Origin of the sequence: Streptomyces litchfieldiae (genome assembly GCF_031845365.1) — a bacterium.
GTDB lineage: Bacteria > Actinomycetota > Actinomycetes > Streptomycetales > Streptomycetaceae > Streptomyces > Streptomyces litchfieldiae.
Genome location: NZ_JAVREL010000001.1, coordinates 286,065 through 343,735 on the forward strand (window position 1 = coordinate 286,065; position 57,671 = coordinate 343,735).

The window sequence follows — 57,671 nt, forward strand, 5'->3', positions numbered from 1 at the left end:
GAGCAGGCCCGCCGGGGGAACCTGTGACCAGACTTCCGTCGCTGACGGGGCTGCGATTCCCCTGCGCGATGGCGGTCTTCCTGGCGCACGCCTGGTGGGTGCCCGAGCTGTTCGCCTCCGAGACGGCGCGGTCCGCGGTGCTGCCGGTGCTGCCGTTCGCCATGACGGGCGTGTCCTGCTTCTTCGTCATCAGCGGATTCGTCCTCACCTGGTCAGCCCGGGAGGACGACACGCCGCGCGCGTTCTGGCGGCGCCGCGCGGCGAAGATCTACCCCAGCCATGTCCTGGTGTGGGTGGCGCTGCTGATCTTCCTGCTGGCCCTGGGGGCCGATCCCATCGGCGAGGACCGCGAGGGGTCGCTTCCCTGGCTGGCCGTGCTCACCAATCTCTTCCTGGTCCACTCCTGGTCGCCCGACTGGCGCTTCACCGCCGGGGTGAACATCGTCACCTGGTCCCTCACGGTCGAGGTGTTCGCCTACGCGCTGCTGCCGCTGCTGCTGCGGGTGCTGCGCCGCGTCCGCCCGGAGCGGCTGTGGGCGGTCGCGGGGGTGACCGTCGCGGTGATCTGGGCGGTCCCGCTCGCCGTTCTGCCGCTCGGCGGCGAGAATGTACCGGAGGTGGATGTGCCGCGCTGGCACTTCTGGCTGCCGTACATGTTCCCGCTCGCCCGGCTGCCTGAGTTCGTCCTCGGCGCGGTGCTCGCCCTGCTGCTGCGCAGCGGCCGGCGGGCCCCGGTGGGCATGACCGGCGCGGCCGGGCTGATCTTCGTCTCGCTGAGCGCGGGCGCCGCGCTGCTGCCCTTCCCGTTCCTGCCGGTGGCGGTGACGGCGGTGCCCGTCGGGCTGCTGGTCATGGCGGCCGCGGCGGCGGACGTGAGCGGGGGCCGCTCCTGGCTGAGGCGGCCCGTCCCGGAGTTCCTCGGCCGGATCTCGTTCACGTTCTACCTCGTCCACTGGCCCGTCATCCTCGTGCTGGACCGCCTGTGGGGCCGCCGGGAGTGGCCCGTTCCCCAGGCGCTCGGCATGACGGTCCTGTTCGCCGCCGGCTCGCTGGTGGCGGCCTGGCTCCTGCACCGCACCGTCGAAGTCCCGCTGACCCGCCGTCTGGCCGCCCGGCCTCGGCCCCTTCCAGGAGCGCCTCATGACGACGACCGACACCGCGCCTCCCCCGCCCCCGACCCCGCTCGCGGCGTTCATCCGCCTCGGACGGCCCAAGTTCCTCTTCCAGAGCCTGATGGTGGTCGGGCTCGGCGTGACGGCGGCCCAGCACGCCGGACATGAGCTGTCCCTGGGGTGGTACCTCGGGGCGCTGCTGTTCGCCTGGCTGTCCCATCTGATGACGCACTACTGCAACGAGTACTTCGACCTGGAGGCGGACCGGGCGAACGAGGCGCCCACCTCGTGGACCGGTGGCAGCCGCGTCCTGGTGAGCGGCCTGCTGCCGCCGGTGGTGAGCCTGGGCGCGGCGTTCCTGCTGCTGTTCGCGGCCGTCTTCCTGCTGGCGGCGATGCCGGACACCGCCTCGCGTGTGATGGCCGCCGCGATCCTGGCCGCGTCGTGGTTCTACACGGCGCCGCCGCTGAAGTTCAACTACCGCGCGCTGGGCGAGGTCGTGTGCGCCGCCGTGCTGTACGGCCTCGGCCCGCTGCTCGTCTTCCGGCTCCAGGCCGGCGGCCTGTCCGCGTCGATGTGCGCGTATGTGGGGGTGGTCTTCGCCTTCCAGTTCCTGCGCATGTCCGTGATGAACCTGTCGGACCAGGCGGGCGACCGGCGCGTCGGCAAGCGGACGCTGGCCGTCGCCCTCGGTCCCCGGGGTCTGGTCCGGCTGTATGTGATCGGCCAGTGCGTCGTGTACGCGTCGATCGTGCCGCTGATCGTCGCGACGGTCCCGCTGCTGCCCGGGCTGGCCATGCTGGCCACCTTCCCCGTTCCGCTGTGGGTGGCGCGGCAGTTGCTGCGCGGGGCGCTGACCACCGGGGAACGCGCCGACGCCGTGACGTTCTGGGCGTCCATGCACATGCCCATAACGGCGGTGGCGATCACGCTGGGCCTGCTGGCCGACCTGGCGCGGCGGGACGCCGGGATCGACGGGGTGTGGCTGGCCATCTGCGGCACCACGCTGGCCGTCTTCGCCGGCTGGTTCACGCGCGCGGTCCGCTCGTCGGCCACCGCCCGGGCCGAAGCGGTGACGCCGTGAGCGCCACGCCCGCCCCCTCGGACACGGGGCCGCGGGGCGAGGGGGCGGCCCGGCTCGCCGCGACCGAGCGCGCCCGCACGCTCGTCGAGCCCGAACTGCGTTCCGCCGTCGCGTCGTTGGAGCCCGGACTCGGCCGCGCCGTCGGCTACCACCTCGGCTGGTACGAGGCGGACGGCTCGCCCGCCGAGGCCGGGTCCGGCAAGAGCGTCCGGCCAGCGCTCACGCTGATGGCGGCGGCGGCCATGGGCGCGGAGCCGCGGGCGGCGCTGCCCGGCGCGGCGGCCGTGGAGCTGGTGCACAACTTCAGCCTGGTCCACGACGACGTGATGGACGGCGACGCCTACCGGCGGCACCGGCCGACGCTGTGGAAGACGTTCGGCGTGCCGACGGCGATCCTCGCGGGCGATGCCCTCCAGTCGCTGGCCTTCATCACGCTGGCCCGGCACGAGGGTCCGCACACCGCGCGGGCGACGCGCTGCCTGTCGCACACGCTGATCGAGCTGGCGACGGGTCAGACGCTGGACATGGCGTTCGCCCGGCGGCCCTGGCGGGGTCCGAAGGCCGTGACCGTGCCCGAGTACCGGCGGATGGCCGAGGCCAAGAGCGGCTCGCTGCTGGGCTGCGCCGCCGAGATCGGGGCGATCCTGGGCGGGGCGCCCGCCACGATCTCGCGCGCCTTCGGCCGGGCCGGGCGGCATCTGGGGCTGGCGTTCCAGTGCGTGGACGACATCATCGGCCTGTGGGGCGACCCGCGGCGGACGGGCAAACCGGTGCTGTCGGACCTGCGGGAGCGCAAGAAGACGCTGCCGTTCCTGGCCGCCCTCGCCGCGCGGTCGCCCGCGTCGCGGGAGCTGGCCGGGCACCTGTCCGCGTCGGCGCTCGACGACGCGGCGCTGGCCCGGGCGGCGGTGCTGGTGGAGGAGGCCGGCGGGCGGCGCTTCACCGAGCGGGAGGCCGAGCACCATCTGACGCGCGGCCTGGCCTGCCTGGACGGCGTCGGCCTGCCGGAGGCGGCGCGCGCCGAGTTCCGCGCGCTGATCGACTTCCTCGCCGAACGCACGAGTTGAGAGGAAGGGAACGCACGATGCCCGAGCAGGAGTCCCGGGAACGACGGATCGCGCGGGCCGCCGAGCGCTGCGCCACGGCCCTCTTCGACGGGCAGCGGCCGGACGGCACCTGGCCCAACCCCCGGCCACCGGCCGCCGTGGGCACCGCCGCGGCCGTGCTCGCCCTGTGTCTGGCCGACCGCGGGCGATCGGCCGGGCTGATCGGGGACGGCGCCCGCTGGCTGATCCGCCACCGCAACGCGGACGGCGGCTGGGGTCTGCTCACCGGCTCGCCCAGCGACCCGATGGCCACCTCGCTGGCGGTGGCCGCGCTGCACCTGGCCGAACCGGGCCGGGCGGCGGCCGAGGTCGCCGACGGGCTGGCGCTGCTGGAGTCCTGGGGCGGGGTCCGGGGGCTGAGCGACGCGAAGGCATGGCGGCAGACCGGGCTCGTCCTGTCGCTGGCCGGGCTGTACGACCCCGCCGAGGTGCCCCGGCTGCCCGCCGAGGCCCTGCTGCTGCCGGCCGGAGTGCGGCGGCGGGCCCTGTCCTACTACGCCTCGGGGTTCTCGGCGCTGAGTTTGCTCCAGTTGCGACGGCGGCCCTGGTCGGCGGTGCTGCGCCCGGTGTCCGCCCGGGTGGCCGCGATCGCCCGGGACATCGTGGAGCGCAGCGAGGAGGACGAGGGCGGGGTCGGCTCGCACGGCAGCGACCCGATGCTCACCGGGCTGATCTGCGCCGCGCTCCAGGTGGCCGGGGAGTGTCCCCGGCTGGTGCGCGCCGCCGTCGGCTATCTGCGGTCGGTGGTCCAGCCCGACGGGTCCTGGCAGTTGATCCACGGGCCCGAGGTCCGCAGGGACGACGTCATCGGGGCGGCGGTCGCCGGTGAGAGCCTGGCGCGCGCGGGGCACGCGGCCGACGCCCGGCTCCTGCGGACCGCCGAGTGGGTGCTGAGCCGCCGCCAGGACCGGCCGTTCCCCGTCTTCGGCTGCCCGCCGGGCGGGTGGACCTGGACGGGCGGCGCGGGCTGGCCGAGCGTGTACGACTCCGTTCCGGTGCTGAAGTTCCTGGCGGCCACCGGCGCGCACGACACCGCGGTGCGGGCGGGCGCGGCCTGGCTGCGGCGGCGTCAGGACAGCCGCGGCTCCTGGAGCACCTTCGTGCGCGACACCCGGGAGGCGAACGACGGCCCCTGTCCGTTCACCACGGCGCAGGCGGTCGACGTGCTGGTGCTGGCCGGCGCGTCGGCCGCCGACCGCGCGGTGCGGCGGGCGCTGCGCTGGCTGACCCGCGTCCAGCGGCCCGACGGGTCGCATCCGTCGACCTGGAACAGGGGCGGGGTACCGGCCACTGCGGCGGTGCTGTCCACGCTGACGCGGCTGGGACTGGGCGGGAGGCCGGTGGCCGCCCGAGCCCGCGGCTGGCTGCTCGCGGCCCAACTGCCCGACGGATCCTGGGGGGCGGGCCCCGGTGCGGAGCCCGGCACGGCCGAGGAGACGGCCCGCGCCACGCGGGCGCTCGCCGAGTGCGGCGGGGCGGTGGAGCGGGCCGCGGCCGAACGGGGCCTGGACTGGCTGCTCGCCGCGCAGCGGCCGGACGGCCGGTGGGATGCGGCCCGGGTGTGCGTCTTCACCCCCGACCACGGTCCCTATCCGGACGGTCTCATCACCCAGGGGCTGGCGCTCGGCGCCCTGACCGCCAGCCAACGCGCCTTCCGGGACGCCGCGTTGAGCACGGGGCGCGCGTGAGCGCCGACGGCGCGGGGGACCCGCGGGTGGTGGTGTGCGGGGCGGGCGCGGGCGGGCTGGCCGCCGCCCGGGCGCTCGGCGCGGCCGGGCTGCGGGTCCTGGTGCTGGACAAGCGGAGCCGGCCGGCGCCGGTGGCCAAGGGCGAGGTGCTGCAACCGGGGGCCCTGCGCGTCCTGGGCGAGTGGGGCGTGCTGAGCCCGCTCGTCGAGCGGGGCACGGCGCCGCTGTCGAGGATCGTGACCCGCACCGCCGAGGGCGAACCGTCCATGGTCTTCGACTATCTGACGCTCCCCCCGGGATTCCGCTCGCTGATGTCGAGCGATCATCTGACGATCCTGGACGCGCTGGGCGAGGGCCTGCCGGGCCATGTCGAGATCCGGCGCGGCGCCGTGGCCGAGGACCTGGTCACCGACGCCTCGGGCCGGGTGGCGGGGGTCCGCGTCCGGCAGGGCGGGCGCCGCTACGAGGAGCGGTGCCTGCTGGTGGTCGCCGCGGACGGCATGTCCTCGCGGCTGCGGCAGGCCGCGGGCATCACGGCCGAGCCCCGGGCGTACGGGCACCGGCTGGTCGCGTTCGAACTGCCGGGCGCCCCGGCGCGACCGCCGGAGGTCACCGCCTATGACACGCCCCGGGGCCTGCGCCTGGTGTACGCGCTGCCGCACGCCCGGACGCGGCTGTACGTCCAGGTGCGGCCGGACGAGTTGCGCGGCATGACATGGGCGGACCTGGTCCGCTGGGGCGCGGGGCTCGACCGGGACGCGCCGGCGCTGCGCCCGCTGGGCGAGCGGGTGGTCGAGGCCCTGGACACGCGGCAGATCTTCACGCTGCGGCGGTTCATCGCGTCGTCGCTGACCGTGCCCGGCCTCGTGCTGGTCGGCGAGGCCGCGCACGCCGTGCACTCCCTGGCGGCCCAGGGGATGAACACGGCCATCGCGGAGGCGTACGCGCTCGTCGGTCAGCTCGGCAGGTCGGGGTTCGACGGGCCCGCCGCGGTGGACCGCGCGTTGCTCGCCTACGAGGCCGAACGCATGCGCTGGACCCGGCACATCGACCGGATGAGCCATGACGCGGTCCGCATGGTCACCGAGACGGCCTGGCCCGCCCGCACGCTGGGCCGGCGCATGCTGCGCCGGACGCGGCGCAGCCGGCGGCTGAGCTATATCGCCACGCACAACCTGGCCGGGCTCGGCATCCACCCGTTCGGCGCCTGGGACCGGCTGCACCAAGTGGGGCTGCCGGATCCCCGGGCGGGACGCCTGCCGCGCTGGTCCGGTGAACGCGGCGCGCCCGCCCCGGCGGTGACAGAACGGGGCGGCGGCCGGACCTGACGAAGGTCAGGGGTGGTTCCTGCCCATCGGCAACTGCCGCGGGGCTCGCTCGCGCGATAGCGTCGTCACTGTCCGTAATAGGACGGGGACGGAAGGGCGGGACACCGCGATGATCTGGATCCGCTGGAAGTGGCCGACCGGGCGCATCGGCTCCGGAGGCTCAGTCGGCGCCGGACGCCCAGTCCGTGCCGGACGCTCAGTCGGCGCCGGACACGGGCCGGACGGCGGGCTCCTGGTCGGGGAGGCCGATCAGGTCCTCGGCCTCCCCGGGCGGGAACGGGTGGGGGCCGTTCCATTCCATCAGCAGCACGGTGGCGTCGTCGCTGAGCCGCCCCTGGTGGTACTGGAGGTGGTGGTGAATCAGCCGGCGCAGCGTCTCCGGCACCGGCAGGTCGTCGGCCTGGTGGAGGATGAGAAATTCGGTGAGCCGGTCCACGCCGAATTCGTCCGAGCCGGGCCTGCGGGCCTCGGTGATGCCGTCGGTGTAGAGCACCAGTCGGTCACCGGGCTTGAGTTGGTGGCGGCAGACGGTCAGCGGCAGGTGCAGCCCGGTGCCGATCGGCACGCCCGGCGGGCATTCCAGCATCGAGATCGTGCGGCCGCCGCGGATGAGGATCGGCACCTGGTGGCCGCAGGAGACCCAGCTCAGTTCGCCGTGCGCGAGGTCGAGCGAGGCCAGGATCGCCGTCACGTAGCGGCTCCCGTCCGTCTGCTCCAGCAGCAGCCGCTCGGCCACCCGGGCCGTTTCCACCAGGCCGAGCCCCTGCCGCCAGGAGTTGCGGCAGGAGGCCACGACCAGGTTGGCGGTCAGGCCGGCGGCGGTGTCGTGCCCCATCCCGTCGAAGACACTCAGGTAGGCGAGGTCGCCCGCCAGCCCGTAGTCGAAGGCGTCGCCGCTGACCTCGTAGGCCGGTTCCATCGCGGCGCTGACCACCATCCGCTCCGTGGCGAACGTCTGGGACTGCATCAGGCGCCACTGCAGCTCGGCCGCCACGTTCATCTGACGGCGCCGCACGAGGCGGGCGTGGAAGTCGCTCATCCCGCGCTTGCTGACCACCAGAAGGGCCACCAATCCGGCCAGCACCCGCATCCGGTGCGTGTCCGGCTCGGCGGTGGCGGGGGTGGTGACGCGCAGGACGCCCAGCCGCTCGGCCCCGTCCAGCAGCGGCACCCACCAGCGGGTCCGCTCGCCGACGGCCGGCGTGGCCGGCAGCACCTCCCCGCGCTGAAAGGCCCGCCCGGGCACGGTGCCCTCCAGGCTCAGCTCCGCCGGCTCGCCCTCGTCCTCGCCCTCACCCTCGCCCTCGCCCACGGCTCCCGGCTGCGGGCCGTGCTCGGACAGCAGGAAGCAGGAGCGCTGCTGCACGTCGCTGAGGTAGATGAGCACCTCGCTCATGCCCGCCCGGGCGGCGTGCTCGGCCACCACGGACGGCAGTTGCTCCATGGTGGCGAGATGGCTGGCGAGGACCAGGTCGCCGAGGGGATCCGTGCAGCCGGAGCGCCGGTCCGTTCCCGTGCCTCCTCGCGTGTCGACCATGGGGGTATCTTCCCGAACAATCCGGCGCGAGTCGGACAGGGACACGGGCTCGGTCGCGGGCCCGCGCGGTCAGCGGGGGCCGCTCACCGGCCTCGCCGGCTCGGCCGCCACCTCCGCGCGCCGCGGGCCTCGGTGACCGCCTCGCCGGTGATGGCCGTGAAGCGGCCCGCGGGGAACTCGGCGTCCACGCCGTCCAGCGCGCGGACCTCGGTGTCGCCGGCGCCGTACACCTTGACGGCACCGACGACGCGGGCCGCGGCGGGGGCGGGGACGGGGGCGGTCATGCCGCACCGCCGGCGCGGTGGGTCTCCGGGTGCGGGGAGAGGATGTTCATCGAGCGGTCAGCTCCTCGGTAGCGGCGAATCTGCCATCGCTGCCGAGACTCCCGTTTCCGCGCCGCCGGGTCGTCGTACGGGCAGCGGCACCCGGGCTGCTTCTCGCCGACCCGCCGACGCGGGCCGCACGCGTCCGGGTACTCCCCGGGGCGTAGGGCCCGCGCCTTCCGCGGGAGGACCGCCGGAGGTCAGGGGATCAGGCCGCGCGCCAGGGCCGGTAGTGGGGGTTGTCGACGCACTCGGACATGATCTCGGTGTGCGTCGCGCGGTCGATGGGGCAGGCGCCGACGATGAACGCGCGGTCCACGCCGCCGGGGAAGGCCACCTCGACCTGGTCGGCCCAGCGGTGCTGGTCGCCGATGGTGGCGTTCACGTCGATGCCGCCGGGGGCGTCGATGTAGTAGTTGTAGGTGGCCCGCCCCCAGTCCTTGTACAGGTCGTGGTCGTAGGTGGTGCTGACGAACGGCGAGGGCTGGTTGACCAGGACGTAGCGCACCAGGTCGTACTGGCCGTTGACGGGGTCCTTGGGGTGGAAGCCCTCCTCGAAGATGACCTGGGGCGCGCGGGTCTCGGCGCGGTAGAGCTGGCGGCAGTCGGTGCGGTAGGACGGCTCCGGGGTGATGCGCTCGACGTCCACCGCGGTGGTGGCCGCGGCGTGGAGCGGGTCGGTGACAGTGGGGCAGGCGACCGCGGCCGTGGCGGTGCCCGCGGTGCCGACCGTGCCGGCGGCGGAGGAGAACAGCAGCGCCAGCGGCAGGGCAACTGCCGCCGCCCGGCGCAGAATTCGAGTGGTGATCATGTTTCGTACCCTGGCCACCATTGGCCGGGACCAAGCCGAAAGTCACCCGATCGGGGGCGCGGGGGACGTCGGCGTGCTGACGGCGAGCGGCAACGCGCGCAGCAGCAGGACGGTGCGCGGCGGGACGCTGATCGTGTCGCCGCCGTGGTGGATCGTGCCGGGCGCGGTGTCCTGATCCTCGCGGGCGGTGTCGACCAGCAGCGCGTAGGCGTCCGCCCAGGGCCGGCCGGGCAGCGGGAACTCCTGGTGCGCGGCGCCCGCGTGCAGGATCGCCAGGAAGCTGTCGTCGGCGACGGGGCGGCCCCGGGGGTCGCGCTGCGGGATGTCCCGCCCCGAGAGGAACATGCCGAGCGTCGCGCTGGGGGCGTACCAGTCGCGTTCGGTCATCTCCTTGCCCGTCGCGGTGAACCAGCCCAAATCCCTTATCCCCTCGGGCCCCTGACGGCGGCCGGAGAAGAAGGCGCGGCGCCGCAGCACCGGGTGGTCGCGGCGCATGCGGATCAGCCGGCGGGTGAGGTCGAGCAGCGGCCGCCAGGCGGGGTCGGCCGCCAGGTCCCAGTCGATCCAGCCGATTTCGTTGTCCTGGCAGTAGCCGTTGTTGTTGCCGCGCTGGGTGCGGCCCATCTCGTCACCGGCGAGCAGCATGGGCACGCCGGTGGACACCAGCAGCGTGGTCAGCATGTTCCGCAGTTGGCGGCGGCGCAGCGCGGTGACGGCCGGGTCGTCGGTCTCGCCCTCGGCGCCGCAGTTCCAGGAGCGGTTGTCGTCGGTGCCGTCGCGGTTGTCCTCGCCGTTGGCCTCGTTGTGCTTGCGCTCGTAGGAGACGAGGTCCCGCAGGGTGAACCCGTCGTGCGAGGTGATGAAGTTGACCGAGGCGTAGGGCCGCCGGCCGCCCCAGGCGTAGAGGTCGCTGGAGCCGGACAGCCGGTAGCCGAGGTCGCGCACATCGGGCAGGGCGCCGCGCCAGAAGTCGCGGACGGTGTCGCGGTAGCGGTCGTTCCACTCGGTCCACAGCGGGGGGAACGCGCCCACCTGGTAGCCGCCGGAGCCCACGTCCCACGGCTCGGCGATGAGCTTGACACGACGCAGCACCGGGTCCTGCGCGATGACCGCGAGGAACGGCGAGAGCATGTCGACGTCGTGGAAGGAGCGGGCGAGGGCGGCGGCCAGGTCGAAGCGGAAGCCGTCCACACCCATCTCCTGCACCCAGTAGCGCAGCGAGTCGGTGATCAGGCGCAGCACCTGGGGCTGGACGACGTGCAGGGTGTTGCCGCAGCCGCTGTAGTCGGCGTAGCGGCGGGGGTCCTCGGCGAGCCGGTAGTAGCCGGGGTTGGCGATGCCGCGCAGGGAGAGGGTGGGGCCGAGTTCGTTGGCCTCGGCCGTGTGGTTGTAGACGACGTCGAGGATGACCTCGATCCCGGCCTGGTGCAGGGCGCGGACCATCGCCTTGAACTCGCCCACCTGCTGGCCCCGGGTGCCGGAGGCGCTGTAGGCGGCGTGCGGCGCGAAGTAGCCGATGGAGTTGTAGCCCCAGTAGTCGCGCAGGCCCCGGCTGATCAGATGGTCCTCGTGGGCGAACTGATGGACCGGCATCAGCTCCACCGCGGTGACACCGAGCCGGGCCAGATGGTCGAGGGCGGCTGGGTGGGCGAGTCCGGCGAAGGTGCCGCGCAGTTCGGGCGGGATGCCGGGGTGCCGCATGGTGAAGCCGCGCACGTGCAGCTCGTAGATGACGGAGTCGGCCCAGGGGGTCTTGGGGCGGACGTCGTCCACCCAGGTCTCGGTGTCGTGCACGACGACGCCCTTGGGGACGAACGGCGCGGAGTCCCGGTCGTCGCGCACGGTGTCGGCGATCTCCTGGCGCGGGTGGTCCCGGTGGTGCCCGTACGCCTCGGCCGGCAGCCGGCCGAACTCCCCGTCCACGGCCCGGGCATAGGGGTCGAGCAGCAGCTTGGCCGCGTTCCACCGGGCGCCGTGGGCGGGGTCCCAGGGGCCGTGCACGCGGTAGCCGTAGCGCTGCCCGGGGCGGACGCCGGGGACGAAGCCGTGCCAGATCTCGTGGGTGAGCTCCTCCAGCGGGCAGCGGATCTCCCGGCCGTCGTCGTCGAAGAGACACAGCTCGACGGCGTCCGCGCCACCCGCCCACAGGGCGAAGTTGGTGCCCTCGACGCCGTCCGGGCCGACGCGGAACCGGGCGCCGAGCGGCTGCGGGCGGCCGGGCCAGACATCGGTCGTCACACGCTCGGGTGCCTGGGACACGTGTGCCCTCCATCACTCTCTCGCCCTTGTTTTCCCGTCCGGGTGACCGCCCTCACGTGTCGGCACGCGCACCGCGGCGCGGGTAGCTGGCATTCAATCAGCAATGCCGGGATTAAGGCGTTTTGCCCGCCTCCACGGTCGTACGCGTCCGTCGCCCCCGCCCTGAACTGCGACGGAACGGTGACAATCGCTCGGCCGACGCTTAAGCACCGTGTGATTACCTGGCGATATCAGGGGTTGGTGAGGGGAGACGCGATCGTGAGAACGGGGCCGGTCGGGGCTTTGATCGGGTTGCTGCTGCTCGTGGTGACGGCGTGCACGGGCAGCAGCCAGGCGGAGGAGCCGGAGGGCGGGGAGGAGCGGCCGAGTCCGTCCGCCGCCGCGCTGGAGATAGCCATCACGCCGGAGGACGGCGCCACCGGCGTGGCCACCGCCGGCGAACTGCGGGTCGGCGCCACGAACGGCACCCTCACCGCGGTCACGGTGACCGGCCCGGAGGGCGCCGAGGTGCCGGGCGAGCTGGCCGAGGACGGGACGTCCTGGGAGCCGGCGGAGCATCTGGCCAACGCGGCCGAGTACACGGTCACGGCCGTCGGCGAGAACGCGGACGGCGAGGAGAGCACGAAGACCGCGACGTTCACCACCGTGGTCGCCGACGCCACGTTCACCAGCAACTGGAACATCGCGGACGGCGCCACCGTCGGCGTCGGGATGGTGCTGTCGCTGACGTTCGACACCCCCATCGAGGACATCTCGGCCGTGCGGGACGCCGTGCGGATCACCACCGAGCCCGAAGTGGATGTCCGCGGCCACTGGTTCGGCACCCAGCGGCTGGACTTCCGGCCCGAGGAGTACTGGGAGCCGGGCACCGAGGTCACCGTCGGCTTCCGGATCCGGGGCGTCGAGGGCGCGCCGGGTGTCTACGGCACGCTGTACGAGGACATCACGTTCACGGTCGGGCGTTCGCAGGTCACCACGGTGGACGCCGAGGCCATGCGCATGGAGGTCGTGCGGGACGGCGAGAGCATCCGCACCCTGCCGGTCACCACGGGCGCGCCCGGCACCCCCACCTGGAACGGGAAGATGGTGATCACCGAGAAGCACAAGGAAACGCGCATGGACGGCGCGACGGTCGGCTTCGGCGGCGAGTACGACATTCCCGACGTCCCGCACGCCATGCGGCTGAGCACCTCCGGCACGTTCATCCACGGCAACTACTGGGCCAGCGGTTCCACCTTCGGCAACGAGAACGCCAGCCACGGCTGTGTGGGGCTGGAGGACGAGCGGGGCGCGGGCGATTCCTCGACGCCCGCCGCCTGGTTCTACGACAACTCGATCATCGGCGACGTCGTCGAGGTCATCAACTCGGACGACGACGTGATCGCCCCGGACAACGGCCTCAACGGCTGGAACATGGCCTGGGACCAGTGGGGCGCGGGCCAGTGACCCACCTCGTGAACGGCCGCTAACCTGACGGCATGACTGTGCATCTCGAAGTGGCGGACGGCGTCGGCACGTTGCGGCTGGACCGTCCGCCCATGAACGCGCTGGACATCGCCACCCAGGACCGGCTGGGCGAGCTGGCCGGTGAGATCACCCGCCGGGACGACGTGCGGGCCGTGGTCATCCGCGGCAGTGAGAAGGTGTTCGCGGCCGGCGCGGACATCAAGGAGATGCGGGGGATGGACCACGCCGCAATGGTCGCGCGCGCCCGCGGCCTCCAGGACGCGTTCACCGCCATCGCGCGCCTCCCCATGCCGGTGGTCGCGGCCATCACCGGCTACGCGCTGGGCGGCGGCTGCGAGTTGGCGCTGTGCGCGGACGTGCGTCTCGCGGCCGAGGACGCCAAACTCGGCCAGCCCGAGATCCTGCTCGGCCTCATCCCGGGCGCGGGCGGCACCTGGGGGTACCGCCCGCTTGCGGGGGAGGCTGCCCCGGCTGATCGGCCCGTCCCGGGCCAAGGACCTGATCTTCACCGGGCGGCAGGTGAGGGCCCAGGAGGCCCTGGACATCGGCCTGGTGGACCGCGTCCTGCCGGCCGCAGACGTCTTCGCCGAGGCCCACGCCTGGGCGGCCCGGCTCGCCGCCGGACCGGCCATCGCGCTGCGCGCCGCCAAGGAGTCGGTGGACGCCGGCCTGGAGACGGACCTGGACACCGGCCTGACGATTGAACGCGGCTGGTTCGCGGGGCTGTTCGCCACCGAGGACCGCGCCTACGGAATGCACAGCTTCGTCACGGAGGGGCCCGGCAAGGCCCGTTTCTGGCCCCGGGACTGAAACGTCAGACTTGGCCGTGGGCATATGTGGGCGACCACGCCCGGATCACTCACCCCAGGAGGGTCAGTTACCACGGAACGGCCCTCGCGTGCGGCATATGCACGCCATGATGGGGGCATGGCAGCAGCGGCGGACACCCCCATGCGGGACGTCACCGAAGAGGACGGACTCACCGACACGGCGCTGGGGCTCGGCCGCGATCCGTCGGCCGGTGAGGTACGCCTCCCCTCCCTGCCCAGCTCGGCCCGTATCGCCCGGCGGCTGACCGGGCGCCTGCTCCAGCAGCGGTGGATGCTGCCGCCGGACCTGACCGAGGAGGCGGTGCTGCTCGTCTCCGAACTCGTGGGGAACGCCGTCCAGCACGCGGGCGCCGCCGTGTTCGGGCTCCGCATCCGCCGCCGCCGCGGCTGGATCCGCGTGGAGGTCCGCGACCCCTCCCGCGCCCTGCCCTGCCTGCTGCCGGTGCGCGAGATGGACGTGGACAGCGGCCGGGGCCTGTTCCTGGTGGACACCCTCGCCGACCGCTGGGGCGTGGATCTGCTGGCCGACGGGAAGTGCACCTGGTTCGAGATGCGGGTCCCCGGCCGCTGACGCGCCGTCTGGGGCGCCGGTGAAGTGGGCAGGGTAGGACCAATGCCGCTGTTCGAACATGTGCTGGAGGAACCATGGACCCGGAAGGCGCCTGGGAGTTCCGTGACGACCGCGGCCGGCTGGCCACCGCCCCGCGGCGACCCGCCAAGGTGGTCGCCTACATACAGCCGGGGGCGGCCCTGTGGGACCACGGTATCCGCCCCGCCGGCCTCTTCGGCTCCGCGCACGACGGTGCCGCACCCGACCCGGCCAAGGCGGGCACCCTGCCGCTGGACGACATCCCCTACTTCGGCTCCGGCGCCGCCCTGGACGAGGCGGCGCTGCTGGCGGCGGACCCCGACCTCGTGATCGCCGTCACCTACGACGGCGACGGCGTCTACGGCATCGACGCCGACGCGGCCAAGCGGCTGGAGGCGCGCGTGCCGCTGGTCGCGCTCGATGTGAGCGGCCGCCGGCCGCTCACCGCGACCCGGGAGCGGCTGACCGCCCTCGCCCACGCCCTGGGCGCGGCCACGCCGGCGGCGGCCGAGGCGGAAGTCGGCGACGCCGAGCGGCTGTTGCGCGCCGCCGCCGAGGCGCCCGGGGCGCCCCGGGCCCTGGCGCTGTCCCCCGCGGGCGAGGACCTGGTCCATCTCGCCCGGCCGGGGAGCTGGCCCGATCTCGCCGCCGTCGCGGGCCTCGGCGTCGCCCTGTGCGAACCGCCGCCCGGCGCCGGCCTCAACTGGGCGACCACCGACTGGCCGACGGCCGCCGCCCTGAACGCGCCGCTGTGGCTCGTGGACGCCCGCGCCAACGCCGCGCCGCTGCCCGCGCACCTCGCGGCGGGGATCCGGGTACTGCCGTGGAACCCGGAGCTCCCGCCCAGCCCCCGCGCCCACGCGCACTTCCACCGGACGCTCGCCGAGGCGCTCCGGGCGGCGGCGGACTGAGGTGCCTAGGGCCTGTGGGGAGTCGCGATCAAGGTGTCGGTTGAAGGCTGTGAAGCCAGATGACGGTGCCGCGGAGGTGGAGGGCGGCGAGGTAGCTGTCCGGCGTCTTGTCGTACCGGGCGGCGATCCCGCGCCACGCTTTGAGCTTGTTGATCAGGCGTTCGACGGTGTTGCGGTCCTTGTACAGGTCCGCATCGTGGGTGACCGGCCGTCCGCCGCGCCGTCCACGTGGTCGACCAGGCCCTGGTCACCCGCAAGCCCTCCCGCTTGTCGCATGTCGAGTCCGCCGGTCTCGCTCTCGTGGGTGTGACGGCGTGGGAGACGCTGGTCGAACGGGCCGGGGAAGCGGGTCCTGGTGCACGGCGGCGCGGGCGGGGTCGGTTCGGTTGCCATCCAGGTCGCACGTGCGCTGGGGGCTGAGGTGGTCACCACCGCGCGGGAGAGGGATCACGACGTCGTCTCCCGGCTGGGAGCGGACGTCACGATCGACTTCTCGGCTGCTGACTATGTGCCGCAGGTGCAGGCCCTGGGCGAGGTGGACGTCGTGTTGGACACGGTGGGCCGGGACACCCTCACCCGCAGTCCGCTGGTTCTGGCCGACCGAGGCCGCGTGGTGTCGATCGTGGACATTACCGAGCCGCGGAACCTTCTCGCCGATTGGGGCGTGAACGCGACCTACCATTTCCTCTTCGTCAGTCCCGGCCGGGCAAAACTCGAGGCCCTCGGCCGCCTGGTCGACCAGGACGAACTCCGGCCGGTGATCGGGCGCCGTGCTGCCGCTGGCCGACGTCGCCCACGCCCACAGCCTCTTGGTGGGCGGCTCCGTCGACGAAGGACGCGGACGCCCGCGCGGCAAGATCGCTCTTGTCGTGTATCCCGTGGACGAGTCCACGCACGGGGTGGCGCCCAGACTCTGAGCGACGCGACCGGGCCGAGGTGCGGAGCGGTAAGACCGGCGGCAGACTGGTCGCGGGGATCTGTGATCGGCCCGGCTGCTGTGTGCCGTGGGGCGCTGGACTCCCGCCTGACGGTCGAGAGTTGGCTCGCTACCGCGGTCCAGTGGCCGGGACGAGCAAGCCATCGGACATGCCGACCCCTCGGGTGCCGGCCCGACCCGCTCGCGGGAACCTCGGCCAGTTCGAGCGGTGGATGCGCCGCCGTTCCGGCTTCGGTGGAGCAGTGGCCTACCTGGTGATCCTTGTAGTCGTCATTCGTCCTACAACGTCACACACTGGCACGCGGGGCTCTCCCGGCTCACCGGAACCACCGCGGGCACCAGGCCCTGGCGCACGCCAGCCTCGACATGACCGCCGAGACCCTTATCAACTGACTGTCCGACCTGGGGTGCGACGTCCGCCGCAGCTACCGTGACCTCATCCATACCGCCTACGAGAACCTGGCAGTCGTCCCCGCCGTCCCGATCCCCGTCCACATCAGAAATGGCCAGTATGCGATCAGCGGCTACGTCACCACCGGTACTGACCGGCGCGAGCGCGGGAAACCCCGTGCCACGCCCCTGCGCGTCGAAGGAGGCAGGGGTGATTGGGAAGCGATCGACACCTCTGGATGACCGGCGAGCTCACCGACGCCGAGTTTGAGGACCACTTCATCGACGACGTCATCGTGCAGGACATCCGGAGGGGCGCCGCTTCGCCGGCGCGGCAGCGACAGAGCAGGAACACCGGCACCTGGTCTACCCCGAGGGCTTCGCTACGTGCGCACCGTGTGCCAGTCCAGGTCGGGCTCCCTGGCCACGGAAGGGTGGCTCCGGCCGGTGCGGGTCAGGGCGTGGACGTCCTCACAACAGCCTTCCGGCATGGTGCCTGACACGGGTGATCGGTCCCGTTGGACCGAAGGAATGGAGCACCTCGCGCAACTGTTGTTCTCCCGTGTGAGCGAAACGATTGCAGTAGTGGCAGGCGCATATGGCGGCCCTGAGGTCCTGTCGGTGATCGATGTCGCCGTCCCGGAGCCGAGGTCGAACGAGGTACGGATCAAGGTCCGCGCGGCCGGCGTCAATCCCTTCGACTACAAGTCGTACAGCGGTGCCTTCGGTGTCGATCCGGAGAGACTGCCGGTGCGGCTCGGTGTCGAGGCGGCGGGCGTGGTGACAGCGGTCGGTGCCGACGCGATCGGCCCCGCGGGTCCGATCGCGGTGGGTGACGAAGTGATCACCTACTCCGCGCCGGGTGCCTACGCCGCCGACATCGTGGTGCCGGCCTCGTCCGTGGTGCCGAAGCCTGTCGCCCTGTCCTGGGAGCAGGCCAGCGGGCTGCTGGCCGCCGGGGTCACCGCCGTACACACGCTTGAGGCGATCGGCTTGGGCAAGGGCGAGACGGTGCTGATCCACGGTGCCGCGGGGGGCGTCGGTCTCGTGGCCGTGCAGCTCGCGGTGGCACGCGGCGCGACGGTTGTGGCCACGGCGAGCCGGGGCAAGCACGACCTCCTGCGAGAGCTGGGAGCGATCCCGGTCGTCTACGGGCCGGGACTGGCGGACAGGGTGCGCGCGGTGGCGCCGGAGGGCGTGCACGCGGCTGCCGATCTCGTGGGCACCGAGGAGGCGGTGGACGTCTCTGTGGAGCTGGTGCCGGACCGCTTGCGTATCGCCACCATCGCGGGCCACGAGCGCGGGGCTCGCGCGGGAATCAAGCTCCTGGGTGGTGTGCCGGGCGCGGATCCCGGCACCGAGATCCGCCAAGCCGCCCGCCTGCAGCTCACGGAAGCCGCGACAGCAGGCCGCCTGCGCATCGTGATCGCGGACAGCTACCCCCTGCGCGAGGCCGCCACTGCCCACCGCGAGATCATGGCCGGCCACACCACGGGAAAGATCGTCCTGGTCCCGTAACCCGTTCCTGTCCCCGCACCGCTGAAGCCACACCGCGAGCGGCCGCCCGCGCAATCACCGGTCCCGGTACGCAACGGATCGGGTGCGTGGGCGGCATGCGACCAGCTCGTCAGGTGTCCATGTCCTCGTTCTTGGCGCTCCATTCGATCAGTGGATGCAGGACACGCATCAGGCTGGCGCCTTGTTCGGTGGGCCGGTACGTGATCTGGACCGGCGTCGTCGGTACCACGAGCCGCTCAATGAGTCGGTGCCCCTCGAGCTCACGCAGACGCTGGGACAGAAGGTGGTTCGAGATTCCGGGGATCCGCGCTCGGTAGTCGACGAATCGGCGCGCGCCCCGCATCGCCGCCAGGAGCACCGCGGCGCTCCACTTCTTGCCCACGATCTCGACCGAGCGCTGAAAACTGCGGCACACGTCGTCGTCGATGTGTTCGTAGCCCCCTTCCGGGCGGCTCTGGCCCGCGGTGGCGGACGAATCATCGGGCTGTCGAGGACCGGTCATACGGTCACGATACTGGAGCGTGTCACTTTTGATGACCTGGTCATGTCCCGTTTGTTGCCTGTGATCATCGCCGTGCAGCCTTGGTCCATGAACGCACACTCGGCCTGTCACCAGACGCTATGAACTACGGGCACGCGCTGAGGTTCGGACTGCACCTGCCCTCTGACGCCGACTGCGGGGCCGGCCGGTTGGTCGAAGTGGCGGGCCTGGCCGAGCAGTGGGGACTGGACTTGCTGGTCGTCCCGGCCGGAACCGCCGGCGACGATCTCGAACCGTCGACTGTGGCGTCCTGGATCGCCGCGGCGACGGTCTCTCTCGGACTGGTGCTGGAGGCACGCCCCGCCACCCTCCATCCGGCGATGCTCGCGGGAGCCGTCGCAAGCCTGGATCGGCTCACCGAAGGCAGGGTCGAACTGGCTTTCCGAGCGGGCCCGTCAGCCGCCGCGTCCGGGACAGCCGATTCGGTCGCGGCACTGGGTGAAGCGATCGCCGTCGTTCGCGAGCTCTGGAATGTCCTCGACCGTGGCCTTGGCCGGTTCACCGGCCGCTTCTACCGTCTCGCGGGAGCTGAGAAGGCCGCGCCCGCGCACGACGTGCCGATCTCCGTGGACGGCCAGGACCAAGACCTGCTCCGGCTGGTCGGGCTGCGGGCTGACGAGTGGTCGACGGGGTGCGACGCCGTCGCTCTGACGCAGGGCAACCGCGGAGTCGACGAGGCGGCGCGAGGGGCAGGCCGCGATCCCCGCGAGATCCGCAGACGGGTCACGATCCGCGGTGGCTTCGGCGAGCGGACAGGCAGGTTCACCGGGACCGCCGCGGACTGGGTGAACGACCTGCTGCCACTCGTCGTCGAGCACGGGGTGGGCACCATCGTGCTGGACACCGTGGAGCGAGACGTCGCGGCAGGCTTCGCGAGCGAGGTCGCCCCGGCCCTGCGGGCGGCCGTGGACGCGGTGCTTCCGCGCGGATGGTCGGGCGCGCGGGTCCGGCGGTCCGCCGTGCGCGCCAGGCGCCTGCCGGGGATCGACTACGAGAGCGCTCCGCCGGAGATGGCCGAGGTCGTCGAGCCCGGTGATCCGGCCTACGCCCGGCTGCGGTCCGGATACCTGCGCGGCGGTGCGCCCGGCGTCATCCTGCGGGCGGCGACGAACGAGCAGGTGACCCAGGCGCTCGCGTTCGCCCTCCGGCATCCCGGCGTGGCCCTGTCTCGGCGAAGCGCCGGACACGGGGTCTCCGGCCGCTCCACCAATCACGGCGGGATCGTCATCGACGTGTCACTGATGAATGCGATCGAGGTGCTCGACAGGAAGACACGCCGGGTGCGCATCGGCCCGGGTGCGCGCTGGGCCGAGGTGGCGGCCGCACTGGAGCCCTACGGCTGGGCGTTGAGTTCGGGTGACTACGGGGGCGTCGGGGTGGGCGGCCTCGCCACGGCGGGGGGCATCGGGTACCTCGCGCGTTGGCACGGACTGACCATCGACCGCCTGCGGGCCGTGGAGATGGTGCTCGCGGACGGCTCCGTCGTGCGGGCCGACGATTCGGAGAACCCCGATCTCTTCTGGGCCGTGCGAGGGGCGGGCGCGAACTTCGGGATCGTCACTGCCTTCGAGTTCGAGGCTGACGACGTGGGCGCGGTCGCCTTCGCCCGGCTCACCCAGGACGCGAGCGACCTCGAGCGCTACCTCGTCGAGTGGGGCCGGGCGGTCGAGGACTCACCGCGGGACCTCACCAGCTTCGTCATCGTGCCGCCCCCGCGCGGCGGGCGACCAGCGCTTGCGGTGAGCCGCACCATGGTCGACTCCTCGGACCCGGAGACCGTGCGCGCCCGGCTGGAGCCACTGGCCGCGATCTCCGCGATGTACGCCCAGGACATCGTCATCACCTCCTACGCGGCCGTGATGGACAACGCGAGCGACGACCCACCGGTCTCCCACGGTGAACCGGTCTCACGCAGCGGTCTGCTCCGGCACGTGACCCCGCAGTTCGCCGCGGTGGCGGCTCGCATGATCCGCAGCGGCGCGATCGGATGGTTCCAACTCCGCTCGGTCGGCGGCGCCGTCGCCGATGTTCCCGCGGACGCCACAGCCTACGCCCACCGCGACGCGAACTTCTCGCTGGTGGTGATGGGCGGTGCCGACGAGGTGGTCGACCGGGCCTGGGCCCGGCTGAGCCCTTTCCTCGACGGCCTCTACATCAGCTTCGAGTCCAGCCTCCGGCCCGAGCGGATCGCCGCGGCCTGGCCCCCACGGACCCTCTCGCGTCTGCGTGAGCTGAAGAGCGTCTACGACCCCGAGGGCGTGTTCGGCGACAACTTCGCCCTCACGCCCGCCGCGAACCACCCCGGAGGAAGCACCCCATGAGCGACTACGGCCACGAACTGTGGTTCGGCAGCTTCATCACCCCCACCGCCCGCCCGCCTCAGGCGCCGGTCGAGCTGGCCCAGACCTCCGAGAGGGCCGGCCTCGACCTGGTCAGCTTCCAGGACCACCCCTACCAGTCGGCGTTCCAGGACACCTGGACCCTGATGTCGTACGTTGCCGCACGCACCGAACGGATCCGGATCAGCGGCAACGTGCTGAGCCTTCCGCTGCGGCCCCCGGCCGTACTGGCCCGTGCCGCCGCGAGCCTGGACCGGCTGACCGGCGGGCGAGTCGAACTGGGCATCGGCGCGGGCGCGTTCTGGGACGGCATCGTCGCGATGGGAGGCCGCCGGCTCGAACCGGCCCAGGCCGTGCGGGCAGTGGAGGAGGCCGTGGACGTGATCCGGGGGCTGTGGGCCACCGACGAGACCGGTCCCCTCCGTGTCACCGGGGAGTTCTACACCGTGAACGGCGCCAAGCGCGGCCCGGCACCCGCCCATCGCATCCCGATCCGCATCGGTGCCTACAAGCCGCGCATGCTCCGGCTGACCGGCAAGATCGCCGACGGTTGGCTGCCCTCCCTGGGTTTCCTGCCCGAGGGCCCGGCATCGCTGCGCGCGATGAACGAGCAGATCGACGAGGCCGCATCCGCCGCCGGTCGAGAGCCCGCGGCGGTCAGCCGCCTGCTCAACCTGAGCGGCCGATTCACGTCCGGCGCCGGCGGCGGCCTGTTGCAGGGGACTCCCGGCGACTGGGCCGAACAGATCGCCGACCTCGCCCTGCAGTACGGCGTATCCGGGTTCATCCTCGCCTCGGACGAGCCTGCCGACCTGAACCTCTTCGGTCACGAGGTCGCGCCGCGCGCCCGCGAACTCGTCCAGTCCGAACGCGTGACGTGATGCGGTGGGCGCGTGGCGGGCCCGGTGACCAAGCTGCGACAGCGGCAGCGCCGACGGAGCTGTTCGGACGCCGCGAGGAGGCCGCGGTTCTCGACGGGCTGCTCTCGCAGGCCCGCGGCGGGAGCGGTGGCGCGCTCGTGGTGTGGGGCGAGCCGGGTATCGGCAAGTCAGCTCTGCTTCACCACGTGTACGGCCAGGCCGCGGACTTCGTCCGGCTGAGCCACTCGGCCACCCGGCCCGAGTCGGACCTGGCTTTCGCGGGGCTGCACGGGCTGCTGCGACCGCTGGCCGATCGTGTCGAACTGCTGGCGACGGCCCAGGCCGCCGCTGTGCGTACCGCGCTCGGGCTGAGCGGTGAGCCGACGGACCGCCTGGTGGTCGGGGCGGCCGTGCTGTCGCTGCTCTGCGGACTCGCCGAGCGGCAGCCCGTGCTCGTCGTGGTGGACGACGGGCAGTGGCTCGACGAGGCCACCGCGCTGTGCCTGGGGTTCGTCGCTCGACGCGTAGGAGCGCATCCCGTGGTCGTCGTGCTCGCCGATCACAGCGATCCGGCCGCCCGGCCCTGGGAAGGCGTGGCCGACGTGCGGGTCGACGGCCTGAGCGACGAGAGCGCGCGGCAGCTTGTGGCGGCCGTGGCGCCGCTCACCGACAAGGCGACGACGCGGAACATGGTCCGGGAGGCCGGGGGCAACCCCTTGGCGCTGCACGAACTGGCCACGCTCGGGGGCGACCTGGACGACGCCGAGCATCGCCGGAAGCGAGGACGACCGCCCGTCGGGCCGCGCCTGCAGCGGGCCTTCCGCGCCGGGATCGAGGCCCTGAGCCCCCCGGCGCAGCTGCTGACCGCGCTCGCGGCGGCCGAGGAGCACGGCGACCGACTCACGGTGCAGTGGGCCGGCCGTGCGTCGGGTGCCGGTGACGCTGTCTGGGAGGAAGTGACCAACGCGGGCCTGCTCCACGTGGCGGGCAACCGCGTCGGTTTCCGGCACCCCGTCGTGAGCAGAGCCATCTACGAGGGCTGCGGTGCCGCGACGAGGCGCCGGGCTCACCGCGCCCTGGCCGCCACGATGCCGGACGAGGCGGAGGAGCGCGCATGGCATCTCGCCGCCCTGGCCCACGGACGCGATGAGGACGTCGCGCGGCTCCTCGAACGGACCGCCGCCCGCTCCCGGCTCCGCGGGGCCACGAACACGGCGGCACGGGCATGGTGGCGGGCCGCCGAACTGTCGGCCGCACCGATCGACGCCTCACAACGCCTTGCCGAGGCGGCCAGGGCTGCCTGGGACGCCGGGTGGGCAGCCACGGCGGAGCGCCTGCTCGATGACGCGGAACGGTTGGCCCCCGGTGCTCACGTCGCCCGGCGGAGCCGGGGTCTGCGGGGGATCATGGAGTTCGCCCGGGGCATGCCCGAGATGGCGCACCACTTCCTGATCACCGACATGAAGCGCGTCCCGGAACCGGGAACGGCGCTGGAACTGGGCACGCTGGCCATGCGCGCCGCCTGGTCCGTCGGACGCGGCGACCTGCGGGACAGAGCGCTGGATCTGCTGCTCGAAGACGATGTCGGGGGCCGGACCGGATTACCCGGCACGCTTGCCTGGTGGAGCGACGACGTGTCTGCCGACGCGGCGCCGGCGGACCCCCCCGACCTCGGTGATGCCGCCGCGCGGGCCCGTACGACCATCCTGCCGTTGCTGCCGCCGACACCCCTCGCCCTGGCCTGGGGGATCGACAAGCCGATGGCGGATGCGCTGCGCCGCCGGCTACCGCACCTGCGGCGGCGCAGCGAGCACGCTCGGCTCGCCGCCGCCCTGGCCCAGACCGCGATGCTCGACAACGCTGCCGGCCGCTGGCCGCAATCGGAGTCCTCGGCCGCGGAGGGACTGCGGCTGGCCCAGGACCTGGGTGCCGACCACATCGCCTCCCACTGCCTCACCAGCCTGGGCTGGCTCGCCGCGGCGCGTGGTGACGAACGCGCCGTCGCGGAGGCCACCGCCAGGACTCTGGAGACGTCACTCCCGCAGGGCGTCCGCGCGCTGAGCGCCGCCGCGTACTGGAACCGCGGCATGGCCTCGCTGTTTCGCGAGCGTCCCGAGGAAGCACTGGACATCCTGGTGCGCCTGACCGAGCCGGGCCATGGCGCGGAACACCCGACCTTCGCGCTCCTGGCCGCTCTCGACACGGCCGAGGCGGCCGTGCGCGTCGGCAGAAGCGACCTCGCGGACGAACGGGTACGGGTGCTCGAAGCCTGGGCGCGGCGCACGGGAGCGCCGTGGGCCCGCTGTGCCGCGCACGTCACGCGCGGGCTCCTCGGCGGCGCCCGGGCCGAGGGTGCCTTCCGGGCCGCACTCGACGTGCCGGGTGCCCGATCCCACCCGCTGCTCTACGCGCGCGCTCAGTTGTCCTACGGCGAGTGGTTGCGACGGGGCCGCCGGCGGACCGATGCGCGCGTCCGGATCGGCGCCGCCTTGGAGGCGTTCGACCGGCTCGGTGCCGAGCCGCTGCGCCAACGCGCGCAGCGCGAGCAGGACCTCACCGGAGCGCCGGGACGCCGGGGAAGCTCGGACACCAGGGCGATGAACCGGCTCACCGCCCAGGAACAGCGAGTCGCCCAACTGGCCGCCGAACAGCTGACGAATCGCGAGATCGGCGTACAGCTGCGGATCAGCCACCGCACCGTGGGCCACCACCTCGGGAACGTGTTCGCCAAGCTCGGCATCAATACCCGAACCGAGCTGAGCGACCTCCACGCCGGTTGTGAGCCGCCGTGAGCGCAGGGAGGCCGCGGCGGAGCGGGCACGCGACGCCTGCGGCGGAAACGACGGATTGCCCGCCCGATTCGCTCACCGGCCCTGATTTGTAGCGTCGCTGACGTTGTCCCGCGGACCTGCGGCGAAACGCCGTGCGACGCATGACGAGAGGTCACCTCGTGCCCAAGTCCGAAACCCTGCCCCACGCGCGCCACTACATCGACGGGCAGTGGCAGGACTCCGGCTCCCGCGGCGAGTCACGCAGCCCCGCGACCAACGGCCTGCTCGGCACCTTCGCCGACGGCGGTGCGCGGGAGGCGAGGGCCGCCGTGGCCGCGGCCCGCAGGGCCTTCGACTCCACCGCCTGGTCCCGCGACCGTCACCGGCGTGCGGCAGCGCTGCACGAACTGGCCGACCGGCTCGAGCAGCGCAAGGACGAACTGATCACCCTCCTGGCGCGGGAGAACGGGAAAGTACTCGCCGAGGCGGCCCTCGAAGTCGAAGGCACCGTGCCCAAGCTCCGCTACCACGCGGCGCTTTCCCTCACCGACCACGGCAGGGCCGGGGAAGTGCGGCCCGGCATGTACTCGATGACCCTGCGCGAAGCCGCGGGCGTCGCCGCGGTGATCGTGCCGTGGAACTCACCGGTCATCCTCTCGGCGCGATCCTTCGCACCCGCCCTGGCCGCCGGCTGCACCGTGGTCATGAAGATGCCGGCGCAGACCGGCCTGGTCAACGGAGTGCTGAGCGAGATCATCGCCGACACGCCGAGCCTGGACCCGGGCGTGTTCAACGTCTTCACCGAGAGCGGAAACGCCGGGGCTCCGGAGCTGGTCTCCTCCCCGGACGTCGACGTGATCAGCTACACCGGCTCCACCGCGGTCGGCCGCGTGATCATGGAGCAGGCCGCCCCGACGCTGAAAACGCTGTCCATGGAGCTGGGCGGAAAGACGCCGATGCTCGTCTTCGACGACGCCGACCTGGACGCCGTCGTGCCCGTGCTCACCAAGGCCGTCACCATGTTCGCGGGCCAGTTCTGCATGACGGGCAGCCGGATGCTGGTCCAGCGCAGCGTGGCCGACGAACTCCGGCGGCGGCTCGTCGCCGCCCTCGAAACGGTCCGGGTCGGGCCCGGCGACGACCCCGCCAGCGAGATGGGCGCCATGATCGACGAAGGAAACGCCAAACGGGTCGAACAGACCGTGGCCGCCGCGGCCGACTACGCCACCGTCCTCGTGCGGGGCAAGCGGGATCGGGCGCTCCTCGGCCCGTCCCTGATCGAGGTCGCCGACGTGTCCTCGCCGATCGTGCAGCGCGAAGTGTTCGGGCCGGTCGCCACCTTCGAGGTGTTCGACTCCGAGGCCGACGCCGTGGCGCGTGCCAACGCCACCGAGTTCGGCCTGGCCGCGAGCATCTGGACCCGTGATGTCGACCGCCCCCTGCGCGTCGGCCGCGAACTGCGGGCCGGGACCGTCTGGACCAACACCTGGGCCATGGTCCACGACCAGTTCGAGGAGGGCGGCTTCAAGCAGTCGGGAGTGGGCCGCCTGAACGGCATCCGCGGGATCGAGGAATTCCAGGAGACCAAGCACCTCGTGCATGTGGCACCGCAGCTCTGACAGCTCTCGACGGCGGAGTGAGAATCGATGACCGAGACGGATGACGTCGGCCCGGCCGACGTCACCCTGCTGACCGCGCGCGCTGTGGAACCCGGCTACGAGCAGGACTTCCGGGAGTGGTTCGGGCGGGTGACCGACACCGCCTCAGCGTTTCCCGGACACCTGGGGGACGGATTGTTCCGGCCTGCCACGGCCGCCGGGCCATGGGTTCTGATCCACCGGTTCCGCGACCAGGAGTCCGCGCGGCACTGGACGACGTCACCTGAGCGGGCCGCACTGTTCGACCACTGCGAGGGCCATCATCAGAGCGAGGTGGCGCGTCGCGAACTCTCCGGAATGGAGACCCTGTTCACCACTGCGCACGACACGCCCACGACGGCGCCGCCTCGGTGGAAGATGGCGCTCGCCGCCTTCGCGGCCGTACTCCCGATCTCCCTGATCGGCAACGGTCTTCTGGGGCCGGCGCTCCGTGCTTGGCCGCTTGTGGCGCGGGTGCTGATGCTCGCGCTGCTGTTCAGTACGTTGATGACGTATCTGATGATGCCGGCTGTGACCCTCGTCCTGCGCCGTTGGCTCTATGCCGCCACCTCGACCGCGCGCGAGGGACCGACGCGATGACGCGGCCCCCGGGCGGACCGCGCCGTCTTGCGGCTCGGCTTTCAGCGGGACAGTTCCATCGTCTGACGCAGCAGTTCCAGGGCCTGGTCCACGCCTTGGTCGGCCAGGTGGACAAAGTCGACGAAGACGTGGTCGACGTCCGTCTCGTCTCCCGTACGGAGGATGATGTCCGCGATCTCCGGCACGGTTGACTCGGTGGTGGGGTTGACCCTCAGGATGGCGTCGATGCCGGCCGGGTCGCGGCCCTCGGCCTCGGCGAGGCGGCGAACTTCCCGCAGCGGCTGGTTGATCACGGCGGCGGGGTCGAATGCGGAGCCCCGGACGGGCACCGCGACGGGAAGTACGCCGTCCGCGCGGCGGGCCGCCCGGCGTCGGGAGGCCGGGGCGAAGCCGGACAGGTAGATCGCGGGCCGGGGGCGCTGGAGCGGCTTGGGCCCGATGTGGGCGGCGGGGAAGGTGTAGTGCCTGCCCTCGTGTCGCGCGACGGGCTCGGTGGTCCACACGGCTTCCAGCACGTCCAGACACTCGTCCAGCCGCGCGCCCCGCTCCTGCCAGGGAACGCCCACTCCCTGGTACTCCTCGGGCGACCAGCCGGTTCCGAGGCCGGTGATGAGACGGCCCTCGCTCACCACGTCGACACCGGTCAGCGACCGGGCGAGCAGCAAGGGGGAGTACCAGGGTGCGACGCGGGTGGATGTGCCCAGCAGCACCCGTTCGGTGACGCTCGCGGCAACGCTCAGCGCCACGAACGGGTCGAGCATGGTGCGCAGATAAATGTCCCGAATCGCGCTGCGCTCGATCGTTGTCCTGATCGTCGGGCTTCTTCGAGGATCATCCCGACCGAAGACGCACAGGCATGCCCACGCCACGCCTGCATTGAGCCTTTTCCAACCTGTCTGAGGCCGTGGGGCGTTGAGGTGGGGGCTGGGTGCGGGAAGGGGTGAAGCTCCTGGTAGATGGGTTGTCGACCAAGATTAACCTGTCCGCCCGGAGCTTCACGTGCTTGTCTACCCATCGGGGATCGATCTGTCCAGTTCTGCTCTCCGCTACCTGTCGGGCCTGCTGACGGCTCGGCGTCTGGAGCGCGGGACCCGATGGCGGCGCCTCCCGGCAGGCCGGCAGGCTCTGCTGGTCCTGGCCCATCTGCGATGCGGCCACACCTACGCGCAGCTCGCAGCCGGTTTCGGTGTCGGTACCACCACGGTCTACCGGTACGTCACCGAGGCCGTGGAGGTACTCGCCGCTCTCGCACCCGAGCTCGCCACGGCGATGAAGACCGCGTCGGCCAAGGCGTTCGTGATCCTGGACGGGACGCTGCTGCCCATCGACCGCATCGCCGCGGACCGGCCCTACTACTCGGGCAAACATCACCAGCACGGCATGAACGTCCAAGTCCTTGCCGATCCGTTCGGGCGCCTGCTGTGGGCCTCGCCCGCTCTGCCCGGAGCGGTCCACGACATCCGCGCCGCCCGCACCCACGGCATCATCGAGACGCTGACGAGTGTGAACCTGCCATGCTGGGCCGACAAGGCATATCGGGGTGCCGGCGGCACCATCCGCGTGCCCTACTGGGGACGGTGGGAGAAGCTGTCGGCCGGCCGGCAGGCCCACAACCGCTCCCACGCGAAGATCCGAGCCCTGGGAGAGCAAGCCGTCGCCACGTTGAAGTCCTGGCGGCTCCTGCGGAAGCTGCGGTGCAGCACGACCCGCATAACCGACCTGGTCAAAGCCGTCCTCACACTTCACCTGAGGTCCGCAGCCTGAGGTTGGAAAAGGCTCATTGCCGCTATGAGGGCCAGCTGTGCATCCGCGGCCAGCTGGTGTCGAATGCCACCTGAGCAGCCCGCGTCGTGGGGCACACATGGGCACGATTCGGCGATGCGGATGAGCGCTGCACGGCGCGGGGGAAGCGGTGGGCGAGCGACGCAGTCGGCGCCGCATTGAAGAAGAGGGATGGAGGGCAAGGTCCCGCTGGTCGGCAGAGTTCTTCGACATGGTGCGAGTCAGCTCTGTGTGATCAAGTCAGGGTTAGCTCGCGGATCGTCACCTCCTCGGGTCCTGCGGCAGTGCCTCTCCCGGGTTCAAAGATTGGAGTTCATTCGGTCGGGGCGGGACAGATGCTGCCGACGACCTGTTTCAGCGGCCCGTGTGATCGCCTCGAGTACCCGGTGGCGATCGAGTGCGACCGCGAAATCCGGCGCATCGGCGGTTCCGTCGCGGAGGTCGGCGGCGAACTGGGCGTAGAGGCGGGCGACCCCCGCTGCGGGTGCGTCGAGTTGCAGGTCAGGAGCCGCATAAGCGGGGGGGACCTGTAGCACTTGGACAGGCTCGCTGTCGCGGCGCAGCGTGATGGTGAAATCGGTGAAATGGATGTAGCCCGACGCCGACTCCACACGCACACTGCCCTCGGTGCCCTGGATCTCCCATACCATCGCCGAGCCGGCAGACTGCCCGGCACTGTAGTGCAGCGAAGTGACGATCCCGCCTTCGAGAACGCCGGCGACGACGATCTCATCCGGCGCGTCCTTCGGCAGCGACGCGCCATCGGAGAGGCGGACGCCATCACCGCGCTGATTGGCGACGACGGCGGACAGACTCTCGAACGTGCCGAGCACGCGCGCAAGCGGTTCGAGCCCGTGGCCGAGCATGATGCTCAGAAGCGTGGCGCCATGCTTTGCCTGAGCCATGTACTCGACCGGCGGGTCATATCGGCCGACCCACATGTCGTCGGTCAAATGCGCTCGGATGCTCGTGCTGAGCGGCTTGCCAATCACGCCTTGCGCGATGAGGTCGCGAAGGAAGAGGATCGGCGGGTGCAGACCGCCCTGCAACCCGACAACCGTCCGCAGCCGCCGCTCGCGGGCAAACCCCTCCAGCGCTTCGGCCTCCGATAGGTTTCTTGCGAGCGGCCATTCGCAATAAACTATCTTGCCCGCGGCCAGCGCGTCGGAAACAATCTGCTTGTGCTCCGGCACCTTGACCGCAACCACCACCAGGTCGACCTCCGGTCGCACGACCAGAGCCTCATGTGTGTCGAAGGCGAGATCGGCGCCCAGCCGACGAGCGGTCGCGTTCGCGCTCTCCATACGAGTCGTACTGACGGCGCGGATCTGGAACGCGTCGAGCGCCTGCAGCGCCGGGACGTGAGCAATTCCGCCCCAACCCCGATCGGCACTAGCCCCGATAAGGCCAACGCCGATCCGGGTATTTGCTGAATTCGTCATTAGGATACTCCTGCCGCGTGCAGCCCCGGCAACACTCTCCGGGCTGCGTCACGATTATTCGTTTTCCGGAGAAATGCGTGGGCACTCGGGCTCACCACGGCGAGCGAGCAATTATTGCCGCTCGCGTAGCAGCCGCGGGGTTTGAGCCCGAGTGACCCTAGCGCAGGTTTTACACGTGAGACCAGTGGGCCTCAAGTTCGCGCGCGACATCGGCCGGACGCTCTATCATCGGCCAGTGCGAGCTGCGCAGCTTGAAGACGGCACGTGCGCGTGTGGCATTACCGAGCTCGTCGGCGAAACGGTGAGGAAGAAACGGATCGTCCAGGCCCCAGATCACTAGCGCTGGTGCGGTCACGTTGCTCAAACCTGGCTTCCACTCCGCCCCGACCTCGATCGCCGAACGGTAAAGGGCGAGAATGCTTGCTCTCATAGTGGCATCGAGATGCCGGACCGATTCGTTTGCCGCGTCGCGCGGCATCTGCGCCTCGTTGAGGCTTGCTGCGAACGCCTCGAGGTCGAGGTCCGCCATCCATTGCTCGCCCTCGCGTGGCGTTTGCCAGATCTTGGCAAGATAGTGCCACGGATACTCCGGATCGATTGGTCCGCTGATGCCTGTCCATGTCCGCACCAGATCTGGTCGGATAGACGCGAGACGGCCCGTGAGCAGAGACCCCCAATCATGACCGACCAGGTCGACGGGTTCGCCGATTTCTTCGATCTTCTCAATAAGCCAATCGAGATACTCTTCTTTCGTCGACGTGAATCCCGCTGGTAGGGGTACGCCAAACCCGGGGAGATCGATCGTCACAATATCTTCGCGTTGAAGATGGGAACGGACGGTGTCCCAAAGCCGGTGGGTGTCAGGTACACCATGGACGAGGACTGCAGGCATTTCGGATTCTCCAATTGATTGTTGTCGTGGTTGAATGGCCGGTCGGCCGATTCAGGGAAGGAGGATGACTTTGCCGTGGGTGTGGCCCGTGGCGACGAGGCGATGAGCGTCCGCGGCCTCGTCGAGTGGGAAGCTCCGGCCGATGCGTGCGGTCCATGCGCCGGCGGCGATCAGATCCAGGGCTTCCTGGACAGGGCCGCGGTTGCGGTTCCCGCTGCCCCCGGGGCTGAATGCGACGCCGTGTTGTGCGGCATCGCGGTCGGCGAGCGTCACGATCCGGTCGGGGCCGCCGAGAAGATCGACGAGGGCGGGAAGGAGCCCCTTGCCGGCGGTGTCGAGCGCGGCGTCGACCCCGCCCGGAGCGGCGGCACGGATGCGATCGACCAGGCCCGGGCCGTGGGCGACAGGAGTCGCTCCGAGACTCCTGACGAAGTCGGCGTTGGCAGTCCCGGCGACGCCGATCACCGTCACACCGCGCTGTCGCGCGAACTGCACGGCGGCGCCGCCCAGAGCACCGCTCGCGCCGGTGACCACGAGCGTTTCACCCGGGCGAATGTTCAGAAGCCCGAGAGCCCTCGCCGCGTTGTCGGCGCCGATGACAGTAGCCGCGGCCTCCTCGAAGGAAACGCCGTCGGGGATCACCGCGAAGTTGCTGCTGACCGTGTACTCGGCGTAGGAGCCCTGGGTGGCGGAGTCCGGCCACCCGGCGACGCGGTCGCCGACCACGCCCACGTCGACGCCCGGGCCGACCGCCTCGACGACGCCGGCGAACTCGAATCCGATGATGGCGGGAGCACGCAGGCGGAACGCTCCGGCGCGTGCCTGGATCTCCGCCGGGTTCACCCCGGCGGCGTGAACCCGCACCAGTACCTGACCCGGACCCGGCACCGGTCGCGGAGCCTCCGCAACCTGCAACACGGAGGGTTCGCCGAAGGAGGTGATGACGACGGCTTTCATGGTGATCCTTCTCGTATACGAGGGTCATTTGCTCGCACCGTTCAGAACGGTGTCAGGTCAGGAAGACCGGAGGATTCTCGCCCCGCAGGCGGTAGTCGGGCCGGGGCCGTTCGAGGCGGATCGATTCCAGCACGGTGTACGCGTGGTACTTGGTCTGGGTGGTGGCTCCCGCCAGCCGTTCCCACCAGAGCCGGCCGTCGCTCGTCTCCTTCTCCAGGACGTGGCGGGTGGTGTAGTTCGCCATGGAGCTGATCCAGTTCTCGGTACCGACGAAGATCCTGTCCCAGCCGGTGCCGGTCACGATGTCGGCGAGCGCATCCGAGCGGCTGAACCGCTCGACCGCCGCAGTCGCCCCCTCAAGCACGTCGGCGAAGTACTCCACGCACAGCTTCACCTGCTCGTAGGTGCCGTAATGCATGTGGTGCCCGCCGACGAAGTAGTCGAAGTCGTATTCGAGGATCTGGGACTGAGCCTCGTACCAGCCGGAGATGTTCTGCGAGGCGTCGCAGTGCATGAACGTGACGCTTCCCGGACTGACGATGTCGACGGCCGTGAGCACCTTCTGCCGCGGTGCGTAGATGAAGATGTTGCCGGGGCAGTGGTTCTCTCCCCTGTAGGAGAGCTGCAGGCTCACGCCGCCCACTTCGAGGACGAGTTCGTCGTCGAACGTCCTCGTCGGCAGGGGGCGCTTCGGGTCGGGGAAGCGCTCCAGGAGTTCCTTGGTGATGCGGTGGGCGACGATCTCGACGTCGGGTCCGAACACGGAGGCCGCGCCGATGTGATCGGCGTGCCAGTGGCTGTAGATGACGTGAGTCACCGGTCGGTCGGTGACGTCCTCGATCGCCGCCAGCATGTTCTCGCCCAGCGTCGGGGGTGCGTCGATCGCGACCACGCCCTCCTCGGTCACCACGAATGCGGCGTCGTAGCCGGCACTGGTGACCCAGTAGAAGCCGCCGCGCAGTTCTTCCACGTGGTAGCCGTACTTCTGGAAGTGCTCGCTCTGGAAATACGGGGGGTAATAGCCCGTGGGGTCCAACGGGTCGTCCGCCCCCGCGCGGGGGAATCCATAGTGGTCGATCCCGTAGAAGCTCGGGGTTTCTTCGACGCTGATGGGTATCTGACTGCTCTGGCACACCGGCGGGACGCCTTTCTGTGTTCTTGGGAATCTGTCGAACGGGTGGTCTATCCCGGTGACGTGAATCGAAGGACCGCCTTGGTGACGCGGCCTGAGCCCGCATCCTCGAACGCGGTGTTGATATCGGCGAAGTCGTAGAAGGACAGCAGTCGGTCGATGGGGAACCGGCCCGCTCGATAGAGCTGGGCAAGGTCGTTGATCAGGAGCGACGAGACGGCGCCGCCCTGGATGATGCCCTGAAGCGACTGGCCGAGCGTGAGCCGGCCGGCGTCGAGCACGGCGCCCGCTCCTTCGTGGAACGCCACGAAGCCGAATCGGCCCATCGGTGCCAGGGCGCCGACCCCGGCGTCGAGGTTCTCCGCGCGGCCGCTCGTGTCGAGCACGTACTCCAGACCGCGTTCGTCGACGGCGCGGAGCGCGCCGGTCAGATCCTCGACCCGGCCGGGGTCCACGAGGTGCGTCGCTCCGAGATCGCGGGCCAGATCGAGGCGGCCGGCGTCGACGTCGACGGCGACGATGGTGGTGGCACCCGCGACATGTGCCGCCATGACCGCCGCCAGGCCCACCGCTCCCACGCCGAAGACCGCGAAGGACGCTCCCGCCGGCACGGCGAGGGCCTTGAGTACGGCCCCCGCGCCCGTCTGCAGCCCGCACCCCAGCGGAGCCATGACATCGAGGGGCAGATCGCGGGGGACCTTGATCGTGTTCCGTTGGTGCGTCAGGGCGTGGGTGGCGAACGAGGACTGGCCGAAGAAGTGACCGTGCGGCTCAGCACCGTGGGCGACGTGGAGACCGTTCGAGCCGTCCAGGCGGGCACCTGCGAAGTTGGCCGCCCAGACGTTGTCGCAGTAGGCCGCGTGCGAGGACATGCACGGCTTGCAGCGGCCGCACGAGTGGTAGGAGAGGACGACGTGGTCACCGGGCTCGACGGTGGTGACAGCGGCCCCCACGCGTTCGACGACTCCTCCTCCCTCGTGCCCCAGCACCACCGGCAGCGGCGTCGCCATTCGCTGTGCCCGCACGTGAGCGTCGGTCGCGCATATTCCGGTCGCGACCATGCGAACGAGTACCTCGTCGGACCGCGGGTCCTCGATCTCGATGTCGCGGAATTCGAAGGGCCCGTCCTGCGCTTCGAGAACAGCGGCGCGCGCGGAGGTGGTCATACGCCGTGAGCCTGCCGCGAAGCGCCGCGAGGGCCATGGTGACGAGGGACTGACATCATCAACGACTCCCTGATCGGGGGGTGGGCCTCAGGAACCCTTCAGCGGGTCCGAACCTATGTCGGCCGCCCGTGCCCGCGGATCGGTCGCCGTATCCGTCACGGCGGTAAGGCACGGTGCCGCGAGGTGCGGTGGCGTCAGTGCCGGACGCCGGTCCGGGCGGCTTGTTCGACTCGGGCGATGAGACGGCTGTTGTGCGCGGCGTGCTGGAATCCCGGGGTGTGGTGGGTGCCGTTCGTGATGTCGCGGGCCAGGCTGGCGTAGACCTCGCCGACGTTGATGGAAGCGCCCGTCCAGATGTCGGCGGCGGTGGGTCCCGCGCCGGTGGCGACCGGGCGGTCGGGCGCGGTGAAGTCGACGCTCGACGAGAGGGTGAGGTCGCCGACCTGAACGCCCGCGGGGTGGTCGCCCGTCAGCTTCAGCCAGCCCTCCGATCCGCGTACTTCCAGACTGAAGTGGGCGTCGGGAGCGGGCACGCCTGCCAGGATCTGCACCCCGACCGGCGCCCCCGAGGAGGTCTTGGCGATGGCGTCGAGGTGATCCGGGACCTCGCGGACGGATATCGCGCCGGTGTCGACCAACTTCACCTGGGGCCAGAGGAGTTCGGTGCGGGCGTCGATCTCGGTGACGTCGCCGAGAACGGCTTCGACCACATCCAGGACGTGGCCCGCGGCGATGGTGAGGAAACCGGCTCCGGACGCTGCCTTGTCGAAGTACTCGTACGCGCTCACCGACTCCGGGCCGTTGCCAAAGGTCGTCGCGGCGACTCGCGCCGAGAGCAGCCGCCCGAGCCGGCCCTCAGCGATGATCTCCGCCGCGCGGCGTACCGAGGGGTTGAGCCGGCCCTGCAGGCCGATCGCGGTGTGCAGTGAGCCGGCCGCCTCAGCCATCTCTTCCGTCTGCGCGACGGTCGCGCCCAGCGGCGACTCCGCGTACACGGCCTTGTTCGCCGCGAGGGCCGCCAGGACGAGCTCGCGGTGAGCCGGGACCTTCACCGCGACGGTGACGAGGTCGATCGAAGGGTCACCGATGAGCGCGTAGGGGTCCGCGAACCAACGCTCGGCGCCGAACGCCTCGGCAGCGCCGCGCGCGCTCTCCTCGTGCCGCGTCGCCACACCGGCCAGGTGGAAGTCGGGCTGTGCCGCCAGCGCGGGTATGTGCGATGCGCCCGCCCAGCTCGCCTTCGTGTCCGCGCCGATGATGCCGACCCGTATGAGATTGCTTGACATGATGTGGTGTTCCGTTTCTTTCGCTGAAGCAAGACGTGGTGTGGTGCGCGGGGCGAATCGGCGTGTTCGCGCTTCTCTCACTGGTCGACGGCGGCCATGTCGGGCTCGGCATGGCGTTCGCCGGACGCCGGTGTGAGGTTGTTCAGGCGGGCGATCTGGCCCGGGGTGAGTCGGATGCCGTCGGCGGCGCTGTTCTCCTTGAGGCGGTCGATGCGTTTCGTCCCCGGAATGGGCGCGATGCCGTCTCCTTGCGCGAGCAGCCAGGCCAGAGCGACCTGCGCGGGCGTGGCCCCGACCTCGTCGGCGACCTCGCGTACCTGGTCGACGATGCGCAGGTTGCGCGTGAGGTTGTCGCCGGTGAACCGGGGATTGGAGCGACGCCAGTCGGCGGCGTCCAGGCCGTCCAGGGTGCGGATGTCACCGGTGAGAAAGCCGTGTCCCAGCGGTGCATAGGGAACCAGTCCGATGCCTAGCTCACGCAGCGTGGGCAGCACCTCGGCCTCCGGGTCCCGCGTCCAGAGGGAGTACTCGCTCTGGACAGCGGCCACGGGATGGACCGCATGGGCCCGGCGGATGGTCGCCGCTGCCGCCTCCGACAGTCCGATGTGGAGGACCTTGCCCGCCTCCACCAGGTCGCTCAGCGCTCCCACCGTCTCCTCGATGGGAGTGTTGGGGTCGACCCGGTGCTGGTAGTAGAGGTCGATGCGGTCGGTTCCGAGCCGCCGCAGTGAGCCGTCGACGGCCGTGTGAATGTTGGCGGGGGTGCTGTCCGGGCCCGGCCGGCCGGTGTGGGAGACGAGGCCGAACTTGGTGGCGAGGACGACTTCGTCCCGGCGGCCCTTGATCGCGCGACCCAGCAGTTCCTCGTTGACGTAGGGTCCGTACACCTCGGCGGTGTCCAGATGGGTGACACCGAGGTCGACGGCGCGACGAATAGTGCGGATCGACTCGGCTCCGTCCCGGCCGGCGCCGGTGTAGTACGCCGACATCCCCATGACACCCAGGCCGATGCGCGGGACATCGAGCCTGCCGAGCGACGTGGACTGCATCTGTTGTCCATTCCGTGTGGGGCGGGCCTCAGCGCCGCAGAGCGAACTTGACGCGTCAAGTTCTACTCCTACGAACTTGACGCGTCAATAAGTGGGTCTAGGATGTCCTCATGGCGAGCACGGCAGATGACACGAACGGCCGGCGCCGTCGGCGTCCACGGAACGGGCCGACATCCGAGGCGACGGCTCGTGCCGACGAAGGCTCCGGCTCGGGGGCGTCCACCGGTCCGGTTGCCGAGACGCGATGGCTGAACGGCGACGAGCTGGCGGCGTGGCTGGCCAACTCCGCGATCATGATCAGCCTGCCGGCCGCGCTGGATGCGCGCATGCAGCGCGAGGCTCAGCTGACCTTCTTCGAGTACATGGTGCTCTCGGTCCTCTCCGAGCAGCCGGACCGCACCATGCAGATGAGCGCCCTGGCCGCGCGAACGGCGGCGTCACTGTCGAGGCTGTCCCATGTCGTCGGTCGGCTCGAGAAGCGCGAACTGCTCGCACGGAAGCGGATCCCCGGTTCCGGAAGGCGCACCACCGCGACGCTGACCGAGGCCGGTTACGACGTAGTGGTGGCGGCGGCGCCGGGACACGTCGCCGCAGTCCGCGAGTACCTGATCGATGATCTCGGTCCTCAGGAGCTGGCGGCACTGCGCCGCATCGGTGCCGCGGTGGACGCGGCCATCAAGCGCGGGCAACCCGATGCGAGCTCTGCGGCTTCGCCTCCGCCCGAAGCGCCGACGATCCACAGCGGACCGAGGCGTACTGCGGACTGATGGAGGAGCAGCGCCACGCGGGTCCGCCAGCACGTCCGCGGCACGGTCCTCGGCGTTCTATGGCCTGTGGGGGTCGTGATCATTCGGTTGGTAGAACACTCGTGTGGCGAGGCGTGAACTGAGCGATGACGAATGGGCGTTGGTGGGGCCGCTGCTCCCGATAGGCACCTACGGCCCGTATCCGCACCGGCTGCGGGATCACTTCGAGGGCGCGATCTGGAGGTTTCGCTCCGGAGCCCAGTGGCGGGAGGTCCCGGAGGAGTTCGGGAACTGGTCCACGGTCTACGACCGGTTCCGTCAGTGGCGCGACGCGGGCGTCTTCCAGGCCCTGATGGAGGCGGTGATCGCTGAGGCCGCACGGCGGGACCAGGTGGACCTTTCCCTGGTCAGCGTCGACTCCACCACAGCGAGAGCGCATCACGACGCGGCCGGCATGAGGGTGGACGCCAAGACGCTGGCAGCGCTGGAGAAGGCACTGGCGGAGGAAAGGGGGGCCGCGGCAAGGAACAAAAGGATCAATATGCCGCAGAACCTGGCGATGCTGCCGAAACCTCCCGCCGGGACGAGCGCCGACGCCTGCACCAACGACGCCGGGCACGGCTGAAAACAGCCGCCCTGGGCCGCTCACGCGGCGGGCTGACCAGCAAGGTCCACGTGGCAGCCGACCGCCGCTGCCGCCCACTGGCCTTCACCCTCACCCCGGGGCAGGCCGCCGACAGTCCCCAGTTCGTCCCGGTCCTGGCCAAGCTCCGGGTCCGCGGCCGGGCCGGCCGCCCCCGCACCCGCCCCGACGCGGTGGCTGGCGACAAGGCATACTCCTCCCGCGCCAACCGCGCCCACCTGCGCGAACGCGGCATCAAGGCCGTCATCCCGGAGAAGAAGGACCAGGCGGCCAACCGGAAGAAGAGGGGACGGCGCGGCGGACGGCCGGTCACCCACGATGCGGACCTGTACAAGGACCGCAACACCGTCGAACGCCTGATCAACAAGCTCAAAGCGTGGCGCGGGATCGCCGCCCGGTACGACAAGACGCCGGACAGCTACCTCGCCGCCCTCCACCTCCGCGGCACCGTCATCTGGCTTCACAGCCTCCAACCGACACCTTGATCGCGACTCCCCACAGGCCCTAAAGGAGGCCCGGCCCGCGGCGGGCCAGGCCGCGGGTCGCGCGGCGGCGGCGGTCGTTGCACAGGAGGCATTTGCCCCAGCCGGGCGGCAGCGGGTCGTCCTTGTCGTTGTACAGCGGATCGACCGCGCCGCGCGGGTGCTCGCGGCAGCCCGTGACCCCGGGGCCGTCGCTCAGCGACTGGGCCGCCGCCAGCGCCCGGCGCAACGCGTCCACCAGCACCTCGGCCTGCTCCCCCGCCGGCGCCTCCTGGTCGAAGGCGATGTCGGAAGCGGTCCGCAGGGCCGCCTGGAGATCCCGCACCTCTGACTGCTGACTCATGCGGGCCAGCGTAGGCGCCCCCACCGACAGCGGGACCCGGGAGGCGGAGCCGGCCGGGTAGGTCCCAGGTCTTAGGTCCAAAAACCCGTGGGAAGTGTCAGAGGCTGCTCGTAGTCTCGATGGTGATGTCTGCCTCAGCCGATCCCCCCGCCGCCCCTGCCCGAAAACGTTCCGTCGTCCGCTCCCTGCTCCGGCTGTGGCCCTATGTGCGCCCCGTGCGGGCCCGGGTCTTCGGCGCCGCCCTGGTGGCCATCGTCGCCGCCTCGATGGGGCTGATCATGCCGCTGGTGCTCAAGTGGATCGTGGACGGCCCCGTGACCGACGGCGACACCGCCGGGGTGTGGCTCGGCGGCGGCGTGCTGCTGGCCGTCGGCGTGATCGAGTCCCTGCTGTTCGGCCTCCGGCGCTGGCTGGTGGCCAGGCCGCTGGCGGGCGTCGAGGCGGACATGCGCTCGGCGCTCTACCGGCATGTGCAGCGGCTTCCGGTCTCCTTCCACGACCGCTGGGCGACCGGCCAGCTCCTCTCCCGGGGCACCGGCGACCTGCAACTGCTGCGGATGTTCCTGGCGTTCGGCCTGACGTTCCTCATCGTCAACAGCGCCACGATCCTCATCGGCTTCGGCGTGCTCATGGCGCAGGGCTGGCAGCTCGGCCTGGTGCTGGCCGCCCCCGTGGTGCCGCTCATCTGGCTGTGCGTGGCGTTCGAGACGCGGTTCTCGCTGGTCGCGCGCCGCGCCCAGGACCAGATGGGCGATCTCACCACCGTGGTCGAGGAGTCCATCCTCGGCATCCGCATCATCAAGGGTTTCGGCCGGCACCGCAGCCAGGCCCGCGCCTTCCACGAGCTGTCCGGGCGGCTGCGGGACACCGAGCTGCGCAAGGCGCGGCTGCTGGCCGGGATCTGGCTGGTCATCCTCACCCTGCCGGAGGTCTTCCTCGGCGCCGCCCTGGTGCTGGGCGTGGCGCAGGTCGCCGACGGCGACCTCACCGCGGGCACGCTCGTGGCGTTCATGACCACCGCGATGGCGCTGCGCTGGCCGGTGGAGTCGATCGGCTTCCTGCTCGCCCTGTGCAACGAGGCGGCCACCGCCACCGACCGGTTCTTCGAGGTCATGGACGCCGAGATCCCGGCCGAGGCCGCCCGGGAGGCCACGGCGGCCGACGCCGCGGCCGCCGGCGACGGCCTCCGCTTCGAGAACGTCGTCTTCCGGTTCCCCGACAGCCCGCCGGACAGCGAACCCGTGTTGAACGGCGTCGATCTGCACATCCGGCCGGGCGAGACGCTGGCGCTGGTCGGCGGCACGGGCAGCGGCAAGACCACGCTCATCGGCCTGGTGCCGCGGCTGCACGAGGTGACCTCCGGCCGCATCACCCTGGACGGCACCGACATCGCCACCCTCCCCCGGGAGCGAGTGCGCGAGCTGGTCGCCGTCGCCTTCGAGGAGCCCACGCTGTTCTCCGCCACCGTCCGGGAGAACGTGCTGATGGGCGCGGAGGACGCGGGCCGCGCCGAGCTGGACCGCGCGCTGCGCGTCAGCCAGGCCGCCGACTTCGTGGCGGCCCTGCCGGCGGGCGTGGAGACGGAGGTCGGCGAGCAGGGGCTGAGCCTGTCCGGCGGCCAGCGCCAGCGCCTGGCGCTGGCCCGCGCGGTGGTCGGCCGCCCCCGCTTCCTGGTGCTGGACGACCCGCTGTCCGCGCTCGACGTGCACACCGAGGCGCGGGTCGAGGCCGCGCTGCGCGAGGTCCTCGCCGACACGACCGCGCTGGTCGTCGCGCACCGGCCCTCCACGGTGCAGTTGGCCGACCGGGTGGCCCTGCTGTCCGGCGGCCGGATCGCCGCCGTCGGCTCCCACGCCGAACTGCTGCACACCAACGCCGAGTACCGGCATCTGATGACCGGCGAGCACGCCGAGAGCGAGGTGTCCGTGTCATGACGACCACCGTCTCCCAGGACACCGGCAAGACCGGTGACCGGCCGTCCGCCGCCGGGCGGCCGGCGGCGGCGCCGGACCCCGTCGCGCAGGACCTCCTCCCCGCGCCGAAGGGCGCCGCCCGCCGGCTGCTCGCCACCCTGCTCCGTCCGCACCGCGGCAAGGTCGCCCTGGGCGCCGTGCTGCTGCTCACCCAGCAGGCGGCGGTGCAGGCGGTGCCGCTGCTGGTGGCGTACGCGATAGACAGCGGCGTCCCCGCGGTGCGCGACGACGACAACGGGCCGCTGATCGCGGTGGCCGTGGCGTACTTCGTCTGCGCGCTGGGCGCCGGGCTGCTCCAGTACGCGTTCATCCAGGTCTCCGCCCGCATCAACCAGAGCATCCTGCTGGAGCTGCGCGGCCGGATCTACCGCCATGCCCAGGCGCTGAGCCTGGACTTCCACGACCGGTACACCTCGGGCCGGCTCATCTCCCGCTCCACCAGCGATGTGCAGTCGCTGCGCGAGCTGCTGGACGAGGGACTCCAGGAGATGCTGGTCATCCTCGTGTCGCTGGTGTACATCGGGGGGCTGCTCTTCTATCTCGACCTGGGTCTGGGCGCCGCCGCGCTGGTGTCGTTCGGCCCGCTGTACCTGCTCGTGCGCAACTACCGGCGCCGGTCCCGGGAGCGGTTCAGCAGGCGGTCCACCGCGATCGCCGCGGTCATCGTGAAGTTCTCCGAGACACTGAACGGCATCCGCCCGGTGAAGGCGTTTCGCCGGGAACGCGCCAACGACGCCTCGTTCGACGCGCTGAACCGGCGCCACGAGCGGGTCAACGGCGACACCATCCTGGAGATGGGCCGGTTCGTCGTGCTGTCCCGGCTGATCGCCGCCTTCGCGGTCGCCACGATCGTGCTGTGGGGCGCGCACCGGGTGACCTCCGGCCATCTGGAGCTGGGCGCGCTGGCCGCCGGGGCGCTGTACATCCGGCGGCTGTACGACCCGCTGGACCGGTTCGCGATGATCCTGAACAACTACCAGTCGGCCGTGGCCTCGCTGGACAAGATCGCCGGACTGCTCCACCAGCGGCCGGACGTGCCCGAGCCGGCGGAGCCGGTCGCCCTGCCGCCGCGCGCGGAGGGCCGGCCGGGGCGGGAGGTCGTCTTCGACGACGTCCGGTTCGCGTACCGGACGGGCGGCGAGGTGCTGCCGCGGTTCGGGCTGACGCTGCCGGCCGGGCAGACGACCGCGCTGGTGGGCGCCACGGGCGCGGGCAAGTCGACGCTCGCCAAGCTGCTGGCGCGGTTCTACGACCCGACCGAGGGCCGGGTGCTGCTGGACGGCACGGATCTGCGGCAGTTGACGATGAGTGAGCTGCGGCGGGGCGTGGTGATGGTGACGCAGGAGGCGTTCCTGTTCTCCGGCACCGTCGCGGAGAACATCGCGATCGGCAAGCCCGACGCCACCCGGGACGAGATCGAGCGGGCGGCGAAGGCGATCGGCGCCCATGACTTCATCGCCTCGCTGCCCGAGGGGTACGACACGGACGTCCGCAAGCGCGGCGGCCGGATCTCCGCCGGGCAGCGCCAGTTGGTGGCGTTCGCCCGGGTGCTGCTGGCCGACCCCTCGGTGGTGATCCTGGACGAGGCCACCTCGTCGCTGGACATCCCCGGCGAGAAGGCGGTGCAGGACGCCATGGTGACGGTGCTGCGCGGGCGCACGGCCGTGGTGATCGCGCACCGGCTGTCCACGGTGGAGATCGCGGACCGGGTGCTGGTGATGGAGTCCGGCCGCGTCGTGGAGGATGGCCCTCCGGCCGAACTGATTGCCGGCACCGGGCAGTTCGCGGATCTGCACCGCGCCTGGCGCGAGAGCCTGGCCTGACGGCCGGAGGAAACAGGCGGGAGAACGGGCCCGGCCGGCGCCCCGGCCGAACGGGGCGCCGGGGGCCTCAGCGCAGGAGCGCGCCGGTGGCCTCGGCGGCCTCGGCCGGCGGCAGCGCCACCAGGCCCAGCTCCGCGCGGTGCGCCAGCAGGCGGTGCGCGGGCAGGACGCGGACCGTGTAGCCGTAGGGCCCGGGGCGGTGCGGCGTCAGCTCGCCGGAGAACGTCCAGCGGCCGGCCAGGTCGGGCCCGCCCTCCGGCTTGAGCTGGACGTACACCGGGTCGGCGAGGGTGTCGTCGCCGTCCACCCGGCCGGTGACCGCCTGCACCTCGACGGCGGCCGGGTCCAGGTCGCCGAGCGCGACGCGCACCCGCAGCGGCACGGTGCCACCGAGGGTGGGCTGCTCGGCGCCGGGCTCCACGTGGTCCACGGAGACGCGCGGCCAGGCGCCGCGCACCCGGTCGGCGAACTCGGCCAGCTCCCCCGCGGCCTCCGGCGTCATCGCGCGGTGCGCGGCGGCGGCCGGGGCGTAGAAGTCCGTGACGTACTCGGTGAGCATGCGTTCGGCCAGCACCCGGGGGCCGAGCCGGTCGAGGGTGGCGCGGACCATCTCCAGCCAGCGGGTGGGCAGCCCGTTCCCGTTCACCCCCCGGTCGTAGAAGCACGGCGCGACCTGCCCGGTCAGCAGGGCGTACAGCGCGGCGGCCTCGATGGCGTCGCGCCGCTCCGGCTCGGCTGCGGCCAGGCCGTCGGCCGTGGGGATCTCCCAGCCGAAGTCGGGGTCGAACCACTCGTCCCACCAGCCGTCCCGCACCGACAGGTTGAGGCAGCCGTTGAGCGCGGCCTTCATCCCCGAGGTGCCGCACGCCTCCAGCGGGCGCAGCGGGTTGTTCAGCCAGACGTCGCAGCCGGCGTAGAGGGAACGGGCCATGGCCATGCCGTAGTCGGGCAGGAAGACCACGCGGTGGCGGACCTCGGGGTCGTCGGCGAACCGGACCAGCTCCTGGATCAGCCGCTTGCCGCCGTCGTCCGCCGGATGCGCCTTGCCCGCGACGACGATCTGCACCGGGCGTTCGGGGTCGAGCAGCAGCGAGGTGAGGCGTTCCCGGTCGGTGAGCATGAGGGTGAGCCGCTTGTAGGAGGGGACGCGGCGGGCGAAGCCGATGGTGAGCACATCGGGGTCGAGGACGTCGTCCACCCAGCCCAGCTCGGCCGCCCCGGCGCCGCGCTGGCGCCAGGAGGCGCGCAGCCGCGCGCGGACCTCGTGCACGAGCTGCTCGCGCAGAGTGCGGCGCAGGTCCCACAATTCGGCGTCGGTCAGCGATCCGGTCCGGGCCCGGAGCATGGCGTCGGCCGTCCAGGTGGGGGCGTGCACGCCGTTGGTGACCGCGCCGATCGGCGCCTCCTCGGGGTCGAACCCCGGCCAGAGCCCGGCGAACATGCCGCGGCTGACGTTGCCGTGCAGGGCGGAGACGCCGTTGGCGCGCTGCGCGGTGCGCAGGCCCAGGACCGCCATGTTGAACTGGGCCGGCTCGCCCTCGGCGGCCGCCTCGCGGCCCAGGCCGAGCAGCGCCTCGGTGCCGAGCGCCGCCAGCTCGCCGCCCTCGCCGAAGTGCCGGGCCACCAGCTCCTCGGGGAACCGGTCGATGCCGGCCGGCACCGGCGTATGCGTGGTGAAGACCGTGCCGGCGCGCACGGCGCGCAGCGCGGCGTCGAACCCGATGCCCATCTCGCCCAGCTCGCGGATGCGCTCCGGGCCGAGGAAGCCGGCGTGGCCCTCGTTCATGTGGAACACCTCGGGCTCCGGGTGCCCGGTCAGGCGGCAGTAGGCGCGGACGGCGCGCATGCCGCCGATGCCGAGCAGCATCTCCTGGAGCAGCCGGTGCTCGCTGCCGCCGCCGTAGAGGCGGTCGGTGACGTCGCGTTCGGCGGGCCCGTTCTCACCGACGGCGGAGTCCAGCAGGAGCAGCGGAACGCGGCCCACCCGCACCTGCCAGATCCGGGCGGCCAGGGTCCGGCCGCCGGGCAGGGCGAGCGTCACCCGGGCGGGGGTGCCGTCGTCCTCGGCGAGCGGGGCCAGCGGCAGCTCGTGGGGGTCGATGACGGGGTAGTGCTCCTGCTGCCAGCCGTCGGGCGACAGGCTCTGCCGGAAGTAGCCGTGCCGGTAGAGCAGGCCGACGCCGATCAGCGGGGCGCCCAGGTCGCTGGCGGCCTTGAGGTGGTCGCCGGCCAGGATGCCCAGGCCGCCGGAGTACTGGGGAAGGGCGGCGGTGATGCCGAACTCCGGGGAGAAGTAGGCGATGGCGCGCGGCAGTTCGCCGCCGGCGCGGATGTCGGCCTGCTGGTACCAGCGGGGCTCGGTCAGATAGTCGTGCAGATCGCCGACGGCGACGCCGAGGCGGCGCTGGAAGCCGCGGTCGGCGGCGAGCCGGGCCAGCCGGTCGGCCGAGACGGTGCCCAGCAGCCGTACCGGATCCTCGCCGGCCGCCTGCCAGCTGTCCGGGTCGACGGAACGCAGCAGCTCGCGGGTCTCGGGGTGCCAGGACCAGCGGAGGTTGAACGCCAGTTCCTGGAGGGGTCGGAGGGGGTCGGGAAGGACGGGGCGCACGGAGAATCGACGGATGGCCTTCACAGTCCGACCGTAGCCGGGCCCCGGGGGCGGTTGCGGTGGATTCCACCGCGTTCGGCCGGAATCGCACCGGTAAACCACCCCCGGGGACCACCGTCCGGTCAGGGCACGGGGACCTCCTCCGGCTCCTCGTGCTCGCCGGAGTCGTGCAGGACGCGCGGCGCCAGCTCGGTGGTGGGCCGGACGGTGCCGTCGGCGATCTCGGCCGCGTAGTGGCAGGCCACCCGGTGCCCGCCGCCGATGTCGGTCAGCTCCGGGCGCTCGGTGTCGCAGCGCTCCGGCTGCCGCCAGGGGCAGCGGGTGTGGAAGCGGCAGCCGGCCGGCGGGTTCGCCGGGGAGGGCAGGTCGCCGCGCAGCAGGATGCGCTCGCGGCTGTCCTCCAGGTCCGGGTCGGGCACCGGCACGGCCGACATCAGCGCCCGGGTGTAGGGGTGCCGGGGCTCGGCGTACAGCGCGTCGCTCGGGGCCTCCTCGACCAGGGCGCCGAGGTACATCACGCCGATGACGTCGGAGATGTGCCGCACGACGGCCAGGTCGTGGGCGATGACGACGTATGTCAGGCCCAGCGAGTCCTGGAGCTCCTCCAGCAGGTTGAGCACCTGTGCCTGGATGGAGACGTCCAGGGCGGACACCGGCTCGTCGCAGATGATGAGGTCCGGCTCCACGACCAGCGCGCGGGCGATGCCGATGCGCTGCCGCTGCCCGCCGGAGAACTCGTGCGGGTAACGGGACAGCGCGCCGGCCGGCAGGCCGACGCGCTCCAGGATCTCCAGGATCCGGGCGCGGCGCTCCTGGCGGGTGGCGCCGATGCCGTGCGCGGCCATGCCCTCGCTGAGGATGGACTCGATGTTCTGCCGGGGGTTGAGGCTGCCCAGCGGGTCCTGGAAGACCATCTGGAGCCGGCGCCGGGCGCGGCGCATCTCCTCGCCCGGCAGCGCGGCCAGGTCGGTGCCGTCGAAGACGACGTGCCCGGCCGTGATGTCGTTCAGCCGCAGGATGGCCCGGCCCAGCGTGGTCTTCCCGCAGCCGGACTCGCCGACCAGGCCGTAGGTCTGACCGGCCGACACGGACAGCGAGACGCCGTCCACGGCGTAGACGTACCCGACGGTGCGGTCGAAGAGAACGCCGCGCTTGACGGGGAAGTGGACCTTGACGTCGTCCAGTTCGAGCAGGCTCATGCGGACGCCTCCGTCTCCGTGTCGGGCACCGTCTCGCCGGCGGGCGCCGGGGTGAGCACCGGGTTGACGCAGCGGACCTGGTGGCCTTCGTCGCCGCCGGGCAGGGCGGCCAGCTCCGGCGTTCCGCGCAGGCACGCGTCGGTGTAGAAGTCGCAGCGCGGCGCGAAGGCGCAGCCGTCGGGCCAGGCGATGGTGTCGTTGATCGAGCCGCGGATCGGGTTGAGCCGCTGCCCGCGCGGCGCGTCCAGCCGCGGGATGGAGCCCAGCAGCCCGTGCGCGTACGGGTGGGCGGGGGCGGCGAACAGCGGGCGCCGCCCGGCGGACTCCACCACCTTGCCCGCGTAGAGCACGTTGACGCTGTCGCACAGCCCGGCGACCACGCCCAGGTCGTGCGTGATCATCAGCAGCGCGGTGCCCTGGTCGTCGACCAGCTCCTTCAGCAGCTCCAGGATCTGCGCCTGGATCGTCACGTCCAGCGCGGTGGTCGGCTCATCCGCGATCAGCAGGCGGGGCGCGCAGGCCACGGCCATCGCGATCAACGCGCGTTGCCTCATGCCGCCGGAGAGCTGGTGCGGGTACTCCTTGAGCCGACGGGTCGGGTCGGGGATGCCGACCCGGTCCAGCAGGTGGGCGGCCTCCTTGCGGGCGGCCTGGCCGCGCAGCCCCCGGTGGCGGGTGAGGATCTCGGTGACCTGGACGCCGATCGGCACGACCGGGTTCAGGGAGGACAGCGGGTCCTGGAAGATCATCGCCAGTTGGGTGCCGCGCAGGTCGCGCAGCTCGGCGGGGGAGAGTCTCAGCAGGTCGGTGTCCTTGAACAGGGCCCGGCCGCCGACGCGCACGCCCTTCTTCGGCAGCAGGCCCATCAGCGCGAGCGAGGTGACGCTCTTGCCGCAGCCCGACTCGCCGACCAGGCCCACGACCTGGCCCTCGTCCACCGAGAAGGACACTCCGGACACGGCGGTGACGTCACGTGAGCCGCGCCCGGAGAAGGTGACCGTCAGTTCGTCCACGGACAGCAGGGACATGGCGCATCAGCTCCGCAGTTTCGGGTCGAGTGCTTCCCGCATGGCCTCGCCGAGCAGGGTGAAACCGAGGGCGGTGATGATGATGCCCAGCGCCGGGTAGACCGCCATCATCGGTTCCTGGTCGAAGAAACGCTGCGCCTGGGCGAGCATGACGCCCCACTCCGGCTGGGCCGCGTCGGGGTTGCCCAGGCCCAGGTAGGACAGCGCCGCCGCCTCGATGATGGCGGTGGCCAGGGCCAGGGTGGTCTGGACGATGACCGGGCCCAGGGAGTTGGGCAGCACGTGCCCGAGCACGATCCTGCGCCGCCGCACGCCCAGGGCGCGGGCGGCCAGCACATAGTCGGCGCCGGCCTGCGCGAGCATCGAACCGCGCAGCAGCCGGGCGAAGATGGGGATCTGCACCACGCCCACCGCGATCATGACCGTGGTGAGGCTCTGGCCGAGGATGGCCGCGATGCTGACCGCGAGCAGCAGCGAGGGCAGCGCCAGGGTCATGTCGATGATCCGCATCAGCACGGTGTCCAGGCGCCGGCCGGCGCGCCCGCCGAACGCGAGGGCGGCGCCCGAGAGGCCGCCGATGAGGACGCCGATCACAAAGCCGAGCACCGTGGAGACCACGCCGACCAGCAGGGTCTGCCGGGCGCCCACGAGCATCCGGGAGAGCTGGTCGCGGCCCAGGTGGTCCAGGCCCAGCCAGTTGTCGCCGCGCGGCCCGATGAACAGGGCCTGGTTGACGCGGACTTCGTCGCGCCAGGTCTGCGCGGTCGGGTCGTAGGGCGCGACCCAGGGGCCGATGATGGCGATGACGATGAACACCGCCATGATGCCGCCGCCGATCAGCGCCATCTTGCTGGCGCGCAGCCGGCGCAGGGCCTCCCGCCACAGGCTGCCGCCGGTGACGGTCTCCCGCTGGGCGGTGAGTTCCGCCAGGCGGTCGATCTTCTCCAGCTTGGTGGTCATCAGTTCACCCGCACTCTCGGATCGATGAGGCTGTACGCCAGGTCGACCAGCAGGTTGAGCACCACGTAGACGAAGGCGATGAAGAGGATGAAGCCCATCAGCACGGGGTAGTCACGGCCGTCGATGGCGTCCCGGATGAACGAGCCGATGCCGCCGAACGCGAAGACCGACTCGGTGAGCACCGCCCCGGACAGCAGGCTGCCGGTGAGCAGGCCGACGGTGGTGACGACCGGCAGCAGGGCGTTGCGCATGACGTGCCGGCCGCGCACCACGCGCTGCTTGAGGCCCTTGGACTCGGCGGTGCGCACGTAGTCCTCGCCGAGGACGTCCAGCACGCTGGCGCGGGTGATCCGGACGACCACGGCCAGCGGGATGGACGCCAGGGCGAGCCCGGGCAGCACGAGGTGTTCCAGCGCGTCCCAGGAGGCGTCCCACTCGCTGGTGAGGAGCCCGTCGAGCACGAAGAACCCGGTGACTTCGGTGGCGTTGATGCCGGTGGACTGTCTGCCGACGCTGGGCAGCCAGCCCAGGTTGACGGCGAAGACGGCGCGGAGGATGAAGGCGAGGAAGAACACCGGGATGCAGACGCCGATCAGCGAGCCGGAGACGGCGATGACGTCCAGCCAGGTGCCGCGCCGGCGGGCGGCGAAGTAGCCCAGCGGGATGCCGACCACGACGGCGATCAGCATGGCGGTGAGCGCGAGTTCCACGGTGGCCGGGAACCGCAGCGTGAACTCCTCCCAGACCGGCTGGCCGGTCTGCACGGAGGTGCCCAGGTCGAGCTGGACCAGCCGCTCCATCCAGCGGCCGTACTGGACCCACAGCGGCTCGTCGAGCCCGAGCGCCGCCTCGATCTGGCGCCGGTCGGCCTCGGTGGCACGCTCACCGAGCAGCGCGGAGGCGGGGCCGCCGGGCAACTGGTGGATCCACAGGAACAGAAGGACCGTCAGGCCGAACAGCGTGGGTACCAGCTGCAACAGTCTGCGGACGATGAGACGGAACACCGATGGGCTCCCCTTTCTCTGAAGTCCCCGGATGTCACAGGTCCGCCCGGCCACGGGGTGCCGTGACCGGGCGGGACCGATCCGGGGCCTGCTCGCTCGAACCGGCTGTGTGGCCGGCTACTTGAAGGAGACCTCGGCGAAGTTCTCCTGCGTCAGCGGCGAGACCGTCGGCGGGTTGACATCGGCCGAGAAGGCGATGGACGGAGGCGAGCTGGAGATCGGCACGCCCGGCAGGTAGTCCATGACCATCTCGTTGATCTGCTGGTACAGGCCGACGCGGGTGGCCTCGTCGGGCTCCGTCTGCGCCTGCTCCATCAGGTCGAACAGCTCCTGGTTCTCGAAGCCCCACTCCTTGGAGTAGTCGGCGAACCAGGTGCCCAGGAAGTTGAACCCGTCGTTGAAGTCGCCGGTCCAGCCCAGCAGATAGATGTTGCAGCCGCCGTCCCGGGTGGTCTCGGTGTAGTCCGGGTTCCACTTGAGCGGCACCGGGTTGACGGTGATGCCGACCGCCTCCAGGTCCGACTTCAGCAGCTCGTAGATGTCGGCGGGCGCCGGCATGTACGGGCGGGTGACCTCCGTCGGGTAGCAGAAGTCCAGCGTCAGGTCCTCCTGGCCGGCGTCCGCCAGCAACTGCTGGGCCAGCTCGGGGTCGTGCTCGTAGGTGGTGACGTTCTCCGAGTAGCCCTCCACGGTGTCCGGCATGAACTGGGTGGCCACCACGCCGCCCTCGGGCAACTGGGTGTTGACGATGTTCTCGCGGTCCAGCGCGTGCGCGATCGCGCGGCGCACGTCCGGTTCCTCCAGCGCCGGGTTGCTCTCCTGCGTGATGCCCAGATAGAGGATGTTGAAGACGTCACGGGTCGGCACCTGGAAGCCCTCGCCGGACAGCGTCGCCACGTCGGCGGGCGCGACCAGGTCGTAGCCGTGGATGTCGCCGGCCTGGAGCGCCTGGCGGCGGGCGTCCTCCTCCGGGATGGTGCGGAAGACCAGCTCGTCGACCCCGGCCTTCTGCTCGCCCCAGTAGTCGTCGAAACGGGCCAGCGTGACCTCACCGTTGCCCTTGTTCCAGCCGGTGATTTCGAACGGTCCGGTGCCCGCGACCGTGCCGGCCTCCTGGCTGTAGCCGGGGAAGGTGATGTTCTCGCCCTCGCCGGTCGCCTCTTCCTCGGCGTACGCCTCCAGCGCCTTCGGGGAATGGATGGAGAACGCCTGCAGCGAGAATCCGCCCGGGTAGTTCGCCGAGGGCTCGGCCACCTCGATAACGGCGGTGTGCTCGTCGGGAGCGGTGCAGCCCACGTAGTTCGGCTCGGGGGTCTCTTCGCTCTCGTTCTGCGCGAAACCGCCGAACACCGACTGCCAGTAGTAGGAGATCGTGGTGTTCTGGTAGGTGCCCGTCCAGTTGTACCAGCGGTCGTAGTTCGCGCAGACCACTTCGCCGGTCAGCGCCTCGCCGTCATGGAACGTCACGCCGTCCTGAAGGTGGAAGGTCCACTCGGTGCCCTCCGGGTTGCTCTCCCACGACTCCGCGAGGCCGCCGACCAGTTCGGTGCCGCCGGGCTCGTGGTCCAGCAGCGTCTCGAACGCCTGGCGGGTGACCCGGAAGGTCTCGCCGTCGCTGGCGAGGGAGGGGTCCAGAGAGGCGGGATCGCCCGCGGCGCCGAAGACGAACGTCTCGGAGTCGCCTCCGGATTCCTCGTCATCGCGCTCGCTGGCGCAACCGGTCACGATCAGGCCGATCGCGAGGGCGGCCGCAAACATCTTCGCGGCCCTGGGTCTTGCTATGCGCATCGTCCACCTCAGGGGGTCGGCGGTGGTAAGCCAGTTCGGTGGACGGCACATTACTGCGCAGGTACATAGCTGTGAACCGCATACCGGACGGCGATATCGACCTGAGACGTGCCCCATAAAGGCGGACAGAATGCCTCCTTCCGGGCCCCAAACCGGCTTTTCTCGGGATTACATGCGGCACGGCAACCTCCCCCGCATCCCGCGGCAACACACGCGTGACAATCCCCCACACATTCAGGAGGATCGCGGTGCGATCCAAACATCACAAACGAGACAACCGGCGGGTCAGGACACTGCTCGCCGCGGCACTCGCCGGGGTGGTGACCGCCGGCGGACTGACCGCGCTGGCCCACGCGTCGGACGAACGGGAGACCCCAGCCACTCCCGCGCCCGCCGCCTCCGCCACGCCCTATCAGATGGACGACCTCGGCCGGGGCCTGGTGAGCGTCGGCGGTGACAAGGGCAACCTGGTGAGCTGGCGGCTGCTGGCCACCGACGCGGACGACGTGGCGTTCCACGTCTACCGGGACGGCACCCGCGTCACCGAAGAGCCGCTGACCGGCGTCACCAACTACCTCGACGAGGGCGCGCCCGCGGACGCCAGGTACACCGTGTCCACGGTCACCGACGGCGCCGAGGTGCGGGACGCGGCCGAGGCCCTGAACCTCCCCAACGCCCAGACGGACATCCCGATCGACTCCCCCGGCGGCGACTACGTCGCGAACGACGCCTCGGTCGGCGACCTGAACGGCGACGGCGAGCTGGAGATCGTCCTCAAGTGGGACCCGTCCAACGCCAAGGACAACTCGCAGGCGGGCGTGACCGGCAACGTCTATCTCGACGCCTACACCCTCGGCGGCGACCGGCTGTGGCGCATCGACCTGGGCCGCAACATCCGGGCCGGCGCGCACTACACGCAGTTCCAGGTCTTCGACTACGACGGCGACGGCTCGGCCGAGGTCGCGGCGAAGACCGCGGACGGCACGGTGGACGGCGCGGGCACGGTCATCGGCGACGCGAACGCGGACCACCGCAACTCCGACGGCTACATCCTGGAGGGCCCCGAGTTCCTGACGATGTTCGACGGCGCGACCGGCGCGGCCGTCGACACGGTGGACTACGTGCCCGGGCGCGGGAACATCTGCGACTGGGGCGACTGCTACGGCAACCGCGGCGACCGTTTCCTGGCCGGCACCGCCTATCTCGACGGCCAGCGCCCGTCGTTGATCATGGCGCGCGGCTACTACACCCGTTCCGTGGTCGCGGCCTGGGACTTCGACGGCTCCTCGCTGACCCGGCGCTGGGTGTTCGACAGCGACGAGGCCGGCAGCCAGTACCGGGAGCAGGGCTCGCACAGCCTGTCCGTCGGCGATCTGGACGGCGACGGCCGGGACGAGATCGCGTACGGCGCGATGGCCATCGACGACGACGGCGGCCCCCTGTGGAACGCCAACACCCGGCACGGCGACGCCCAGCACCTGGGCGACTTCGACCCGGCCAACGAGGGCCTGGAGTACTTCAAGGTCTCCGAGTGGGAGAGCATGCCCGGCTCGGTCTACCTGGACGCGGCCAGCGGCGAGATCCTCTGGCAGACCGCCAGCGGGAGCGACAACGGCCGTGGCGTGGCGGGCGACATCTGGGACGGCAGCCCCGGGGCTGAGTTCTGGTCGGCCGCCGACGGCTCGCTGCGGAACACCGCGGGCGAGGAGATCGGCCGCAAGCCCTCCAGCATCAACTTCCTGAGCTGGTGGGACGGCGACCTGACGCGGGAGCTGCTGGACGACACCCACATCGACAAGTACGGCCCCGACGGCGACACACGGCTGCTCACCGGCTCGGGCGTGGCGTCCAACAACGGCACCAAGGCCACCCCCGCGCTGTCCGCCGACATCCTGGGCGACTGGCGCGAGGAGGTCATCTGGCGCACCAGCGACAACAGCGCGCTGCGGATCTACGCGACGGACATCCCGACCGAACACGCCATCCCCGCGCTAATGCAGGACCGCCAGTACCGCACCGGCGTGGCCTGGCAGAACACCGCCTACAACCAGCCGCCGCACCCCAGCTTCTCCATCGGCCCGGACATGGCCGAGGTGGCGCCCTCGGACCTGGCCGGCGTCCCGGCCGGGCGCGCGGACACCGCCGCCGACACCCGTCCGTTGACGGTCGAATAGCCGGGCGACACACCCGTCGCCCGATCCCGGCGCCCGGCCCCCCGCGCCACACGTGTGCGGGGGGCCGGGCGTTGCGCTGCCACCGGCTCCTCGGGCGCGGCACGGAAAGGCTTCAGACACGCACGTGTGACACCGAGCGCCTAGCGTTGACGCATCCCCCACGCGAGTGAACGCGCCCCGGAGCTGCCATGCCCGGAACGACCCACTCACCGGCGAAACCGATACAAAGGACAAAGCCCCTCACATCGAGGGAAAATGCCTCGCCCCCAACGCTGTCAGGTGATCCCCACATGATCGGACGAATCCCTGTCCTCGACGTCCAGCCGCGCGTTGACTGCGGGCGCCGCCCGGTCAAGGCGGTGCCGGGCGAGACGTTCCAGGTCACCGCCACCGTTTTCCGGGAGGGCGCGGAAGCCGTCGGCGCCAACGTGGTGCTGCGCGATCCGAACGGCCGCGGCGGTCCCTGGACCCCGATGCGCGAACTCGCCCCGGGCACCGACCGCTGGGGCGCGGAGGTCACCCCGGACAGCGAGGGCCGCTGGACGTTCGCCGTCGAGGCGTGGGGCGATCCGGTGGCCACTTGGCGGCGGGTGGCCCGGATCAAGATCCCGGCCGGCTCGGACACCGAGCTCACCCTCGTCGAGGGCGCCGACCTGCTGCGGCAGGCGGCCGCCGGGGTGCCCAAGAGCGCGGGCCGGGACGCCGTCCTGGCCGCGGCCGAGGCGCTTCGGGACCGCACCCTGCCGGCCACGGTGCGGCTGGCCGCCGCCCTCACCCCCGAGGTGACGGCCGTGCTGACCCGCCACCCGCTGCGCGAACTCCTCACCTCCTCACGGCCGATGCCGCTGGTGGTGGAGCGCGAACGCGCGCTGTTCGGGTCGTGGTACGAGATGTTCCCGCGCTCGGAGGGCGCGGTGGTACGCCGGGGGCGGTCGCCGGTCTCGGGCACGCTGCGCACCGCGGCCGAGCGCCTGCCCGCCATCGCCGCGATGGGCTTCGACATCGTCTACCTGCCGCCGGTCCACCCCATCGGCACGGCGTTCCGCAAGGGCGCGAACGGCGCGCTGACCGCGGGGCAGGACGATGTCGGCTCACCCTGGGCCATCGGCTCGCCGCACGGCGGCCACGACGCGATCCACCCGGACCTGGGCACGCTGGAGGACTTCGACGCGTTCGTCGCCGCCGCCGCGGCGCAGGGCCTGGAGGTCGCCCTGGACTTCGCGCTCCAGTGCAGCCCCGACCACCCGTGGGTGAAGTCCCACCCGGAGTGGTTCCACAAGCGGGTGGACGGCACCATCGCCTTCGCCGAGAACCCCCCGAAGAAGTACCAGGACATCTACCCGATCTCGTTCGAGCACGACTTCCGCGGCCTGATCACCGAGACGCTGCGCGTGCTGCGCTTCTGGATGGCGCACGGGGTGCGCGTGTTCCGCGTGGACAATCCGCACACCAAGCCGGTGGTGTTCTGGGAGAAGGTCATCGCGGAGATCAACCGCACCGACCCCGATGTCATCTTCCTCGCCGAGGCGTTCACGCGGCCCGCGATGATGCGCACGCTGGCGCAGATCGGCTTCCAGCAGTCGTACACGTACTTCACGTGGCGCAACTCCAAGGCGGAGCTCACCGAATACCTCACCGAGCTCTCCGGCGCCTCCGCGGCCTACATGCGCCCCAACTTCTTCGTCAACACGCCCGACATCCTGCACGCGTTCCTCCAGCACGGCGGCCGGCCGGCGTTCGAGATCCGCGCGGTGCTCGCCGCGACGCTCTCGCCGACCTGGGGCATGTATGCCGGCTACGAACTGTGCGAGAACACGCCGGCGGCGCCCGGCAGCGAGGAGTACGCCGACTCGGAGAAATACCAGCTCCGGCCGCGTGACTGGGCCGCGGCCGATGCCGAGGGCCGGTCGATCACCCCGCTCATCACCACCCTGAACGCGCTGCGGCGCCGCCACCCCGCACTGCGTCAACTACGCAATCTGCACTTTCATCGCACGAACAACGACCACATCCTGGCTTACTCCAAGCGCTCACGGACACCTCACGCCGACTGCGTACTGATCGTGGTCAACCTCGATCCGCACCACACCCACGAAGCAACGGTCTCGTTGGACATGGAGCAACTTCAGGGGCACGGACTCACGCCCGCGCAGGAGAGCGGCGCCGAGCCCTTCCCGGTGTGCGACGAGCTCACCGGCGAGACCTACTACTGGGGCAGGGACAACTATGTGCGGCTTGAGCCGGGCCGTGCGGATGCGTACGCCTCCTCGGCCCACATCTTGGCCCTGCGACCGTCCTCACAGACCGGAGGGTCACCCAACCATGAGCGTCAATGAGCCGGTCCCCGATAAATTCGAGGACACGCCCGCCCGCGAGCGCGACCCGGAGTGGTTCAAGCGAGCGGTTTTCTACGAGGTCCTGGTCCGCTCCTTCCAGGACAGCAACGGTGACGGAATCGGCGATCTGAAGGGCATCACCGCCCGGCTGGACTATCTCCAGTGGCTGGGCGTGGACTGCCTCTGGCTGCCGCCCTTCTTCAAGTCCCCCATGCGGGACGGCGGCTACGACGTCTCGGACTACGCCGACGTGCACCCGCAGTTCGGGGACCTGGCGGATTTCGTGGAATTCGTCGACGCCGCGCACCAGCGCGGCATGCGGGTCATCATCGACTTCGTCATGAACCACACCAGCGACCAGCACCGCTGGTTCCAGGAGTCGCGCCGGGATCCGGACGGCCCGTACGGCGACTACTACATGTGGGCCGACGACGACAAGCAGTACGCGGACGCGCGCATCATCTTCGTCGACACCGAGTCGTCCAACTGGACGTTCGACCCGGTCCGCAAGCAGTACTTCTTCCACCGCTTCTTCTCCCACCAGCCGGACCTGAACTACAGCAGTCCGGCGGTGCAGGAGGAGATCCTGTCGGCCCTGCGGTTCTGGCTGGACCTCGGGATCGACGGCTACCGGCTGGACGCGGTGCCGTACCTCTACGCGGAAGAGGGCACCAACTGCGAAAACCTTCCTGCGACGCACGCCTTCCTGAAACGGGTGCGCGCGGAAATCGACGCCCACTACCCGGACACCGTGCTGCTGGCCGAGGCGAATCAGTGGCCGGAAGACGTCGTCGACTACTTCGGCGACTACGACAAGGGCGGCGACGAATGCCACATGGCGTTCCACTTCCCGGTGATGCCGCGCATCTTCATGGCGGTCCGGCGCGAATCCCGCTACCCGGTCTCGGAAATCCTGGCCAAGACTCCGGAGATCCCCTCGGGGTGCCAGTGGGGGATCTTCCTGCGCAACCACGACGAGCTGACCCTGGAGATGGTCACCGACGAGGAGCGCGACTACATGTACGCGGAGTACGCGAAGGACCCGCGCATGCGCGCCAACATCGGCATCCGCAGGCGCCTGGCGCCCCTCCTCGACAACGACCGCAACCAGATCGAGCTGTTCACCGCGCTGCTGCTGTCGCTGCCAGGCTCGCCGATCCTGTACTACGGCGACGAGATCGGGATGGGCGACAACATCTGGCTCGGCGACCGCGACGCGGTGCGCACCCCGATGCAGTGGACGCCCGACCGCAACGCGGGCTTCTCCTCCTGCGACCCCGGCCGGCTGTTCCTGCCGACCATCATGGACCCGGTCCACGGGTACCAGGTGACCAACGTCGAGGCGGCGATGAGCTCGCCGGCCTCACTGCTGCACTGGACACGGCGGATGGTCGAGATCCGCAAGCAGAACCGGGCGTTCGGGCTCGGCTCCTACTCGGAGCTCCCCTCGTCCAACCCGGCCGTGCTGGCCTTCCTGCGCGAGTACGGCGACGACCTGGTGATGTGCGTCAACAACTTCTCGCGCTTCTCCCAGCCCACCGAGCTGGATCTGCGGCCCTGGGCTGGCCGGGTCCCGGTGGAGCTCATCGGCGGCGTCCGCTTCCCGCCCATCGGCGAACTGCCGTATCTGCTGACGCTCGCGGGCCACGGCTTCTACTGGTTCCGGCTGCGTAACGCCTCGGAGTCATAAGCCGTCAACGGGCACGAAACAGGCTTACCCCCAGCACCCTGGGGGAAGCCTCCCCCCTTGCGAAGCGTTACCCAAAGCCTCCATCCGCGTTACGGGCCTCACCCGCACGGTCGTTCTCTCACGACACGTCCCGCGCTGTCGGGCAACCCACGCCTGAATCCGGGACACTTCGTCACATAATTCGTGCCCGGGGAAAGGACGCCATGTCGGATAGCTCCTCGCCCCGGACGGCTCCGGCCCGGCTTCCGCTCGTCGACGCGCCACACAGCAGCGCCCTGCTGCGCTCCCTCACGGGCCTGCTCGCACGCTGGCTGCCCCGGCAGCGCTGGTTCGCCGGCAAGGGCCGTCCGCTGAGCGGTCTCACCCTGGTCTCCGCGACCGAACTGCTGCCGAGCGGCACGGGGGGGCAGACCCCCGGACTGCTGCACCTGCTTATCCGCGCCCGGCAGAGCCCGGCCCCCGGCTCGGACGCCCCGCCGGCCGGCGACTGTTATCAACTGCTGCTCGGCGTGCGTCCCGCGCTGCCGCCG

General features: G+C 71.3%; 42 protein-coding genes and 5 pseudogenes (2 of these 47 cut by a window edge). 26 read left to right on the plus strand and 21 right to left on the minus strand.

Annotation, left to right across the window (positions count from 1 at the left end):
• The 6 genes in view from hppD to RM590_RS01355 are tightly spaced (at most 17 nt apart) and all read left to right on the plus strand, a layout consistent with a single transcriptional unit that may run on beyond the window.
• Positions 1-27 carry the final stretch of a 4-hydroxyphenylpyruvate dioxygenase gene (gene hppD / locus RM590_RS01330; protein ID WP_311702419.1) on the plus strand. 1,089 nt of this gene lie to the left of the window's left edge, so only the last 27 of its 1,116 coding nucleotides appear in the window; the start codon falls outside the window, past its left edge; it ends in the stop codon at positions 25-27.
• Positions 24-1,280: an acyltransferase family protein gene (locus RM590_RS01335; protein WP_311702421.1), complete on the plus strand. Its 1,257-nt coding sequence runs from the start codon at positions 24-26 to the stop codon at positions 1,278-1,280. The genes hppD and RM590_RS01335 overlap by 4 nt, the downstream gene beginning before the upstream one ends.
• Entirely contained in the window at positions 1,195-2,196 is a 1,002-nt protein-coding gene (locus tag RM590_RS01340) for a prenyltransferase (protein ID WP_311702820.1), read from the plus strand. The genes RM590_RS01335 and RM590_RS01340 overlap by 86 nt, the downstream gene beginning before the upstream one ends.
• Complete coding sequence (locus RM590_RS01345; RefSeq protein ID WP_311702422.1) at positions 2,193-3,263, plus strand: polyprenyl synthetase family protein; 1,071 nt, start codon at positions 2,193-2,195, stop codon at positions 3,261-3,263. The genes RM590_RS01340 and RM590_RS01345 overlap by 4 nt, the downstream gene beginning before the upstream one ends.
• 17 nt (positions 3,264-3,280) lie before the next feature.
• The gene (locus tag RM590_RS01350) at positions 3,281-4,990 is read left to right on the plus strand and encodes a prenyltransferase/squalene oxidase repeat-containing protein (RefSeq protein ID WP_311702423.1); all 1,710 of its coding nucleotides are present in this window, start codon (positions 3,281-3,283) and stop codon (positions 4,988-4,990) included.
• Positions 4,987-6,318: an FAD-dependent oxidoreductase gene (locus RM590_RS01355; protein WP_311702424.1), complete on the plus strand. Its 1,332-nt coding sequence runs from the start codon at positions 4,987-4,989 to the stop codon at positions 6,316-6,318. Before RM590_RS01350 ends, RM590_RS01355 begins: the two co-directional genes overlap by 4 nt.
• A gap of 196 nt (positions 6,319-6,514) precedes the next feature.
• Here RM590_RS01355 and RM590_RS01360 read toward each other — a convergent pair whose 3' ends face one another.
• From RM590_RS01360 to glgX, 4 genes and pseudogenes are all read right to left on the minus strand, one after another.
• On the minus strand, positions 6,515-7,855 hold the full coding sequence (locus RM590_RS01360) for a PP2C family protein-serine/threonine phosphatase (RefSeq protein ID WP_311702425.1): 1,341 nt from the start codon (positions 7,853-7,855) through the stop codon (positions 6,515-6,517).
• 143 nt (positions 7,856-7,998) lie between these two features.
• A pseudogene (locus tag RM590_RS01365) lies at positions 7,999-8,139 on the minus strand (ABC transporter ATP-binding protein); the annotation flags it as partial.
• A 247-nt stretch (positions 8,140-8,386) separates the two neighbouring features.
• A complete protein-coding gene (locus RM590_RS01370) occupies positions 8,387-8,989 on the minus strand; it encodes an ADP-ribosyltransferase (RefSeq protein ID WP_311702426.1) in 603 nt (200 codons plus the stop codon).
• A 42-nt stretch (positions 8,990-9,031) separates the two neighbouring features.
• The gene (gene glgX / locus RM590_RS01375) at positions 9,032-11,248 is read right to left on the minus strand and encodes a glycogen debranching protein GlgX (protein ID WP_311702427.1); all 2,217 of its coding nucleotides are present in this window, start codon (positions 11,246-11,248) and stop codon (positions 9,032-9,034) included.
• 258 nt (positions 11,249-11,506) lie between these two features.
• Between glgX and RM590_RS01380 the strand changes: the two genes are divergently transcribed.
• The 4 genes and pseudogenes from RM590_RS01380 (at position 11,507) to RM590_RS01395 (ending at position 15,045) form a co-directional block, all read left to right on the plus strand.
• Entirely contained in the window at positions 11,507-12,694 is a 1,188-nt protein-coding gene (locus RM590_RS01380; protein ID WP_311702428.1) for a L,D-transpeptidase, read from the plus strand.
• 32 nt (positions 12,695-12,726) lie between these two features.
• Positions 12,727-13,525, plus strand: a pseudogene (locus RM590_RS01385) (enoyl-CoA hydratase/isomerase family protein).
• A 117-nt stretch (positions 13,526-13,642) separates the two neighbouring features.
• On the plus strand, positions 13,643-14,116 hold the full coding sequence (locus tag RM590_RS01390) for an ATP-binding protein (RefSeq protein ID WP_394813754.1): 474 nt from the start codon (positions 13,643-13,645) through the stop codon (positions 14,114-14,116).
• A 74-nt stretch (positions 14,117-14,190) separates the two neighbouring features.
• Positions 14,191-15,045 (plus strand): ABC transporter substrate-binding protein, encoded by an 855-nt coding sequence (locus tag RM590_RS01395; RefSeq protein WP_311702429.1) that lies wholly within the window; start codon positions 14,191-14,193, stop codon positions 15,043-15,045.
• 28 nt (positions 15,046-15,073) lie between these two features.
• On the opposite strand, the pseudogene RM590_RS01400 reads toward RM590_RS01395, so the two are convergent.
• A pseudogene (locus RM590_RS01400) lies at positions 15,074-15,280 on the minus strand (IS5-like element ISMt1 family transposase); the annotation flags it as partial.
• Between RM590_RS01400 and RM590_RS01405 the strand changes: the two are divergent.
• Positions 15,271-15,962, plus strand: a pseudogene (locus tag RM590_RS01405) (zinc-binding dehydrogenase); the annotation flags it as partial. The pseudogenes RM590_RS01400 and RM590_RS01405 overlap by 10 nt on opposite strands.
• 995 nt (positions 15,963-16,957) lie before the next feature.
• The gene (locus tag RM590_RS01410) at positions 16,958-17,890 is read left to right on the plus strand and encodes a quinone oxidoreductase family protein (protein WP_311702822.1); all 933 of its coding nucleotides are present in this window, start codon (positions 16,958-16,960) and stop codon (positions 17,888-17,890) included.
• 109 nt (positions 17,891-17,999) lie between these two features.
• Here the strand turns inward: RM590_RS01410 and RM590_RS01415 are convergent, their stop codons facing one another.
• Positions 18,000-18,392 (minus strand): winged helix-turn-helix transcriptional regulator, encoded by a 393-nt coding sequence (locus RM590_RS01415; RefSeq protein ID WP_311702430.1) that lies wholly within the window; start codon positions 18,390-18,392, stop codon positions 18,000-18,002.
• 119 nt (positions 18,393-18,511) lie between these two features.
• On the opposite strand from RM590_RS01415, the gene RM590_RS01420 reads away from it, so the two are divergent.
• The 5 genes from RM590_RS01420 to RM590_RS01440 all read left to right on the plus strand — a co-directional run bounded on the left by RM590_RS01420 (position 18,512) and on the right by RM590_RS01440 (position 26,638).
• On the plus strand, positions 18,512-20,752 hold the full coding sequence (locus RM590_RS01420; protein ID WP_311702431.1) for an LLM class flavin-dependent oxidoreductase: 2,241 nt from the start codon (positions 18,512-18,514) through the stop codon (positions 20,750-20,752).
• Positions 20,749-21,651 carry an LLM class flavin-dependent oxidoreductase gene (locus RM590_RS01425; protein ID WP_030742563.1) on the plus strand — a complete coding sequence of 301 codons (903 nt, stop codon included), beginning with the start codon at positions 20,749-20,751 and terminating at the stop codon, positions 21,649-21,651. The genes RM590_RS01420 and RM590_RS01425 overlap by 4 nt, the downstream gene beginning before the upstream one ends.
• Positions 21,651-24,422, plus strand: coding sequence for a helix-turn-helix transcriptional regulator (locus tag RM590_RS01430; RefSeq protein WP_311702434.1), 2,772 nt, complete (start codon positions 21,651-21,653; stop codon positions 24,420-24,422). The genes RM590_RS01425 and RM590_RS01430 overlap by 1 nt, the downstream gene beginning before the upstream one ends.
• Before the next feature lie 140 nt (positions 24,423-24,562).
• Positions 24,563-26,020 carry an aldehyde dehydrogenase family protein gene (locus RM590_RS01435; protein ID WP_311702435.1) on the plus strand — a complete coding sequence of 486 codons (1,458 nt, stop codon included), beginning with the start codon at positions 24,563-24,565 and terminating at the stop codon, positions 26,018-26,020.
• Between the two features lie 27 nt (positions 26,021-26,047).
• On the plus strand, positions 26,048-26,638 hold the full coding sequence (locus RM590_RS01440; protein WP_125768477.1) for an antibiotic biosynthesis monooxygenase: 591 nt from the start codon (positions 26,048-26,050) through the stop codon (positions 26,636-26,638).
• 41 nt (positions 26,639-26,679) lie between these two features.
• Here the strand turns inward: RM590_RS01440 and RM590_RS01445 are convergent, their stop codons facing one another.
• Positions 26,680-27,507, minus strand: coding sequence for a TIGR03619 family F420-dependent LLM class oxidoreductase (locus RM590_RS01445; protein WP_311702437.1), 828 nt, complete (start codon positions 27,505-27,507; stop codon positions 26,680-26,682).
• A gap of 130 nt (positions 27,508-27,637) precedes the next feature.
• Here RM590_RS01445 and RM590_RS01450 point away from each other — a divergent pair, with 130 nt between their 5' ends.
• On the plus strand, positions 27,638-28,402 hold the full coding sequence (locus tag RM590_RS01450) for a transposase family protein (RefSeq protein ID WP_311702438.1): 765 nt from the start codon (positions 27,638-27,640) through the stop codon (positions 28,400-28,402).
• 317 nt (positions 28,403-28,719) lie between these two features.
• Here RM590_RS01450 and RM590_RS01455 read toward each other — a convergent pair whose 3' ends face one another.
• From RM590_RS01455 to RM590_RS01485, 7 genes are all read right to left on the minus strand, one after another.
• Positions 28,720-29,862, minus strand: a complete 1,143-nt coding sequence (locus tag RM590_RS01455; RefSeq protein ID WP_311702439.1) for a Gfo/Idh/MocA family protein — start codon at positions 29,860-29,862, stop codon at positions 28,720-28,722.
• Between the two features lie 169 nt (positions 29,863-30,031).
• Positions 30,032-30,754 (minus strand): alpha/beta fold hydrolase, encoded by a 723-nt coding sequence (locus RM590_RS01460; protein WP_311702440.1) that lies wholly within the window; start codon positions 30,752-30,754, stop codon positions 30,032-30,034.
• A 51-nt stretch (positions 30,755-30,805) separates the two neighbouring features.
• Complete coding sequence (locus RM590_RS01465; RefSeq protein ID WP_311702442.1) at positions 30,806-31,711, minus strand: NADP-dependent oxidoreductase; 906 nt, start codon at positions 31,709-31,711, stop codon at positions 30,806-30,808.
• Between the two features lie 52 nt (positions 31,712-31,763).
• The gene (locus RM590_RS01470) at positions 31,764-32,846 is read right to left on the minus strand and encodes an MBL fold metallo-hydrolase (protein ID WP_311702443.1); all 1,083 of its coding nucleotides are present in this window, start codon (positions 32,844-32,846) and stop codon (positions 31,764-31,766) included.
• Positions 32,847-32,893: 47 nt separating this feature from the next.
• On the minus strand, positions 32,894-34,009 hold the full coding sequence (locus RM590_RS01475; RefSeq protein ID WP_311702444.1) for an NAD(P)-dependent alcohol dehydrogenase: 1,116 nt from the start codon (positions 34,007-34,009) through the stop codon (positions 32,894-32,896).
• 194 nt (positions 34,010-34,203) lie between these two features.
• Positions 34,204-35,295 (minus strand): Gfo/Idh/MocA family protein, encoded by a 1,092-nt coding sequence (locus RM590_RS01480; RefSeq protein WP_311702445.1) that lies wholly within the window; start codon positions 35,293-35,295, stop codon positions 34,204-34,206.
• Positions 35,296-35,372: 77 nt separating this feature from the next.
• On the minus strand, positions 35,373-36,344 hold the full coding sequence (locus RM590_RS01485) for an aldo/keto reductase (protein WP_311702446.1): 972 nt from the start codon (positions 36,342-36,344) through the stop codon (positions 35,373-35,375).
• A 110-nt stretch (positions 36,345-36,454) separates the two neighbouring features.
• Between RM590_RS01485 and RM590_RS01490 the strand changes: the two genes are divergently transcribed.
• Positions 36,455-37,111 (plus strand): MarR family winged helix-turn-helix transcriptional regulator, encoded by a 657-nt coding sequence (locus tag RM590_RS01490; protein WP_311702447.1) that lies wholly within the window; start codon positions 36,455-36,457, stop codon positions 37,109-37,111.
• A gap of 103 nt (positions 37,112-37,214) precedes the next feature.
• Positions 37,215-38,218: pseudogene (locus tag RM590_RS01495) on the plus strand (IS5 family transposase).
• A gap of 19 nt (positions 38,219-38,237) precedes the next feature.
• Here the strand turns inward: RM590_RS01495 and RM590_RS01500 are convergent.
• Complete coding sequence (locus tag RM590_RS01500) at positions 38,238-38,558, minus strand: hypothetical protein (RefSeq protein WP_311702448.1); 321 nt, start codon at positions 38,556-38,558, stop codon at positions 38,238-38,240.
• A gap of 125 nt (positions 38,559-38,683) precedes the next feature.
• Between RM590_RS01500 and RM590_RS01505 the strand changes: the two genes are divergently transcribed.
• Both RM590_RS01505 and RM590_RS01510 read left to right on the plus strand, forming a co-directional pair.
• Positions 38,684-40,492, plus strand: a complete 1,809-nt coding sequence (locus RM590_RS01505) for an ABC transporter ATP-binding protein (protein ID WP_311702449.1) — start codon at positions 38,684-38,686, stop codon at positions 40,490-40,492.
• Positions 40,489-42,354, plus strand: coding sequence for an ABC transporter ATP-binding protein (locus tag RM590_RS01510; RefSeq protein WP_311702450.1), 1,866 nt, complete (start codon positions 40,489-40,491; stop codon positions 42,352-42,354). Before RM590_RS01505 ends, RM590_RS01510 begins: the two co-directional genes overlap by 4 nt.
• 67 nt (positions 42,355-42,421) lie before the next feature.
• On the opposite strand, the gene glgP is transcribed toward RM590_RS01510, so the two are convergent.
• The 6 genes from glgP to RM590_RS01540 all read right to left on the minus strand — a co-directional run bounded on the left by glgP (position 42,422) and on the right by RM590_RS01540 (position 50,941).
• A complete protein-coding gene (glgP, locus tag RM590_RS01515) occupies positions 42,422-44,986 on the minus strand; it encodes an alpha-glucan family phosphorylase (protein ID WP_311702451.1) in 2,565 nt (854 codons plus the stop codon).
• A gap of 98 nt (positions 44,987-45,084) precedes the next feature.
• Positions 45,085-46,161 carry an ABC transporter ATP-binding protein gene (locus RM590_RS01520; protein WP_311702452.1) on the minus strand — a complete coding sequence of 359 codons (1,077 nt, stop codon included), beginning with the start codon at positions 46,159-46,161 and terminating at the stop codon, positions 45,085-45,087.
• On the minus strand, positions 46,158-47,189 hold the full coding sequence (locus RM590_RS01525) for an ABC transporter ATP-binding protein (protein ID WP_311702453.1): 1,032 nt from the start codon (positions 47,187-47,189) through the stop codon (positions 46,158-46,160). Before RM590_RS01525 ends, RM590_RS01520 begins: the two co-directional genes overlap by 4 nt.
• Before the next feature lie 6 nt (positions 47,190-47,195).
• Positions 47,196-48,149: an ABC transporter permease gene (locus tag RM590_RS01530; RefSeq protein WP_311702454.1), complete on the minus strand. Its 954-nt coding sequence runs from the start codon at positions 48,147-48,149 to the stop codon at positions 47,196-47,198.
• Entirely contained in the window at positions 48,149-49,153 is a 1,005-nt protein-coding gene (locus RM590_RS01535; RefSeq protein ID WP_311702455.1) for an ABC transporter permease, read from the minus strand. The genes RM590_RS01530 and RM590_RS01535 overlap by 1 nt, the downstream gene beginning before the upstream one ends.
• A gap of 117 nt (positions 49,154-49,270) precedes the next feature.
• Positions 49,271-50,941, minus strand: coding sequence for an ABC transporter substrate-binding protein (locus tag RM590_RS01540; RefSeq protein WP_311702456.1), 1,671 nt, complete (start codon positions 50,939-50,941; stop codon positions 49,271-49,273).
• Between the two features lie 248 nt (positions 50,942-51,189).
• Between RM590_RS01540 and RM590_RS01545 the strand changes: the two genes are divergently transcribed.
• The 4 genes from RM590_RS01545 to RM590_RS01560 all read left to right on the plus strand — a co-directional run.
• Entirely contained in the window at positions 51,190-53,115 is a 1,926-nt protein-coding gene (locus RM590_RS01545; RefSeq protein WP_311702457.1) for a rhamnogalacturonan lyase, read from the plus strand.
• 290 nt (positions 53,116-53,405) lie between these two features.
• Complete coding sequence (locus tag RM590_RS01550; protein ID WP_311702458.1) at positions 53,406-55,451, plus strand: alpha-1,4-glucan--maltose-1-phosphate maltosyltransferase; 2,046 nt, start codon at positions 53,406-53,408, stop codon at positions 55,449-55,451.
• A complete protein-coding gene (gene treS, locus RM590_RS01555; RefSeq protein ID WP_311702459.1) occupies positions 55,438-57,141 on the plus strand; it encodes a maltose alpha-D-glucosyltransferase in 1,704 nt (567 codons plus the stop codon). Before RM590_RS01550 ends, treS begins: the two co-directional genes overlap by 14 nt.
• A gap of 203 nt (positions 57,142-57,344) precedes the next feature.
• Positions 57,345-57,671 carry the beginning of a maltokinase N-terminal cap-like domain-containing protein gene (locus RM590_RS01560; RefSeq protein WP_311702461.1) on the plus strand. It continues 1,134 nt past the right edge of the window, so only the first 327 of its 1,461 coding nucleotides appear in the window; its start codon is at positions 57,345-57,347; the stop codon falls past the right edge of the window.

Bases quoted from the DNA above. Each gene is read 5' to 3' on its own strand.
- RM590_RS01440 (WP_125768477.1), top strand. From the start codon at position 26,048: ATGACCGAGACGGATGACGTCGGCCCGGCCGACGTCACCCTGCTGACC.
- RM590_RS01430 (WP_311702434.1), top strand. From the start codon at position 21,651: ATGCGGTGGGCGCGTGGCGGGCCCGGTGACCAAGCTGCGACAGCGGCA.
- RM590_RS01480 (WP_311702445.1), bottom strand. From the start codon at position 35,295: ATGTCAAGCAATCTCATACGGGTCGGCATCATCGGCGCGGACACGAAG.
- RM590_RS01360 (WP_311702425.1), bottom strand. From the start codon at position 7,855: ATGGTCGACACGCGAGGAGGCACGGGAACGGACCGGCGCTCCGGCTGC.
- RM590_RS01415 (WP_311702430.1), bottom strand. From the start codon at position 18,392: ATGACCGGTCCTCGACAGCCCGATGATTCGTCCGCCACCGCGGGCCAG.
- RM590_RS01465 (WP_311702442.1), bottom strand. From the start codon at position 31,711: ATGAAAGCCGTCGTCATCACCTCCTTCGGCGAACCCTCCGTGTTGCAG.
- RM590_RS01520 (WP_311702452.1), bottom strand. From the start codon at position 46,161: ATGAGCCTGCTCGAACTGGACGACGTCAAGGTCCACTTCCCCGTCAAG.
- RM590_RS01505 (WP_311702449.1), top strand. From the start codon at position 38,684: ATGTCTGCCTCAGCCGATCCCCCCGCCGCCCCTGCCCGAAAACGTTCC.
- RM590_RS01500 (WP_311702448.1), bottom strand. From the start codon at position 38,558: ATGAGTCAGCAGTCAGAGGTGCGGGATCTCCAGGCGGCCCTGCGGACC.
- RM590_RS01425 (WP_030742563.1), top strand. From the start codon at position 20,749: ATGAGCGACTACGGCCACGAACTGTGGTTCGGCAGCTTCATCACCCCC.
- RM590_RS01510 (WP_311702450.1), top strand. From the start codon at position 40,489: ATGACGACCACCGTCTCCCAGGACACCGGCAAGACCGGTGACCGGCCG.
- RM590_RS01390 (WP_394813754.1), top strand. From the start codon at position 13,643: ATGGCAGCAGCGGCGGACACCCCCATGCGGGACGTCACCGAAGAGGAC.
- RM590_RS01485 (WP_311702446.1), bottom strand. From the start codon at position 36,344: ATGCAGTCCACGTCGCTCGGCAGGCTCGATGTCCCGCGCATCGGCCTG.
- RM590_RS01490 (WP_311702447.1), top strand. From the start codon at position 36,455: ATGGCGAGCACGGCAGATGACACGAACGGCCGGCGCCGTCGGCGTCCA.
- RM590_RS01370 (WP_311702426.1), bottom strand. From the start codon at position 8,989: ATGATCACCACTCGAATTCTGCGCCGGGCGGCGGCAGTTGCCCTGCCG.
- RM590_RS01420 (WP_311702431.1), top strand. From the start codon at position 18,512: ATGAACTACGGGCACGCGCTGAGGTTCGGACTGCACCTGCCCTCTGAC.
- RM590_RS01530 (WP_311702454.1), bottom strand. From the start codon at position 48,149: ATGACCACCAAGCTGGAGAAGATCGACCGCCTGGCGGAACTCACCGCC.
- RM590_RS01395 (WP_311702429.1), top strand. From the start codon at position 14,191: ATGGACCCGGAAGGCGCCTGGGAGTTCCGTGACGACCGCGGCCGGCTG.
- RM590_RS01435 (WP_311702435.1), top strand. From the start codon at position 24,563: ATGACGAGAGGTCACCTCGTGCCCAAGTCCGAAACCCTGCCCCACGCG.
- RM590_RS01550 (WP_311702458.1), top strand. From the start codon at position 53,406: ATGATCGGACGAATCCCTGTCCTCGACGTCCAGCCGCGCGTTGACTGC.
- RM590_RS01475 (WP_311702444.1), bottom strand. From the start codon at position 34,009: ATGACCACCTCCGCGCGCGCCGCTGTTCTCGAAGCGCAGGACGGGCCC.
- RM590_RS01350 (WP_311702423.1), top strand. From the start codon at position 3,281: ATGCCCGAGCAGGAGTCCCGGGAACGACGGATCGCGCGGGCCGCCGAG.
- RM590_RS01540 (WP_311702456.1), bottom strand. From the start codon at position 50,941: ATGCGCATAGCAAGACCCAGGGCCGCGAAGATGTTTGCGGCCGCCCTC.
- RM590_RS01455 (WP_311702439.1), bottom strand. From the start codon at position 29,862: ATGACGAATTCAGCAAATACCCGGATCGGCGTTGGCCTTATCGGGGCT.
- RM590_RS01525 (WP_311702453.1), bottom strand. From the start codon at position 47,189: ATGTCCCTGCTGTCCGTGGACGAACTGACGGTCACCTTCTCCGGGCGC.
- treS (WP_311702459.1), top strand. From the start codon at position 55,438: ATGAGCGTCAATGAGCCGGTCCCCGATAAATTCGAGGACACGCCCGCC.
- RM590_RS01460 (WP_311702440.1), bottom strand. From the start codon at position 30,754: ATGCCTGCAGTCCTCGTCCATGGTGTACCTGACACCCACCGGCTTTGG.